At 58.2% G+C, this 42,252-nt stretch carries 33 protein-coding genes; 12 read left to right on the top strand and 21 right to left on the bottom strand.

What is annotated here, in order from left to right:
- Positions 1–174 precede the first annotated feature (174 nt).
- From AP059_RS02005 to leuC, 16 genes are all read right to left on the bottom strand, one after another.
- A complete protein-coding gene (locus AP059_RS02005) occupies positions 175–945 on the bottom strand; it encodes an SDR family oxidoreductase (RefSeq protein ID WP_177332341.1) in 771 nt (256 codons plus the stop codon).
- A 5-nt stretch (positions 946–950) separates the two neighbouring features.
- Positions 951–2,162, bottom strand: coding sequence for an O-succinylhomoserine sulfhydrylase (locus AP059_RS02000; RefSeq protein ID WP_059761639.1), 1,212 nt, complete (start codon positions 2,160–2,162; stop codon positions 951–953).
- A gap of 93 nt (positions 2,163–2,255) precedes the next feature.
- Complete coding sequence (gene purF, locus AP059_RS01995) at positions 2,256–3,761, bottom strand: amidophosphoribosyltransferase (RefSeq protein WP_048365425.1); 1,506 nt, start codon at positions 3,759–3,761, stop codon at positions 2,256–2,258.
- A gap of 41 nt (positions 3,762–3,802) precedes the next feature.
- Positions 3,803–4,360 (bottom strand): CvpA family protein, encoded by a 558-nt coding sequence (locus AP059_RS01990; RefSeq protein ID WP_048365424.1) that lies wholly within the window; start codon positions 4,358–4,360, stop codon positions 3,803–3,805.
- Positions 4,361–4,466: 106 nt separating this feature from the next.
- Entirely contained in the window at positions 4,467–5,099 is a 633-nt protein-coding gene (locus tag AP059_RS01985) for an SPOR domain-containing protein (protein ID WP_059761638.1), read from the bottom strand.
- Complete coding sequence (gene folC / locus AP059_RS01980; protein ID WP_059761637.1) at positions 5,083–6,390, bottom strand: bifunctional tetrahydrofolate synthase/dihydrofolate synthase; 1,308 nt, start codon at positions 6,388–6,390, stop codon at positions 5,083–5,085. Before folC ends, AP059_RS01985 begins: the two co-directional genes overlap by 17 nt.
- A complete protein-coding gene (accD, locus tag AP059_RS01975; protein WP_059761636.1) occupies positions 6,387–7,307 on the bottom strand; it encodes an acetyl-CoA carboxylase, carboxyltransferase subunit beta in 921 nt (306 codons plus the stop codon). Before accD ends, folC begins: the two co-directional genes overlap by 4 nt.
- Positions 7,308–7,577: 270 nt before the next feature.
- Positions 7,578–8,201 carry a phosphoribosylanthranilate isomerase gene (locus AP059_RS01970; RefSeq protein ID WP_059761635.1) on the bottom strand — a complete coding sequence of 208 codons (624 nt, stop codon included), beginning with the start codon at positions 8,199–8,201 and terminating at the stop codon, positions 7,578–7,580.
- A 65-nt stretch (positions 8,202–8,266) separates the two neighbouring features.
- Positions 8,267–9,091 (bottom strand): tRNA pseudouridine(38-40) synthase TruA, encoded by an 825-nt coding sequence (gene truA, locus AP059_RS01965; protein ID WP_059761641.1) that lies wholly within the window; start codon positions 9,089–9,091, stop codon positions 8,267–8,269.
- 196 nt (positions 9,092–9,287) lie between these two features.
- Complete coding sequence (locus AP059_RS01960; protein WP_059761634.1) at positions 9,288–11,927, bottom strand: FimV/HubP family polar landmark protein; 2,640 nt, start codon at positions 11,925–11,927, stop codon at positions 9,288–9,290.
- A 186-nt stretch (positions 11,928–12,113) separates the two neighbouring features.
- A complete protein-coding gene (locus AP059_RS01955) occupies positions 12,114–13,124 on the bottom strand; it encodes an aspartate-semialdehyde dehydrogenase (RefSeq protein WP_059761633.1) in 1,011 nt (336 codons plus the stop codon).
- Between the two features lie 156 nt (positions 13,125–13,280).
- Positions 13,281–14,393: an aspartate-semialdehyde dehydrogenase gene (gene asd / locus AP059_RS01950; RefSeq protein WP_048365417.1), complete on the bottom strand. Its 1,113-nt coding sequence runs from the start codon at positions 14,391–14,393 to the stop codon at positions 13,281–13,283.
- A gap of 68 nt (positions 14,394–14,461) precedes the next feature.
- Positions 14,462–15,544, bottom strand: a complete 1,083-nt coding sequence (gene leuB, locus AP059_RS01945; protein WP_059761632.1) for a 3-isopropylmalate dehydrogenase — start codon at positions 15,542–15,544, stop codon at positions 14,462–14,464.
- Between the two features lie 57 nt (positions 15,545–15,601).
- Entirely contained in the window at positions 15,602–16,366 is a 765-nt protein-coding gene (locus AP059_RS01940; RefSeq protein WP_059761631.1) for a class I SAM-dependent methyltransferase, read from the bottom strand.
- Positions 16,367–16,467: 101 nt separating this feature from the next.
- Positions 16,468–17,112: a 3-isopropylmalate dehydratase small subunit gene (gene leuD, locus AP059_RS01935; RefSeq protein ID WP_059761630.1), complete on the bottom strand. Its 645-nt coding sequence runs from the start codon at positions 17,110–17,112 to the stop codon at positions 16,468–16,470.
- A 10-nt stretch (positions 17,113–17,122) separates the two neighbouring features.
- Complete coding sequence (gene leuC, locus AP059_RS01930) at positions 17,123–18,541, bottom strand: 3-isopropylmalate dehydratase large subunit (protein ID WP_048399452.1); 1,419 nt, start codon at positions 18,539–18,541, stop codon at positions 17,123–17,125.
- A gap of 130 nt (positions 18,542–18,671) precedes the next feature.
- Here leuC and AP059_RS01925 point away from each other — a divergent pair, with 130 nt between their 5' ends.
- Both AP059_RS01925 and AP059_RS01920 read left to right on the top strand, forming a co-directional pair.
- Complete coding sequence (locus tag AP059_RS01925; RefSeq protein ID WP_059761629.1) at positions 18,672–19,577, top strand: LysR family transcriptional regulator; 906 nt, start codon at positions 18,672–18,674, stop codon at positions 19,575–19,577.
- Between the two features lie 27 nt (positions 19,578–19,604).
- Positions 19,605–22,865, top strand: coding sequence for an EAL domain-containing protein (locus tag AP059_RS01920; RefSeq protein WP_059761628.1), 3,261 nt, complete (start codon positions 19,605–19,607; stop codon positions 22,863–22,865).
- A gap of 23 nt (positions 22,866–22,888) precedes the next feature.
- On the opposite strand, the gene AP059_RS01915 is transcribed toward AP059_RS01920, so the two are convergent.
- Complete coding sequence (locus AP059_RS01915) at positions 22,889–23,347, bottom strand: lipocalin-like domain-containing protein (protein WP_059761627.1); 459 nt, start codon at positions 23,345–23,347, stop codon at positions 22,889–22,891.
- Positions 23,348–23,550: 203 nt separating this feature from the next.
- Here AP059_RS01915 and AP059_RS01910 point away from each other — a divergent pair, with 203 nt between their 5' ends.
- Positions 23,551–24,732: an acetyl-CoA C-acyltransferase family protein gene (locus AP059_RS01910; protein ID WP_059761626.1), complete on the top strand. Its 1,182-nt coding sequence runs from the start codon at positions 23,551–23,553 to the stop codon at positions 24,730–24,732.
- Positions 24,733–25,572: 840 nt separating this feature from the next.
- Here AP059_RS01910 and AP059_RS01905 read toward each other — a convergent pair.
- Entirely contained in the window at positions 25,573–26,829 is a 1,257-nt protein-coding gene (locus AP059_RS01905; RefSeq protein ID WP_059761625.1) for a cytochrome P450, read from the bottom strand.
- A 138-nt stretch (positions 26,830–26,967) separates the two neighbouring features.
- On the opposite strand from AP059_RS01905, the gene AP059_RS01900 reads away from it, so the two are divergent.
- A complete protein-coding gene (locus AP059_RS01900) occupies positions 26,968–28,446 on the top strand; it encodes an alpha/beta hydrolase (protein WP_059761640.1) in 1,479 nt (492 codons plus the stop codon).
- Between the two features lie 27 nt (positions 28,447–28,473).
- Here AP059_RS01900 and ycaC read toward each other — a convergent pair whose 3' ends face one another.
- Both ycaC and AP059_RS01890 read right to left on the bottom strand, forming a co-directional pair.
- Positions 28,474–29,100 (bottom strand): isochorismate family cysteine hydrolase YcaC, encoded by a 627-nt coding sequence (ycaC, locus tag AP059_RS01895; protein ID WP_048399441.1) that lies wholly within the window; start codon positions 29,098–29,100, stop codon positions 28,474–28,476.
- A gap of 90 nt (positions 29,101–29,190) precedes the next feature.
- The gene (locus tag AP059_RS01890) at positions 29,191–30,057 is read right to left on the bottom strand and encodes a pirin family protein (protein ID WP_059761624.1); all 867 of its coding nucleotides are present in this window, start codon (positions 30,055–30,057) and stop codon (positions 29,191–29,193) included.
- Between the two features lie 95 nt (positions 30,058–30,152).
- On the opposite strand from AP059_RS01890, the gene AP059_RS01885 reads away from it, so the two are divergent.
- The 7 genes from AP059_RS01885 to AP059_RS01855 all read left to right on the top strand — a co-directional run bounded on the left by AP059_RS01885 (position 30,153) and on the right by AP059_RS01855 (position 40,294).
- Positions 30,153–31,061, top strand: coding sequence for a LysR family transcriptional regulator (locus AP059_RS01885; RefSeq protein WP_059761623.1), 909 nt, complete (start codon positions 30,153–30,155; stop codon positions 31,059–31,061).
- Positions 31,062–31,192: 131 nt separating this feature from the next.
- Positions 31,193–32,542: a pyoverdine-tailoring dipeptidase-like protein PvdM gene (gene pvdM / locus AP059_RS01880; protein ID WP_059761622.1), complete on the top strand. Its 1,350-nt coding sequence runs from the start codon at positions 31,193–31,195 to the stop codon at positions 32,540–32,542.
- Positions 32,543–32,557: 15 nt separating this feature from the next.
- A complete protein-coding gene (gene pvdO / locus AP059_RS01875; protein WP_059761621.1) occupies positions 32,558–33,430 on the top strand; it encodes a dihydropyoverdine dehydrogenase in 873 nt (290 codons plus the stop codon).
- Between the two features lie 159 nt (positions 33,431–33,589).
- Entirely contained in the window at positions 33,590–35,254 is a 1,665-nt protein-coding gene (locus AP059_RS01870) for a cyclic peptide export ABC transporter (protein WP_059761620.1), read from the top strand.
- 169 nt (positions 35,255–35,423) lie between these two features.
- Entirely contained in the window at positions 35,424–37,901 is a 2,478-nt protein-coding gene (locus AP059_RS01865) for a TonB-dependent siderophore receptor (RefSeq protein ID WP_059761619.1), read from the top strand.
- Positions 37,902–38,157: 256 nt separating this feature from the next.
- Positions 38,158–39,180: a methyltransferase gene (locus AP059_RS01860; protein ID WP_059761618.1), complete on the top strand. Its 1,023-nt coding sequence runs from the start codon at positions 38,158–38,160 to the stop codon at positions 39,178–39,180.
- Between the two features lie 172 nt (positions 39,181–39,352).
- Complete coding sequence (locus tag AP059_RS01855; RefSeq protein WP_059761617.1) at positions 39,353–40,294, top strand: hypothetical protein; 942 nt, start codon at positions 39,353–39,355, stop codon at positions 40,292–40,294.
- A 4-nt stretch (positions 40,295–40,298) separates the two neighbouring features.
- Here the strand turns inward: AP059_RS01855 and AP059_RS01850 are convergent, their stop codons facing one another.
- Positions 40,299–41,213, bottom strand: a complete 915-nt coding sequence (locus AP059_RS01850) for a LysR family transcriptional regulator (RefSeq protein ID WP_048365400.1) — start codon at positions 41,211–41,213, stop codon at positions 40,299–40,301.
- 332 nt (positions 41,214–41,545) lie between these two features.
- On the opposite strand from AP059_RS01850, the gene AP059_RS01845 reads away from it, so the two are divergent.
- Positions 41,546–42,252, top strand: a 707-nt coding sequence (locus AP059_RS01845) for a ribonucleotide-diphosphate reductase subunit beta (protein WP_120752304.1), incomplete at its 3' end; no start/stop codon positions are given.

Genomic DNA, 42,252 nt, shown 5'->3' with positions numbered 1-42,252 from the left:
CGCCGACCCTCTGCTTGTAAGGCAGATGCTCTCCCAGCTGAGCTAATCACCCTTTGCTTCGTTGAGGCCGCGAAATTTACGCATCTATCGAAGCTAAGTCAAGGACAAGATTGAACTTTTTTTAAAAAAAGCTAAAACCGATAAACCTCGACTATTACCCACGACAGCTACGCCCTACGCTTCGTAGACCATTTTCTTGCTCATGCCGCCGTCAACCACAAATTCCTGCCCCGTCACAAAACCGGCATTGCGCGACAACAACCACGCCACCATCGACGCCACATCTTCAACAGTGCCGACACGCCCTGTCGGATGTTGGGTGTGGTCGGCGTCGGTGAGCGGCTGCGCACGACGCACCGAGGGGTCGCGAGCATCAATCCAGCCGGGGCTGACCGCATTGACCCGGATCTCCGGCCCAAGGCTGATGGCCAATGCGTGCGTCAACGCCAGCAGCCCGCCTTTACTCGCCACGTAAGCCTCGGTATCAGGCTCGGATTGGCGGGCGCGGGTTGAAGCCAGGTTGACGATGGCGCCGCAGTGCGCACGCAAGTAAGGCGCACAATGCTTGGCCAACAGCATCGGCCCGGTCAGGTTGACCGCCAACACCCGGTTCCAGTGCTCAAGGTCGAGACTTTCGAGGGTCATGTTGTGGGGATCGGCAATGGCAGCATTGCTCACCAGCGCATCCAGACGGCCAAACTGCCCAAGCACTTGAGCCACGCACTGGATAACGTCCGACTCAAGCGCCACATCCATCGCCACAAACCAGGCATTTTCGCCCAGCACCTTGGCCACTTTGGAGCCGCGCACACGGTCAATGTCAGTCAGCACCACTTGCCAGCCTTCACTCACCAGCCACGCGGCAATGCCCAGGCCAATACCGCGCGCCGCGCCGGTCACCAGCGCTACACGCCCGTTACCGGCCGCGTGCGCTTCTAGAATCATGTCGGTCACAGTGCGGCGAGACCTCGCGCCAGATCGGCTTGCAGGTCGGCGACGTCTTCCAGGCCAACTGCAATGCGGATCAAGCTGTCACGAATACCCGCTGCTTCACGCTCCTGCGGCGCCAGGCGACCATGGGAGGTGGTGGCCGGGTGGGTAATGGTGGTTTTGCTGTCGCCCAGGTTGGCGGTGATCGAAATCAGGCGTGTGGCGTCGATAAAGCGCCAGGCGCCCTCTTTGCCACCTTTGACTTCAAAACTGACCACGGCACCAAAACCACGCTGCTGACGCTGAGCCAGTGCGTGTTGCGGGTGACTCTTGAGGCCCGCGTAATGCACTTTTTCGATGCCGTCTTGCTGCTCAAGCCTTTCAGCCAGTGCCAACGCGCTGGCGCAATGAGCACGCATACGCAAGTTGAGGGTTTCCAGACCCTTGAGGAAAATCCACGCATTGAAGGGGCTCAAGGTCGGCCCGGCCGTGCGTAAAAAACCCACTACTTCCTTCATCTGCTCGCTGCGCCCTGCCACCACACCGCCCATGCAACGACCTTGGCCGTCGATGAATTTGGTCGCTGAATGCACCACGATGTCGGCGCCCAGCTTGAGCGGCTGTTGCAGTGCCGGCGTGCAGAAACAGTTATCTACTACCAGCATCGCGCCTTTGGCATGGGCCACTTCGGCCAGGGCCGCAATGTCGACCAGCTCGGCCAGCGGGTTGGAAGGCGATTCTACGAACAGCAATTTGGTATTGGGTTTGATGGCCGCGTCCCAGCCCGACAACTCGGCCAGCGGCACATAGTCGACCTGCACACCAAAGCGCTTGAAATACTTTTCGAACAGACTGATGGTCGAACCAAAGACGCTGCGCGAGACCAGAATGTGGTCACCGGCGCTGCACAGGCTCATCACTACCGACAAAATAGCGGCCATGCCCGTGGCCGTGGCCACTGCTTGCTCGCCACCTTCGAGTGCAGCAAGGCGCTCTTCAAAGGCGCGCACCGTCGGGTTGGTGTAACGCGAGTAAACGTTGCCTGCTGCCTCGCCCGAGAACCGTGCAGCCGCATCAGCAGCCGTACGGAACACGTAGCTGGAGGTCAGGAACATGGCGTCACCGTGTTCGCCCTCAGGTGTGCGGTGCTGACCCGCACGCACCGCCAAGGTGTCGAACGCTACGCCCTCAAGGTCGCTATCCAGCCGACCGGCATCCCAATCCTGACTCATACTGACCACTCCTTGCTGTAATGACTGCTGTGTATTGACGACTGCGTATCGCACAAATGCAAACCGGCCCATCAGGGCCGGTTCGGTGAAGCCTTAGTTGTTGTAGATGCCGATGGTGGCGCCCACACCTTGCGCTATCACCTTGGAGGCATCGTTGCGTGCACGCTCGATACGCTCCAGGTAGTTGTCATCGATGTCGCCGGTCACGTACTTGCCGTCAAACACCGCACAATCGAACTTCTCGATCTTGATTTTGCCGCCGCCGACCGCGTCGATCAGGTCTGGCAAGTCTTGATAAATCAGCCAGTCTGCGCCGATCAGGTCGGCAACGTCCTGGGTGCTGCGATTGTGTGCAATCAACTCGTGGGCGCTTGGCATGTCAATGCCGTACACGTTGGGGTAACGCACCGCCGGCGCCGCCGAGCAGAAGTAAACGTTCTTGGCACCCGCTTCGCGCGCCATCTGGATGATCTGCTTGCAGGTGGTGCCACGCACGATCGAATCGTCGACCAGCATCACGTTCTTGCCACGAAATTCCAGCTCGATGGCGTTGAGTTTCTGGCGCACGGATTTTTTGCGTGCAGCCTGGCCCGGCATGATGAAGGTACGGCCGATGTAACGGTTTTTGACAAAGCCTTCGCGGAACTTGACGCCCAAATGGTTCGCCAGCTCCAGTGCAGCGGTACGGCTGGTGTCTGGAATCGGGATGACCACGTCGATGTCGTGCTCTGGGCGTTCACGCAGGATTTTCTCGGCCAGCTTCTCACCCATGCGCAGGCGGGCCTTGTACACCGACACGCCGTCGATGATCGAGTCCGGGCGCGCCAGGTACACGTGTTCAAAGATACACGGCGTAAGTTGCGGGTTAGCCGCGCACTGACGGGTATGCAATTTGCCATCTTCGGTGATGTACACCGCTTCGCCCGGCGCGAGGTCGCGGATCAGGGTAAAGCCGAGCACGTCCAGGGACACGCTTTCGGAGGCGATCATGTACTCGACGCCTTCGTCGGTGTGACGCTGACCGAACACGATAGGACGGATGCCGTTAGGGTCACGGAAACCGACGATGCCATAACCGGTGATCATCGCAACCACGGCATAACCACCGCGGCAGCGATTGTGCACGTCGGTGACTGCCGCGAAGACGTCTTCTTCGGTGGGCTGCAACTTGCCGCGCTGGGCCAGTTCGTGTGCAAACACGTTGAGCAGCACTTCCGAATCGGAGTTGGTGTTGACGTGGCGCAAGTCAGATTCGTAGATCTCCTTGGCCAGTTGCTCAACGTTGGTCAGGTTACCGTTATGCGCCAGGGTGATGCCGTAAGGCGAGTTGACATAAAACGGTTGAGCTTCAGCTGAAGTCGAGCTGCCTGCGGTTGGATAGCGCACGTGACCAATGCCCACGTTGCCGACCAGACGCTGCATGTGACGCTGATGAAACACGTCACGTACCAGCCCGTTGTCCTTGCGCAGAAATAACCGGCCGTTATGGCTGGTTACAATACCGGCAGCATCCTGGCCGCGGTGCTGGAGGACGGTTAGCGCGTCATACAGCGCCTGATTGACGTTCGACTTACCGACGATACCGACGATGCCACACATGCGACGCAACCCCTACTTTATGGATCTGAACTGAACATCACTCACTTGGGCTGGATAGCCGGCAAGAGATGCTCCTTGAACGGAATATCAGCGGGTACGCTGATACCGCTGGCGAGCCACTGACTGCTCAATCCCAAAATGAGATTTTTTGACCAGTCGGCAACCAATAGAAATTGTGGCAAGAGCCGTGACTCTTGCCACCACGAGTCCTGCTGTACCGGCCCCAGGCTTAACAACCCGACTGCCACGACCACCAGCAACGCGCCACGCGCTGCGCCGAAGGCCATGCCAAGGAACCGGTCGGTCCCGGACAACCCGGTGACGCGAATCAGTTCGCCGATAAGAAAATTGATCATTGCGCCGACCAGCAAGGTGGCGACAAACATGATGGTGCACCCGACGATGACGCGGGCGGAAGGTGTTTCGATGTATCCGCTGAGATATTCCGACAGCGAACCTCCGAACATCCAGGCGACGACCCCGGCAATGATCCAGGTGCACAGCGACAACGCCTCTTTAACGAAGCCGCGCTTCAAACTGATCAGTGCGGAAATGGCAATCGTTGCAACGATTGCCCAGTCAACCCAAGTAAATGGCACAGTGCAGCCTACGGACAGATAAGGCGGCGCATTTTAGCAGAGCGCCGCCGCTCAGGTAAGGCGATTTAGCGGTGCATTCGCGATCCGATGAAACCTTTTTTCACGCTTAGCCACGTTCCGGCTGGAAGCGAACCACAAAACCTTTGAGGTTTTGCTGTTTACCCAGCAAATCACGCAAGCGATCGGCTTCTGCACGCTCAAGCAGCGGCCCCACAAACACCCGGTTCATTCCACCTGACGTGCGAACGTAAGCGTTATAACCTTGATTGCGAAGGGTTTTTTGCAGGTTATCAGCGCTCGCCCGATTGGACAGGCTGACCAATTGCACCGACCAACTGATAGGCAAGCCATTGGCATCGATGCGTTTTTGCGTGGTGTCCAGCTTGGCGGGGGCCTGAGCCACCGTCTGGGCCGGCGTGACCGCAGGCGCTTTTGGCGCCGGGGCCGGCGGTTTTGCGACTGCCGCAGCCACCGGGGCAGGCGTCGGAGCTGGCTGGGTTGCAACCACCTCCTCGACAGGCATCGGCTCTTGGGCAATCACTTGCGGCTGTGGCACAGCGACCGGTTCGACCTGAACCTGCGGCAGCACCGGCACTTGAGGCGCGGTTGGCGCATCGACCTGAATCTGGCGCTGCTCGTCCTGACGCGAAAACAGCATCGGCAAAAAGATCACCGCCAATGCCACCAGCACCAGCGCGCCCACCATGCGTTGCTTGTATGCCTTATCCAGCAAAGCCATGTGCTGCCTCCTGCGTCGCATGCCGCTCCAGCCACTCAAGGGCTTCGGCGACACAATAGAAAGAACCGAACAACAGAATTTCATCGGCCGGGGATGCCCGTTCGCATTGAGCTTGCAACGCAGCAATGACGCTGTCATGGGCGGTTACGGATGCACCGTGACGCTGTAACGCGGCCTGGACGTGCGTCACTGGCCGCGTGCGACTTGTATCAAGCGGTGCAACCGCCCAATGCTCGATCGGCGCGGTGAATTGCGACACTACGCCATCCAGGTCCTTGTCGGCCAGCAAACCAAACACCGCGAAGCGCTTGCCGGCGATGGGACGCTGAGCCAGACGTTGCACCAAATAGTGCGCTGCATGGGGGTTGTGACCCACATCCAGCAGCACATTCAAGGTTTTACCGTGCCAATTAAACTGGCGACAATCAAGCCGCCCGGTCACACGCGTGGCTTTGAGTGCCTGAACAATACGCTCCGGCTGCCAGGGCAAATCCATCAGCGCGTAGGCTTGCACGGCCAGCGCTGCGTTTTCCATCGGCAAATCCAGAAGCGGCAGATCACGCAACTCGACAACCCCGCCCTGCCCGTTCAGACCGCGCCAATGCCAGACCTGATCGGTTGTGGCCAGGTCGAAGTCACGACCGCGCACAAACAGCGGGCAACCCAGCTCATTGGCTTTGTCCAGTAATGTGTGCGGGGGATTGGGGTCACCACACAGCGCGGGCTTGCCCGGCCGAAATATGCCGGCCTTTTCAAACGCCACGGATTCGCGGGTGTTGCCCAGGTATTCGACATGGTCGACACCAATACTGGTGACCAGCGCCAGATCAGCATCCACCAGATTGACGGTATCCAGTCGCCCGCCTAGCCCGACTTCCAGCACCACGGCATCAAGCGCGGCACGCTCAAACAGCCACAAAGCGGCCAGCGTGCCCACCTCAAAGTAGGTCAGGGAAATCTCGCCACGGCCTGCCTCAACGGCCGCAAAGGCCTCGCACAGCAGCTCATCTGACGCTTCAACGCCGCAGATTTGCACGCGCTCGTTGTAGCGCAACAGGTGTGGGGAACTGTAAACCCCGACGTTAAGCCCTTGCGCCCGGAGCAATGAGGCCACAAACGCACAGGTCGAGCCTTTGCCGTTGGTGCCGGTCACCGTTACCACCCGAGGCGCAGGCTTGAGTAGCCCCATGCGGTTCGCTACCTCTCGCGAGCGCTCCAGGCCCATGTCGATGGCCGATGGATGCAACTGTTCAAGATAGGCGAGCCACTCGCCAAGGGTGCGCTGGGTCATAGATTAGCTGGAGCCGGAGGTACAACGATGGTTTCAACAGGCGGTGCCACGAACACAGGCGTTGGCAGGCCCATCATTTGTGCGAGCAAGTTGCCCAGGCGTGGGCGCAGTTCTTGACGCGAAACGATCAGGTCAATTGCGCCGTGCTCCAGCAGGAACTCGCTGCGCTGGAAGCCTTCTGGCAACTTTTCACGCACGGTTTGCTCAATCACACGCGGACCGGCAAAACCGATCAGCGCTTTAGGCTCGGCAACAATCACATCACCCAACATCGCCAGACTGGCCGAAACACCCCCGTAAACCGGGTCAGTGAGCACCGAGATAAACGGAATGCCTTCTTCGCGCAGACGCGCCAATACCGCCGAGGTCTTGGCCATTTGCATCAGGGAGATCAACGCTTCTTGCATGCGCGCACCGCCGGAGGCGGCGAAGCAAATCATCGGGCAACGGTTTTCCAGTGCGTAGTTGACCGCACGGACAAAACGCTCGCCCACAATGGCGCCCATCGAGCCGCCCATAAACGAAAACTCGAACGCCGAGACCACAACCGGCATGCCCAACAGCGTGCCGCTCATGGAAATCAGTGCGTCTTTCTCGCCCGTTTGTTTCTGCGCGCCGACCAAGCGGTCCTTGTACTTTTTGCTGTCGCGAAATTTCAGGCGGTCAACCGGCTCCAGGTCAGCACCCAGCTCAGTACGGCCTTCGGCATCCAGGAAGATATCAATGCGCGCACGTGCGCCAATGCGCATGTGGTGATTGCATTTAGGGCAAACGTCCAGGGTTTTTTCCAGCTCTGGGCGATAAAGCACTGCATCGCAGGACGGGCATTTGTGCCACAGGCCTTCAGGTACCGAACTCTTTTTGACCTCGGAACGCATGATCGAAGGAATCAGCTTGTCTACCAACCAGTTGCTCATGCTTTTTTTCTCCAGTACCGGCGACCCGAACGCTGGGTTCAGGCCCCGTGTATGCCCTTGAGCTAATTCATTAGGTGTGTGGCGATGGTTGCAAACCCCTGCGGTCAGCACTCGGCAAACCAGCATCGACCTTGCAACCCTCAGCCTTCCCGACAACACACTACAGAGCGGCTGCCACTTTAATTTCTGCCCGTCGAACCACCGGGCCCGTCTGCTTTACAGCAGCGGTAATGATGGACGGTGGCAGACAGCCAGCCGTCACATCGCGCATCAGGCTGTTGCGCGAACAGCCTGCATGAAGGCACGAATCTTGTCGTGATCCTTGATGCCTTTACTGATTTCTACGCCGCCGCTGACATCCACGGCATACGGGCGCACCTGGGCAATGGCTTGAGCCACATTGCCTGGCATCAGGCCGCCCGCCAGAATAATCGGTTTGCTCAGCCCTTGAGGTATCAAAGACCAGTCAAAGACCTCACCGGTTCCCCCCGGCACACCTTCGACGTATGCATCCAGCAAAATACCGCTGGCACTTTGATAAACCCGGCACGCCTGCGCGATGTCATCACCCGCTTTCACCCGCAGCGCCTTGATGTAAGGCCGATGGAAGCCCTCGCATTGCTCAGGGGTTTCGTCACCGTGAAATTGCAGTAAATCCAGCGGTACTGCATCCAGGGTTTCGTTCAGTTCGCACGCGCTCGCATTGACGAACAAGCCGACGGTCGTCACGAACGGCGGCAAGGCCGCAATGATCGCCCGTGCCTGCGTGACACTGACAGCACGCGGGCTTTTGGCATAAAACACAAAACCTATCGCGTCAGCCCCGGCGGCAACGGCTGCCAGCGCATCGTCTATGCGGGTAATACCGCAGATCTTGCTTCGAACGACTGACATATCGAGTTCACCCCCAGGGCTTTGTGCGCGAAAGTGCCGGATGGTAACAAATGGTTTTGCAGGCGTCAGCCGTCCAGTTCGCTAAAACCGGTCAGGAAATGCGGACCAATGTAACGTTGAGGCAGTGCGAACTCATCGTGGTATTCAACCTGGACCAGATACAGGCCGTAAGGATGCGCCGTCACACCGCCTGAACGACGCTCACGACTTTCCAGCACCTCCTTTATCCACTCGACCGGGCGCTCACCACAGCCAATGGTCATCAGCACCCCGGCGATGTTGCGCACCATGTGATGCAAAAAAGCACTGGCACGAATATCCAGCACAATCATCTGCCCGTGCCGGGTCACTCGCAGGTGATGCATGTGCTTGATCGGTGATTTGGCCTGGCATTGACCCGCCCGGAAAGCGCTGAAGTCATGCACGCCCAGCAAATATTGAGCAGCCTGCGCCATACGCTCGACATCCAGCGGACGATGATTCCAGGTCACTTCCTGGTTCAAGTGCGCCGGGCGTATTTGATCGTTGTAGATGACATAGCGATAACGCCGGGCAACCGCCTTGAACCGCGCATGAAAATGCGCAGGCATGACCTGAGCCCAGCTCACACTGATGTCATGGGGCAAATTGATATTGGCCCCCATGACCCAGGCTTTCAGCGAGCGCTCAGCCTGAGTATCAAAATGCACCACCTGCCCGCACGCATGTACACCTGCATCGGTGCGGCCTGCGCACAACAATGACACGGGGGATGCGGCGACTTTGGACAGTGCGTTTTCCAGGGTTTCCTGCACCGTCAGCACACCATTGGCCTGACGCTGCCAGCCGCTGTAACGCGAGCCTTTGTACTCCACCCCCAACGCGATGCGGGAAAAACCTTCAGCCGCCATTTCAGCGGCGGCGTTATCTAAATTTGCCAAGGACTTACAGCCTGCTCATGAACGCAAAGGCGGGCATTATAAGGCGCACCCGCCAAGACGCCATGAAACAAATGCAGCCCAACGACGATTGTGAGTGCCGCGATCATTGCCCCCAAACAACAACGGCAGCCCTCAAGGCTGCCGTCATGTGTTGCGGGCTTTCATTTCAACGAAGGTTAGCCAGTATTTCCTTGGCTTCATTGCGTTGAACTTCAGTGCCTTCCTCCAATACCTCGCTCAGAATATCCCGTGCCCCGTCTACATCACCCATATCGACATAGGCTTGCGCCAGATCGAGCTTGGTAGCGGCCTCATCGGCACCGGAGAGGAAGTCGAATTCAGGCTCTTCACCTTGCTCTACGGCATCATCTGCCTCGAATTTGGCTTTATTGACCAGCGGGTCGGCAAGCGGTGGATGCTCAAGACTTTGTGACAAGCGCTCCAGCTCGGCATTCACTTCGTCCAGTTCGACAGAAAAACTGTCGGGAGCAGCCGGAACGTCTTCATCGGCCAGCGACAGGTCAAAGTCGGCAGGCATCTCCAGATCATCGAGACCCTCGACATCGAACAAGGGCGATTCAACGTCAGACAAGCCTTTAAGTTCGTCCTCCAGCCCCAAAAGGTCATCGTCGGCCAGTGTTGGTGCGACCTGCTCATCGGCCGACACGTCCAAATCAAAGCCCGACAGGTCTTCGCTTGACGCTTGAGCCTCGGCTTGCTGCGCCATCACAGCTTCAAAACTCAGCGCGTCATCAACCGCAACGGGTGTGGCCTCCAGGCTCGACTCCGGTGCCAGGTCCGCAGGCGAAGCTGTTTCGAGATCATCCAGGCTCAAGTCGAAATCATGTTCGAACTCATCAGCAGCCAACGGTGCTTCTGGCGCAGGCTCGACCTTGGGTTCGCTAACCGGCTCATCCTCCAGCATGTCTTTGACAAACTGCGCCTCAAGTTCAGCGGCAACGGCTGCCGAGGCAATACCGCCAGCCGCTACCGCGACCATGGCCGGATAACGGCTTTTGAGCTGCTCAACTTCAGCGTGGTTCTTGCCATTGGCAACCAATTGGCGCTCTTGCGCGATAAACGCATCACGCTCGCCCAACTCGCCATGCACCTGCATCAGCTTGAGGCGTAAATCACTGCGTTGCGGCGCTTGTTCAAGCGCGGACTTGAGCAGTTCTTCAGCTTCTTGGAATTGGCGGCGGGTGATCAAATGCTCAGCTTCAACCAATACATCGGTGTCCGGTTTGGCTTGGGTCGCAGCGGCGGCGACTGCTGCCGCAGCCACGGCCGCAGCAGCAACCACCGGCGCCACAGACTCAACGACCGGTGCAGGTGCAGGTGCAGGTGCAGGTGCAGGTGCAGGTGCAGGTGCAGGTGCAGGTTCGAGTTTGACGCTGGGTGGCGCAACCTCAAGCCCTTCGAAGCTGCTTTCGGGCATTTCCAGGTCCGCTGCAAACTCTGACTCTTCTTCAAGAGCACGAGCCATGCGCAGATGTTTTTCAGCCGCTTGCTGCGCTTTACGGCGACGCGCCAGCAGCAACATAAGCATTAACAACAGCAAGACCGCGCCACCGCCAATCAAACCCAGCAACAGCGGGCTGCTCAGCAGGTCCTGGATGCTGCGCTCCTCGGTGCTTGCATCCTCCTCAACCGGTGCAGGGGGGACGGCTGTGGCTGGCGTGCCTTCGGTGGCCGGTTCGATATCGGCTTCTGGCGAATCAGGCGCCTGAGCGACCAACTGCGCAGGCGCAGCCGCCACGGCCTCAGTGCCCGGCGCATTGCCCGCTTGCAGCTTGGCCAACTGGTCGTTTTTCAATTCGATCAGGCGTTGCAGCTTGTCCAGCTGGCTTTGCAAGTCCTGCATGCGGCTTTTAAGCTCGGCATTTTCACGACGACTGGCATCCAGACCCTCTTGAGTCGTCGCCAGTTTATCGCTCAGATTCTGTGCGTCGCCGGCAGCGCCTTTACCCGCTGCTTTAGCCGCTTGCGCAGAGACCAGGCTCAGGTTATCGCCAGCAGCGGCCTTTGCAGGCGCGAGCGGTGCTGCTTTACGCCCCGTCGCATCGACTTGCTGCGCTTGCGGAGCAGTACGGCGACCGTTGCGCCAGTCAGCATTCTGCGCGGCCACCTGCGCCATTGCCTTGGCGTGGGGCAACTGAGTACTTTGCGCCGCATCGGGCAAACGCAACACTTGGCCGGTTTTCAAGCGGTTGATGTTGCCATTGATGAAGGCGTCAGGGTTGAGCGCTTGAATCGCCAGCATGGTTTGCTGGACGGAGCCGCCGTTACGCGACTTGGCAGCGATTTCCCATAAGGTGTCACGCGCCGAGGTGGTGTATTGCGTTGACGCACCAGCCGCTGCGGGCTTTGCAGACGCCGAAGCGGCAGCTGCGGTCTGTGGCGAGAACTTGGCCGGATCAAGCAAGACGCTGTAGTCGCGCAGCAAACGGCCGTTGGGCCACATCACTTGCACCAGAAACTTGACGAAGGGTTCGGACAACGGCTGGGTGGACGTCACGCGCAGTACGCTTTTGCCCTCAGGGTTGATCACGGAGGTAAAGCGCAGGTCATTGAGGAATGCGGGACGCTGAACGCCTGCCTTGGTGAACTCTTCAGGCGGCGCCAGGCTTGGCACCACCTCTGCCGCTGTTAAATCCTTGATATCCAGCAATTCTATTTCGGCAAGCAGTGGCTGGTTCTGAGTCGACTTCAGCGTCAGTTCCCCGAGCCCAAGCGCCTGTGCCATACCGGATGACAGCGCCGAAGCGGCGGCTATTGCTAACACTAATTTGCGAACTTGAACCATAGCCTCTTCCTTATTGGTACAGAACTCGTCCTGCGAGATCTGTGTAGCTGCTGCCTTAAGACGATGCCCGCACTGCTCAGGCGCCCGACAATCACCCCATTACGCTTTACGAGCCCTGACAGCAGCTGAACTGCAACGATTGGCCGTCTGGCTAGAATCATTCTGCAAATTGACGCCAAGTATCTTTTACAGTGGGGCTTTTATCAACAACTCGGCCACTTGCACGGCGTTCAATGCAGCGCCTTTACGTACGTTATCTGACGTTAACCACAGATTAAGTTCAGAAGTATCGTCCACGCCGTGGCGAACACGACCTACATACACTACATCCTGGCCCACTGCATCACCCACCGCAGTAGGATAGTCGCCCGCCTCGACCAACTCGATACTATCGGCCGCTTCAAGCAATGCATTAACGGCATCCAGGTCTACCGGCCCGGCCAGTTGCACCGAGACACTAAAGCTGTCGCCAAAAAACACCGGCGCTTGAACGCACGTCACCGCCACTTTGAGGGCAGGCAGGCCGAGCACTTCACGCAACTCACTGACCAGGCGTTTTTCTAGCGGCACATGGCCCTGAGCGTCGGGCTTGCCGACTTGAGCCAGCAAGTTGAAGGCCATTTGACGGTCAAAAAACGTCGACTCCAGCGGCCGTAGATTGAGCAATTCTGCCGTTTGACGCGCCAGTTCTGATACCGCTTCGCGACCTTGGGCCGAAACAGCCAGGCACGCTGTCACGTTCACCCGCTGAATATCGAGCACGCCGCGCAAAGGCGCCAATACCACCGCCAATGCGGTGGCCGAGGCACTTGGGCTGCTGACTTGCACCGGCTTGGCCAACCCCTTGAGAACGTGCGAGTTGGCTTCGGGCACGACCTGCGGCGCCTGCACGGCGGGCAATGCACCGGACAAGTCGATGATGGTGCAACCCGCGGCTCTGGCCTTGGCCGCATAACTGAGCGTCACGGCGGGACCGGCTGCAAAAAACACCAACTGCACGGTACTGAAATCAAACGCGTCGACTTCACGCACTCGCACGTTTTTACCGCGGTAAGGCACCGAGCTTCCGGCCGATTCGATACTGGCCAGCAAATGCAATGCTGTAATCGGAAAATCACGTTCTTCGAGAATTTGAACAAGGGTTTCGCCGACAGTGCCGGTGGCGCCAACGACGGCGATATCAAAGGACTGGTTCATGTAGCTACCTCAGGCGAAACATTGGGAGCGGCACTTTACCGGGCACAACCCCGGTAGGCAACGCACGGTACGCCGCTCAATGGTTACATAAACTTTACGCCCACTAAAAAGCCCGCGACTCTTGCGAGACGCGGGCTTGACAGCGAGCAGCGCGAATTAACGCTCCAGCAAGATCCGCAGCATGCGACGCAACGGTTCAGCTGCGCCCCACAGCAGTTGGTCACCGACCGTGAAAGCACCAAGGAATTGCGAGCCCATGTTCAGCTTGCGCAAACGCCCCACCGGTACATTCAGGGTGCCCGTGACTTTAGTCGGGCTCAGTTCCTGCATGCTGATTTCGCGTTGATTGGGCACCAGCTTGACCCAAGGGTTGTGCTGGCTGATCAAGCCTTCAATGTCGGCAATCGGCACATCTTTGTTCAGCTTGATGGTCAACGCCTGGCTGTGGCAGCGCATGGCGCCGATGCGCACGCAAATGCCATCGACAGGAATCGGGTTTTTGAAGCGACCCAAAATCTTGTTGGTTTCAGCTTGCGCTTTCCACTCTTCACGGCTCTGGCCATTAGGCAGCTCTTTGTCGATCCAGGGGATCAAGCTGCCAGCCAGTGGCACACCAAAGTTCTCGGTCGGGTACGCATCGCTGCGCATGGCGGCTGCAACCTTGCGGTCGATGTCCAAAATGGCGCTGGCCGGGTTAGCCAGTTCATCTGCCACTGCGGCGTGGGTTGCGCCCATTTGCTTGATCAGCTCACGCATGTTCTGCGCACCGGCACCGGAGGCTGCCTGGTAGGTCATGGCGCTCATCCATTCAACCAGACCGGCTTCAAACAGGCCGCCCAGGCCCATCAGCATCAAGCTGACGGTGCAGTTACCGCCCACGTAGTTTTTAGTGCCCGCATCCAACTGCTGGTCGATCACCTTGCGGTTGACCGGATCCAGAATAATCACCGCGTCATCCTGCATGCGCAGGCTCGACGCTGCGTCGATCCAGTAACCTTGCCAGCCTGCCTCACGCAGCTTGGGGAACACCTCAGTGGTGTAGTCGCCGCCCTGGCAGGTCAGGATCACATCGAGGGTTTTCAACTCTTCAATGTTGTAAGCATCCTTCAGCGGGGCAATATCTTTGCCCACGGACGGACCTTGTCCACCGACATTGGAAGTGGTGAAAAACACCGGCTCAATAAGATCGAAATCCTGCTCTTCCAGCATCCGCTGCATGAGCACGGAACCGACCATACCGCGCCAACCGACCAGACCTACACGTTTCATCGCAACTACACCTTTAACAAAAAGTGGGGTCGTTACTTCCACCAACAGGAAGTAACGGGCCCGAGAGATTACAGATTCTGTAGCGCGGCGACTACTGCATCGCCCATTTCCTGTGTACCGACCCGGGTGCAACCCGTCGACCAGATGTCACCGGTGCGCAAGCCCTGATCCAAAACCCGGCTCACCGCCTGCTCGATGGCGTCTGCTGCCGTGTGCTGATTGAAGCTGTAACGCAGCATCATCGAGACCGACAAAATGGTCGCCAGCGGGTTGGCAATGCCCTGCCCCGCGATGTCCGGCGCCGAGCCATGGCACGGCTCGTACATGCCTTTGTTGTTGGCGTCCAGCGAAGCCGATGGCAGCATGCCGATGGAACCGGTCAACATAGACGCTTCATCAGACAGGATGTCGCCGAACAGGTTGTCGGTCACGATCACGTCAAATTGCTTGGGCGCGCGCACCAACTGCATCGCGGCATTGTCAACGTACATGTGGCTCAGTTCAACGTCCGGGTAGTCTTTGGCCACCTGTTCGACGATTTCACGCCACAACTGGCTGGAGGCCAGCACGTTGGCCTTGTCGACCGAACACAGTTTTTTACCGCGCACACGCGCCATGTCAAAACCGACGCGGGCGATACGGCGGATTTCGCTTTCGCTGTACGGCAGCGTGTCATACGCCTGACGCTCGCCGTTTTCCAGCTCACGGGTGCCACGTGGTGCGCCGAAGTAGATGCCGCCGGTCAACTCACGGACGATCAGAATATCCAGACCCGCAACGATCTCGGGCTTGAGGCTGGAAGCATCAGCCAACTGCGGATAAAGGATCGCCGGACGCAGGTTGCCGAACAGGCCCAATTGAGCGCGGATCTTCAACAAGCCGCGTTCAGGACGGATGTCACGTTCGATGGTGTCCCATTTAGGCCCACCCACCGCGCCGAGCAACACGGCGTCAGCCACACGCGCACGCGCCAAAGTTTCATCCGCCAGCGGCACGCCATGTTTGTCGATAGCGGCGCCGCCGATCAGGTCATGGGTCAGTTCAAAGTCGAGCTGGAACTTGTCGTTGGCTACCTCCAGCACCTTGACCGCCTGAGCCATGATTTCTGGGCCAATACCGTCACCTGGGAGAATCAGAATCTGCTTGCTCATGGGTTCCTCTTTTTTGTCTGTTGGTGCCCCCGCAGGCGCACCTTGAAATAGGTAGGGTTACTTCTCAGCCCACAGCACCAGCACGTCAGTGCTGAACGACCCATCGGCTTCAATTTCAAAATATTCGCGCACTTCACTGCCCATCGACTGCTGCAACGCCCGTATCGCCACGCTCATGGCGACCGGGGTGCGCATACGTGCAATCCAGGACCCGAACTCTAAACGCAAACGCTGACGCAGCGTACTGCGGGTGTGTAAACCGGCTTCGCTGGCCTGACGCAGCCATTCGCCTGCCGAGTAATCACGCACATGGCTGGTGTCGCGCAGCACCTCGACACTCTGCAAGTAGGTGTCGAACAACGGGCTGCCCGGCGAGACCACGTCAATAAAGGCCGCTACCCCGCCCGGTTTGAGCACCCGTCGCACTTCGCGCAAGGCCTGGCCCAGATCACTCCAGTGATGCGCCGAATAGCGGCTGAACACGTAATCGAATTCACCGTCGGCAAAGGGCAAGCGTTCGGCAGCACCACACACGGTGCTGATGTTGTTAAGGCCACGCTCTGAAGCCGCCGCCTGCACCACATCGAGCATTTGCTGCGACAGGTCGTAGGCCACGACGTCTTTCACCAGTGCCGCGACGTGAAAACTGACATGCCCCGCGCCACACCCCAGGTCCAGCACGCGCACCCCGGACTTGCCTGCCAACTCAGCTTGCAGCAGCCCGAACTCGGCCCCTTGCGCATGCACGGCGCTGCTCAGATAGGCCGCCGCCTGTTCACCGAACTGTTTTTGTACAACCTGACTGTGCTGGGCGTTGGTCATGCTGATGTCCTTTAGGTCACGGGCTCATCGTTAGGGCTGGCGTGGACTGCAATGTGTTGAACGTTTAAAAACATCACAGCCTGCGCCAGCACCTGCAGAGGTTAGGCGTCACGAAACAACCACGGCTGACTGGCTCGGTGCTTGCTTTCGAACGCCGCAATCGCGTCATCGTCCTGCAAGGTCAAACCGATGTCATCCAGGCCGTTGAGCAAGCAGTGTTTGCGAAACGCATCAATCTCGAAGCTCAAGACCTTGCCATCCGGGCGGGTCACAGTTTGGGCTTGCAGGTCGATATTGAGCTGATAACCCGGCGTCGCCTCAACTTGCGCAAACAGCTCGTCGACCTCGACGTCACTCAAGATGATCGGCAACAAACCGTTTTTAAAGCTGTTATTGAAGAAGATGTCGGCATAACTCGGCGCGATGATGCTGCGAAAGCCATATTCTTCCAGCGCCCACGGCGCGTGCTCACGACTGGAGCCACACCCGAAGTTCTCGCGGGCCAGCAACACGCTTGCCCCTTGATAACGCTCGGCGTTGAGCACGAAGTCTTTATTCAATGGGCGCTTGGAGTTGTCCTGATACGGCTGCCCCACGTCCAGATAACGCCATTCGTCGAACAGGTTAGGACCAAAACCGGTGCGCTTGATGGACTTCAAGAACTGCTTGGGAATGATCTGGTCGGTGTCAACGTTGGCTCGATCCAAAGGGGCAACAAGACCGGTGTGCTGGGTAAAAGCTTTCATGCTGCGCTCCTTAAATCAATTCGCGGACGTCGATGAAACGACCGTTGACAGCGGCGGCGGCGGCCATCGCCGGGCTGACCAAGTGGGTGCGTCCCCCGGCGCCCTGACGGCCTTCGAAGTTGCGGTTGGAAGTGGATGCACAATGCTCACCCGACTCCAGACGGTCCGGGTTCATGGCCAAACACATCGAGCAACCCGGCTCACGCCATTCAAAACCGGCTTCAAGGAAGATTTTGTCCAGCCCTTCGGCCTCGGCCTGAGCCTTCACCAAACCGGAGCCCGGAACCACAATCGCCTGCTTGATGGTCGAAGCCACTTTACGACCTTTGGCAATCACCGCGGCCGCACGCAAATCTTCGATGCGCGAGTTGGTGCATGAGCCAATAAACACGCGGTCCAACTGGATGTCGGTGATCGCCTGATTGGCGCTCAAGCCCATGTACTTCAAGGCACGCTCAATTGAGCCACGCTTGACCAAGTCAGCTTCCTGCGCGGGGTCCGGCACGTTCTGATCCACCGCCAAGACCATTTCCGGGGACGTGCCCCAGCTCACTTGTGGCTTGATCTGCGTCGCATCCAACTCGATGACGCTGTCAAAGCGTGCATCTGCATCCGAGACCAGGTCTTTCCATGCTTCTACCGCCAATGCCCACTCGGCGCCTTGCGGTGCAAACGGACGGCCCTTTACGTAGTCAACGGTCTTCTGATCCGCAGCCACCAGACCGACGCGCGCGCCTGCTTCGATGGACATGTTGCAGATGGTCATGCGCCCTTCTACCGACAAGTCGCGAATTGCGCTGCCCGCAAACTCAATCGCATGACCATTGCCACCGGCCGTGCCGATTTTGCCGATCACCGCGAGGACAATGTCCTTGGCGGTGACGCCAAATGGCAACTGGCCTTCTACCAACACCTGCATGTTCTTCATTTTTTTTGCAACAAGGCACTGGGTGGCCAGCACGTGTTCGACTTCGGAGGTCCCGATGCCGTGGGCCAATGCACCAAAGGCGCCGTGAGTCGAGGTGTGCGAGTCGCCGCAGACCACGGTCATGCCTGGCAATGTGGCGCCTTGCTCGGGGCCGATAACGTGCACGATGCCCTGACGCACGTCATTCATCTTGAATTCGGTGATGCCGTATTCGTCACAGTTGTCATCAAGGGTTTGCACTTGCAAACGTGAAACCTGGTCAGCAATCGCTTCGATCCCGCCTTTGCGCTCTGGCGTGGTCGGTACGTTGTGATCCGGGGTCGCGATGTTGGCATCGATGCGCCAAGGCTTGCGCCCTGCCAGACGCAGCCCTTCAAAGGCTTGCGGCGAAGTCACTTCATGGATGATGTGACGGTCGATATAGATCAGCGCCGAACCATCGTCGCGCTGCTTGACCAAATGCGAATCCCAGAGCTTGTCGTAGAGCGTTTTGCCGGCCATCACACGGTTCCTCATCAGCTACTTTCTGTGCCAATAACCACTTGGCTTGTGAGGTCGATGCTAGGGCGTTACAGTTAATAACTCAAATTCATAATTTTCATAGTTTGGATAACCAAAAGGAATTCGAAACATGGACCTCGCCAATCTCAATGCTTTTATTGCGATTGCTGAAACCGGCAGCTTCTCGGGCGCCGCCGAACGGCTGTTTTTGACCCAGCCTGCAATCAGCAAACGCATCGCCAGCATTGAGCAACAGCTCAAGCTCAGGCTGTTTGACCGCCTGGGCCGCGAGGTGAGCTTGACCGAGGCAGGCCGCGCCTTACTGCCGCGTGCTTATCAGATTCTCAACGTGCTGGACGACACCCGTCGCGCCCTCAACAACCTCAATGGAGAAGTCAGCGGTCGCCTGACCCTGGCCACCAGCCACCATATTGGCCTGCATCGTTTGCCGCCGTTACTGCGCGAATTTACCCGCACCTACCCCAAGGTCGCGCTGGATATTCAGTTTCTCGATTCAGAAGTGGCCTACGAAGAAATCCTGCACGGGCGAGCCGAACTGGCAGTCATCACCTTGGCGCCCGAGCCGCACTCCTTGATCCGCGCTGTACCGGTGTGGGATGACCCGCTGGATTTCGTCGTCGCGCCCGAACACTCGCTGACCCATAAAGGCCCGATCAGCCTGGCGGACATCGCCCATCACCCGGCAGTTTTCCCCGGCGGCAACACGTTTACACACCACATCGTGCAGCGTTTGTTTGAAGCCCAAGGGCTGACACCCAATATCGCCATGAGCACCAACTACCTTGAAACCATCAAAATGATGGTGTCCATTGGCCTGGCCTGGAGCGTATTGCCGCGCACCATGCTCGATGAACAAGTGGCATCCATCACCTTGCCGGGCATACAACTGACACGCCAGCTAGGCTATATCGTTCATACAGAACGAACTTTGTCGAATGCCGCACATGCCTTCATGACACTGCTGGATGGTCAGGTGGACACGCGGCACACTGCGCAACCCGACAACCAGCCCTAAAGTTTTTCAGTTCAAGGATTGCCGTCAATGCCAAACCCCGCTGACCCTGTGCCATTTCTTGGTGGTTTGACAGACAGAGACATGCCCGGCGTGGAACAACACTGGCATGAAGGCCCCCAATTGCTGGCGGCCTTGAACGCTGCGCAACTGGGCGCGTGGTGCTGGGACATGGACAGCGGCGACATTCGCTGGTCCCACGGCTCGCAAGCGTTATTTGGGCTTGACCCGCATCACCCGTTGCCTGGCAACCTTGAGCAATTGTCTGAACTGCCATTTGACGACTGGCCCAAAGCCCAGCGCGCCTTCGAGGCGGTGTGCAAGGGCGCGCCTCTGGAGCAAAGCCTGCATCATCGCATCCGCTGGGCCGATGGCAGCCTGCACTGGCTGGAAATACGCGGCAGTGTGGTCTCCCGCCCGGATGAACAACCGCGCATGATGGGCGTCATCCGCGAAGTCACTCAACAGCGCCAACGCCAGCAAGCCCTCAACAGTTCAGAAAAACGCTTCGCCACGCTGTTTCATCTGTCGCCCAACATGGTGCTGCTGGTACGCATCGAAGACGGCTTGATCAGTGAAGCCAACCACTGCTTTGAAAGCTTGCTGGGCTGGCCGGTCAAACACGCGATTGGTCGCACAACGGTGGAGTTAGGGCTGTGGCCGGACCCACAACAGCGCGAAGCCTTCATCGAGGCGATACGCAGCAAGCACGCGCCGGTCGATATGGAAGTGCAACTGCGCGACCGTCATGGCCAGTTGCACGACGGCATTCTCAGTGCCCAACGCGTCGAGCTGGAAGGCGAGGCCTATCTGGTCAGCACCTTTCTGGACACCAGCGAGCGTAAAAAAAACGAGCAGGCCCTCAAAGACAGCCAGGAACGCCTGGACCTGGCACTGGACTCTGCCCAACTGGGCACCTGGGATTGGCATATTCCCAGCGGCCGCCTCTACGGCTCGGCCCGTGCAGCGCAGTTACACGGCCTGGACGCCGTGGCGTTCAATGAATCATTCGATGCGTTTTTTGAAGGCGTGCCGCACGAGGAGCGCCATAACATGCGCAATGCCTACCGCTCCCTGCGCGAAGGCCCTGCCGGCAATTACCAACTGACCTACCGCGTACAGCTCGAAAACGGCACTTCGCGTTACCTGGAGAGCCGCGCCCGCCTCTATCGCGGGCCAGACGACCAGCCATTGCGCATGGCCGGCACCCTGCTCGACATCACTGAACAAGTGGAGCGCGAGCAACGCCTGAGCGCCTCTGAAGAAAAGTTTGCCAGCGTGTTTCAGACCAGCCCTGACCCGATCTGCGTGATCCAGACGCAGAGCGGGCAAGTGATCGAAATCAACACCAGTTTCAGTCAAACCTTCGGCTGGCACATGGTGGATTTGCAGTGCGAGCCGGCTCACGACCAACCGCATTTACAGCAACTGCTGAGTACGCTTCGCGCCCCGATCCAAAACAACGCCACACTGACCTTGCTCCACAAGAGCGCAGAACCGCTGACCTGCGTGTTGTCCAGCCGTCCGATTGAAGTGGACGGCCAGCCCTGCATCGTCATCACCTTGCGCGACATCACCCAGCAACAGCGCGCCGAAGCCGCCTTGAAATCCAGTGAAGAGAAATTCGCCAAGGCATTTCACTCAAGCCCGGACGCAATCACCATCAGCGATTACGCCACCGGCTGTTATTTGGAGATCAACGACGGCTTCACCCGCCTCACGGGCTACACCAGCGCCGAGGTGATGGGCCGCAGCCCCTACGAGCTGGGGATTTGGGGCGACAGCTCCAAGCGTCAGGGGTTGCTGGATGAGCTGAAGGCCAAGGGCCGTATCAGCAACCGCGAAGTGCTGGGACGCTCGCGGCGCGGCGACCTGCTTAACGTTGAGGTCTCGATTGAGCCCATTACCCTCAATGGCACTGCGTGCCTGCTGCTCACGGCCCGCGACATCAGCCAGCTTAAAACCGCCCAGGCGCAAGTCCGCCACCTGGCCTACCACGACCCGCTGACCAACTTGCCCAACCGCGCCTTGCTCATGGACCGCTTGAGCCAGCAAAGTGCCTTGCTCACCCGGCAACACTTGCGCGGCGCCTTGCTGTTTCTGGACCTTGACCACTTCAAGCACATCAACGATTCGCTGGGCCATCCGGTGGGCGATACGGTGCTGAAAATCATCACGGCACGCCTGGAAGCCAGCGTGCGCATCGAAGACACCGTCGCGCGACTGGGCGGCGACGAATTCGTGGTGTTGCTCACCGGCCTTCAAGGCTCGCTCGATGACGTCACCCAGCACGTGCGCGCCACCGCCGACACCTTGCGCGAGTTGCTCGCCGAGCCGATGTTTCTCGACGGTCAACGCCTGCAAGTCACGCCCAGCATTGGCATTGCCCTGATGCCCGACCACGGCTCAAACCCGGCGGACTTGCTCAAGCGCGCCGACATCGCGCTGTACCGCGCCAAAGACTCGGGGCGTAACACCACGCAACTGTTTCATCACGACATGCAGGCCGCCGCCAGTGAACGCATGCGCATGGAAAGTGACTTGCGTACCGCGCTGGCGCGCAACGAATTCAGCTTGCACTTCCAGCCTCAGATCGACGCCCGCCAAAACCGTATCGTCGGTGCCGAAGCCTTGGTGCGCTGGCAACACCCGCTGCTGGGGCCTCAGTCGCCCGCCGAGTTCATCAAGATTCTGGAAGACAGCGGACTGATCCTCGAAGTCGGCACCTGGATTCTGGATGAAGCCTGCCGCGCGTTTGGCACGCTGCTCAGTGAAGGCTTGATTGATTCACGCGATTTCAGCCTGTGCGTCAACATCAGCCCACGGCAATTTCGCCAAAGCAACTTCGTTGAACGCGTGCAGCGCAGCCTGCTGGCTCACCACCTGCCCAGCTCCATGCTCAAACTGGAAATCACCGAAGGCATCGTGATTCAAAACCTGGAAGACACCATCGCCAAAATGCACCAACTGACGGCCTTGGGTGTCAGTTTCGCGATGGATGACTTTGGCACTGGCTACTCCTCATTGACCCACCTCAAGCGCTTGCCCGTCGACACGCTGAAAATCGATCAGACGTTCGTGCGCGATGCCATCAACGACCCCAATGACGCGGAAATCATCCGCGCCATTGTGGCGATGGCCCGCAGCCTGAAACTCAACGTGGTGGCAGAAGGCGTCGAGCAGATGCAGCAACTGCAATTTTTACAAAGCCTGGACTGCCATGTGTACCAAGGTTATCTGCACAGTCGACCCGTGCCCTTGGCCGAGTTCAAAACCTTGCTGTTGGCGTGAGAGGCGCTCGCTTGCCTGCGGTGTTAGAGGTTTGGCGGGACGCGCTGCCACGCCAGATTGGCGATTTTCATCGAGCCGTTGAACCTGACCGGGGCTTCAGGGGACAGGTAGAGCATGTCGCCCTCGATACGACAGGTACGGACCTGACGTTGCCCGCGCCAATTAGGGAAGAAACTGACAAACATTTCGTGTTCCAGCAACCCGCGAGACTCATCCAGATAGAACGGCCCGCTGTAGGCAAAATAGGTTTGTGCGGCGTTTTTATATTCACGCTCACTGGCGGTGAACGGATCATTGCCGGCCAGTTCACGTCGTCCGGGCGGACAGAACTGTGCAGACATATAGCCATCGGGCGTGTACATGATGATGCCCTCCGGTTGTGTGCCCATCGGGTAAGTCTCTATACCGGTGTGAGTATCACGTTCTACAAAACTGACCAGCTTCCATGCGCCAATCAGCGCGTTTCGGGCAACGTTTGTCATAGCATGCCTATCCTTTGCATGGGGGAATGAAAACACGAAGGGGATAACACTTCTCAGCACCGAAACAGCTTAGCCACCCGGACTCAGACAACCACCCACTGGCACTACCACTGATCCAATTGACCCTCAAACGGACTACTCTGCCAGCGTGCCCGCTGTGGAATACTGCACAACGGCCAACCAGACGACCACAAGGACGCGTGATGCCTACCCCTGACATTTTCATCCTCAGTGCCCAGCGCACCGCCATTGGCACCTTTGGCGGCGCACTCAAAGACGTGCCCATGTGTGACCTGGCCACCACTGCGGTCAAGGCGGCGTTGCTCAACAGCCAGGTCGAGCCTGAGCGCATCGGGCATGTGGTGATGGGCAATGTGATCCCCACTGAACCGCAGGATGCCTATGTGGGCCGGGTCGCGGCCATCAACGCCGGCATTCCCCTGCACACCCCGGCCTACAACGTTAACCGCCTGTGCGGCTCGGGTTTGCAAGCCATTATCTCGGCGGCCCACACCCTGATGCTCGGTGATGCCGACTTCGCCATTGGCGCGGGTGTCGAGTCCATGAGCCGTGGCCCCTATATGCTGCCGTCGGCCCGCTGGGGCGCGCGCATGGGCCATGCACAGGTGCAGGACTACCTGCTCGGTGTGCTGCACGACCCTTTTCATGGCATTCACATGGGCATCACCGCCGAGAACATCGCCGAGCGCAATAGCATCAGCCGCGAGACACAGGACAGGCTGGCCCTTACCGACCAGCAGCGTGCCGCCCACGCGATCGCACACGGCTACTTTGAGCGGCAAATAACCCCGGTCGAGGTTCAGACACGTAAAGGCACTGCGTTGTTCAGCACCGATGAACACCCGCGTGCAACGTCCCTTGAACAACTGGCGGGCATGAAACCTGCGTTCAAAAAAGACGGCACCGTGACCGCAGGCAACGCATCAGGGCTGAACGATGGCGCTGCCGCGCTGGTACTGGCCAGTGCTGACGCCGTGCTGGCGGGCAACCTGAAACCGATGGCTCGATTAGTGGCTTATGCCCATGCAGGCGTCGAGCCTGAATTGATGGGACTGGGGCCAATCCCTGCCACCCGTCTTGCACTCCAGCGTGCCGGGCTGCACATCGGCGACATGGACGTGATCGAAACCAACATCGCCTTCGCAGCGCAAGCGTGCGCCGTGATGCAGGAACTGGACATGGACCCGGCCAAGGTCAACCCCAACGGCTCGGGGATAGCCTTGGGCCATCCGGTGGGTGCAACCGGCGCGATTATTGCGACCAAAGCCCTACACGAGTTGCAGCGCATTCAAGGCCGTTACGCGCTCGCCACCCTGTGCATCGGAGGCGGCCAGGGGATTGCCGTGATTTTCGAACGGGTGTAACGCTGTGTCTTGCTACGCATCCCCGCCACCCCGTAGCCGCCGGCGCAGGCTGCGTCCGGCGGCGAAGCCGTCGTTGAACCCGCATATTCAGCCCACCTGCTAAATCGTGCCCTCCGGTTTTGCGATCGCTACGCAATCGGACGCAGCCTTCGGCAGCGACTACACGTGCACGTCAACAACCTCTCAACCCCGTCCGGCGGCGAAGCTGGCGTTGAACCTGCGTATTTAGTCCGCCTGCTTAACCGTGCCCTCCGGTTTTGCGATCGCTACGCAATCGAACGCAGCCTTCGGCAGCGACTACACGTGCACGTCAACAACCTCTCAACCCCGTCCGGCGGCGAAGCTGGCGTTGAACCTGCGTATTTAGTCCGCCTGCTTAACCGTGCCCTCCGGTTTTGCGATCGCTACGCAATCGAACGCAGCCTTCGGCAGCGACTACACGTGCACGTCAACAACCTTTCAACCCCGTCCGGCGGCGAAGCTGGCGTTGAACCTGCGTAGTCAGTCCGCCTGCTTAACCGTGCCCTCCGGTTTTGCGATCGCTACGCAATCGAACGCAGCCTTCGGCAGCGACTACATGTGCACGTCAACAACCTCTCAACCCCGTCCGGCGGCGAAGCTGGCGTTGAACCTGCGTATTTAGTCCACCTGCTAAATCGTGCCCTTCGGTTTTGCGATCGCTACGCAATCGGACGCAGCCTTCGGCAGCGACTACACGTGCACGTCAATAACCTCCCCGTAGCTTGCGCAGGCTGCGTCTGGCGACAACGTCGTCGAAAATCCACGTTTCACGAGAATTCGGCAACTGCTACGCCGCCAGAGCACGGTGCTACCCGTGTTTCAACCGGGGATGCGCACCTGCATGCGGTCAAAACCACGCAACATGCTGGAGAAGATCCGCCGCGGCGGTTCAATCACTTCAATGGCCGGAAAACGTTTGAGGATTTCTTCCCACAGGATTTTCAGCTGCATCTCGGCCACCCGGTTGCCCACACAGTAGTGAATGCCTTGCCCAAACGACAGGTGCCGACGCGCATTGGGCCGGTCGATGATGAACGCTTCGGGTTGCTCAAACACCTCTTCGTCACGGTTGCCGGACAAGTACCACATCACCACGCGATCACCCTTGCGGATCAACTTGCCCCCCAGCTCAATGTCCTGCAAGGCCGTGCGACGCATGTGCGTGGCGGGAGTTTGATAACGAATGATTTCAGGCACCATGCCCTCGACCAGTGCCGGATTGGCGTGCAGTTTGCGCTGCTGCTCGGGGTTTTGGTGCAAGAACATCACCCCGCCCGTGATCGAGTTACGGGTGGTGTCATTACCGCCCACGATCAACAGCAGCACATGCGCCAGGTACTCCATGGGCTGCATCTCACGCATCACATCGGCATGGGCCATCATCGAAATCAGGTCATTGCGCGGCTCACAGTTAACCCGTTCATTCCACAAGTCAGTGAAGTAACTCAGGCACTCCAGCAGTTCTGTGCGCAGTTGCGCCTTGTTCTTCACCACACCTGAACCTGGGATCGAAGTGGCCACTTGCGACCAGCGCATCAACTTGTGCCGGTCGGCCTGAGGCACGTCAAACAACACCGCCAGCATATGGATCGTCAGCTCGATGGACACATGCTCGACCCAATCGAAGGTTTCGTTGCGCGGCAAGTCGTCCAGAATGCGTGCGGCCACACAGCGGATAGTGCCCGCCAGCTTCGCCAGGTTTTCAGGCGTGGTGAACGGGCTGATGACCTTGCGCCGCTGGGTATGCAGAGGCGGGTCCATCGAGATAAACATCGGCAGGTGAAAGTCCTTGGGTTGATCGTGCAGGGTGACCCCGCCCAAGGCCGCGTCCGAAGAAAACACCGCGTGGTTGGTGCTGACAGCAGCTATGTCCTTGAATTTGGTGACGGACCAGTAAGCGCCGTAAGGGCTGTGCGCACAGTAATGCACCGGGGCTTCGCGGCGCATGCGTGCCAAAAAAGGACCCAGGGTGTCGTTTTGCACCAACCCTGGATGACTGACGTCAAAGCGGTCCAACGCCAAGGTCGCCGGATCGGCGGTCAGCATGTAATCCACTTCCTGATAATAGTTGTCCATGTTCACGTCTCCATGTGAGTAGCCAGCCATACTGCGGGAGCGTCCCTCGCGCCCGGGCACAAGCCTAGAACGGATTTGACGAAACGCCTGCTTTACCCGAACCTGCTCGCCTCCTTCATTGCCGGAGTTTTTGCCACGATGCTTGCGCCGCTTAAATTCTGGTTAAAACGCAGTGCCCTGATCGCTGGCGTGGCGGCCGTGACGCTACTCGCCTGGCGTGTCTATGACACTGAGCTTGGGCCGCAGCTGGAGCTCTGGCACACCGTGGTGCCTCACGAACTCAGTGCACAGCAGATCGACAAGGCCGACTGGGTGCAATGGCAGGCGGCGGAGCAGCGAGTATTTGACGAAGTACGTCGCGAGGTCAGCGACAAACTCGCCGTAGAAGACACCCCGGCCATCAACCGCTATCAGCCACAGAGCCGCGTCTATCCTGCCCGCTTCACTCAAGACTGGAACCGTTCCTACGTGCTCGAACCCGAGGGTGTGGCCAAAGGTGTGGTGGTGCTGTTGCACGGCCTTACCGACTCGCCCTACAGCCTCAGGCACATCGCCCGTCGCTATTGCGAATCGGGTTTTGTGGCCATCGGTATTCGCATGCCCGGTCACGGCACCGTCCCCGCGGGCCTGACCGACGCTGACTGGCCAGACTGGATGGCCGCCACTCGCCTGGCGGTGCGCGAAGCCCGCCAACAAGTGCCCGCACCTGCGCCTTTGCACCTCGTGGGGTTTTCCAACGGCGGCGCTTTGGCGGTGAAATATGCCCTCGACAGCCTGAGCGATCCGCAACTGGCGCGGGCCGACCAACTGATCCTCATCTCGCCCATGATCGGGGTCAACAGTTTCGCCCGCTATGCCGGGCTGGCCGGACTGCCTGCGGTGCTGCCGGCGTTCAGTAAAGCCGCCTGGCTAGGCCGTTTGCCGGAGTTCAATCCGTTCAAATACAACTCATTTCCTGTCAACGGTGCTCGCCAATCGTGGCTTTTGACTGACGCGTTGCAAAGCCAGCTGTTGCTACTGTCAAAGCAAGATGCCCTGCGCGACGTACCGCCGATTCTTGCCTTTCAATCACTCATGGACCACACGGTCAGCACACCCGCTGTGGTCAACGGCTTGTTCCGTTTATTGCCTGACAATGGCAGCGAGCTGGTGCTGTTCGACATTAACCGCAGCCGCGACTTCGGTGGTTTATTGACCCCCGCCGCCAGCGCTTCAATCGAGCAGATGCTGCCACCGCCACCGCGTAATTATCAAACCAGCCTGGTCACCAACCTGTCCGCTGAAAGCAGCGAAATGGTCGTACGTAACACACCGGCGCGGTCTGAAATAGCCACACAAATTCCCTTAGGGCTGGACTACCCGAAAGACATTTATTCGCTGTCACATGTCGCGCTGCCCTTCCCACAAAGCGATGCGCTTTATGGTCAGCAACCGGACAAAGACGAAGATTTTGGCGTACACCTGGGCACACTCGCGGCACGCGGTGAGCGCGGCGTATTAATGGTGCCGATGGACACACTGATGCGCGTCACTTCAAACCCCTTCTATGGGTATTTGCTTGAACGCATTGAGCAGGATATTAAGCGCGGAACTCGGGTTAAAGATGCAGGCAACTGACGCGAAAAACGCCAGTTGCCTGTCAGCTTATTTACCCGCTGTCAGGGTGGTGTAACTGGTGATCAGGTTGCGATAGTCCGGGATGTGGTTGGAAAACAGCGCCCCCAAACCTTCAACGTCGTTGCGCCAATCGCGATGCAGCTCACAGGCCAGACCAAACCAGGTCATTAGCTGCGCCCCGGAGGCCGACATGCGATCCCAGGCTGAGTGACGGGTGATTTCGTTGAACGTGCCCGATGCATCGGTCACGACAAACACTTCATAGCCCTCTGCCAAGGCAGATAGCGCCGGAAAAGCCACGCAAACTTCAGTCACCACGCCGGCAATAATCAGTTGTTTCTTGCCGGTAGCCTTGACCGCCTTGACGAAATCTTCGTTGTCCCATGCATTAATCTGCCCAGGGCGCGCAATGTAGGGCGCATCCGGGAACAGCGCTTTCAATTCCGGCACCAACGGGCCATTGGGGCCTGTTTCAAAACTGGTGGTCAAAATGGTCGGCAAGTTGAAGTATTTGGCCAGATCGGCCAGTGCCAGCACGTTATTTTTGAACTTGTCCGGTTCGATGTCCCTCACCAACGACAGCAAACCGGCCTGATGATCCACCAACAAAACGGCGGCATTGTCCTTGTCCAAGCGCTTGTAAGAAGTTGTCACAGGATGTTCCTCTCTTGGGATGAAACGATAAGCCCGGGCCATGACCGTTCAAGGCCCGGGTGTACGGGTTAACGTGGCGCAGCGGATGCGTCAGGCCGGCATGCGGCCAAAACGACCCGACTGAAAATCCACAAACGCCTGATGGATTTCAGCGTCGGTGTTCATTACAAACGGACCGTGACCCACAATCGGCTCGTCGATGGGTTCACCGCTGAGGATCAGCAGCACCGCATCGTTATTGGCTTCGAGCCGCACCTGTTGACCGTCACGCTCGAACAACGCCAGCTGTCCTTCGCGCACCACCTCCTTGCCATTGACCTCAACCGCACCGTGCAGCACCACCAAGGCGGTGTTGCGACCCTGATGCACGTCGAGCGTAGTCGACTTGCCCGCGTTCAAACGGATGTCCCACACGTCGATGTCAGTAAACGTGCGTGCCGGGCCGCGATGACCGTCAAATTCACCGGCAATCAGGCGTAAACGCCCGGCATTGTCTTTGAGCGCCACCTCAGGAATGTCCCGATCCACAATGCTCTGGTAACCCGGCTCGGCCATTTTGTCTTTGGCGGGCAGGTTGACCCACAGTTGGACCATCTCCAGGGTGCCGCCACTGCGGGCAAAAGCCTCGGAGTGGAACTCCTCATGCAAAATCCCTGATGCCGCAGTCATCCACTGCACATCCCCCGGCCCGATCACGCCGCCATTGCCCGTGGAGTCGCGATGTTCCACTTCGCCTTTATAGACAATGGTCACCGTTTCAAAACCGCGGTGCGGGTGCTGGCCTACACCACGACGCTCAGTGGTCGGTGTAAATTCGGCTGGCCCTGCGTAATCAAGCAACAAGAACGGGCTGACGTGTTTCCCCATGCTGTCGTAGGAAAACAGCGTGCGAACCGGAAAGCCATCACCCACCCAATGGGGACGTGGAGCGGTGTAAACGCCAAGAATTTTTTTCATCTTGCACCTCCTGTAATTCATGGCAACAGAATAGGTTTGATCTGTTTTGTCGACTAGACTGCGTTTTTGAACCGTTGCGTTCTATTTGGAGAACGATGATGGAAGACCTCAACACCCTCTATTACTTCACCCAGGTGGTCGAGCATCGTGGCTTCGCTGCAGCGGGCCGGGCGCTGGACATGCCCAAGTCCAAACTCAGCCGGCGTATTGCCCAACTCGAAGAGCGCCTTGGCGTGCGGTTGATACAGCGTAGTAGCCGCCACTGCTCCCTGACTGAAATCGGACAGGAGTACTACCAGCGGTGTCGGGCCATGTGCATTGAGGCGCAGGCAGCGGCGGAAGTCATTGAACGAAATCGCTCAGAACCGCAGGGCATTGTGCGTCTCAGTTGCCCCACCTCGCTGCTCAACTCGTGGGTCAGTGCCATGCTGGCGCGCTACATGCTCACTTACCCCTTGGTGCAATTGCATGTTGAAAGCACCAATCGCCGGGTAGACGTGATTGAAGAAGGCTTCGACATGGCTATCCGGGTGCGTTTTCCGCCGTTGGAAGACAGCGATCTGGTGATGAAAGTGCTGGGCAACAGCGTTCAAAGTCTGGTCGCCAGCCCTACGTTCCTGCCGCGTTTTTCAACGCCGCCCACGCCCGCCGACTTGAGTGGCCTGCCCAGTTTGTATTGGGGGTCGGCCCAGCGCGACTATGCCTGGGAGCTGTTCGGACCCGACGGAGCCACCGCACTCATCTCGCACACCCCCAAACTCATTACCGATGACCTGCCGGCACTGTGCCAGGCCGCTGTGGCCGGCCTCGGCGTGGTGCATGTCCCCAATGTGGTGGTCCGCGATCACATCGCCAGCGGGCAGTTAATCAACGTGTTGCCGCAATGGGCACCCAAAAGCGGGATCGTGCACGCGGTCTTCCCTTCTCGCCGGGGGCTACTGCCGTCGGTACGTACGCTGATTGACTTTCTGGCCGAGGAATTCAGCCACAGCGATGTCATCTGATTCATACACAAGTGGCGTCTGCGGGGTGACGGGCCTGCGTGACGCTAAATTATTTGTCTTGCCCATCGTTCTCTCCAGATAGCAAAGGCCGTGCGCCGGCCCCTTGACGGCGGATTTCTACTGAGATGGCAATGACTCAATCACGTTCAAAAAAAGCCCTGTTAATCGGTATCCCATTGGCTCTGGCCGCAGCCATCGGCGGTGGTTTTCTGGTGTGGGACACGTTTTACAACGGTAACCCGGGCTACCCGCTCAAGATCATCAAGCAAGCCGACGAGCTACAGGACCGCGTGCTGTCTTTTGACAGCCACATCACGGTGCCGCTGGAGTTCGGCACTGCGGGCAATGAAGCCGACAAGGACGGCCCTGGCCAATTCGACCTGGCCAAGGCCGCCAAGGGACGGCTGTCCGGTGCAGCACTGACGGTTTTCGGCTGGCCGGAAATCTGGAACGGACCCAACGCACCGCACCGCCCCACCGCAGGGTTTGTCGAGGCGGCGCGCAACGAGCAAGAAGCGCGCTATCAGATCATCACGGGCATGGTGCGCGACTTTCCCAATCAGGTCGGCATCGCCTATACCCCGGATGATTTGCGTCGCTTGCATGGCGAAGGCAAGTTCGCGGTGTTTATCAGCATGCTCAACGCTTACCCGCTGGGTAACGACCTCAGCCAACTGGATAAATGGGCGGCGCGCGGCATGCGCATGTTCGGCTTCAGTTATGTCGGCAACAACGACTGGGCCGACTCATCGCGCCCCCTGCCCTTTTTCAACGACACCCCGGATGCCCTCGGCGGCCTGTCCGATACGGGCAAGCAAGCCGTGCAACGCCTGAACGATCTGGGCGTGATCATTGACGTGTCACAGATGTCGACCCAGGCACTGGAGCAAGTCAGCCAACTGAGCCGCACCCCGATGGTCGCGTCGCACTCAGCCCCACGGGCGCTGGTGGACATCCCGCGCAACCTCAGCGACAAAGAAATGCAACTGATCAAAGACAGTGGCGGCGTGGTGCAGATTGTGGGTTTTGCGACCTACTTGCGCCCGTTGAGCACTGCCAGCCGGGACAAACTCAACACCCTGCGCAGCCAGTTTGACTTGCCGCCGTTGCACAGCCTGGAAATGGCCCTGATGCCGGGCGACGCAATTATCACCGTATGGCCCGAGCAACGCTTTGGCCAGTACGCGGCCGGTCTGTACGGCATCATCGAAGAAGAACCCAAAGCCACGCTCAAGGATTACGGCGACGCCATTGATTACGCGGTGAAAAAAATCGGCATCGACCACGTAGGCATCAGCTCTGACTTCAATGACGGCGGCGGGCTAGACGGCTGGAAGGATGTGAGCGAAACCCGCAACGTCACCGCCGAACTGCTGCAACGCGGCTACTCGGAGGCTGATATCGCCAAATTGTGGGGTGGCAATTTCCTGCGCGTGTGGGACACCGTGCAAAAAGCTGCCAAACCCACGTCAACTCTATAAGTGAACTTGCCGACCATGCTTACGTTGAAACCGCTTTACCGTTTATCGCTGGCCACATTGCTTGCCAGCCTGGTGCCTGCACTGGCTCAGGCAGCCGAACCTGCCAAGCCGGGCACGGTGTTCAAAGACTGTAAAGACTGCCCTGAAATGGTCGTCCTGCCGACGGGCAGCTTCATGATGGGCACGCCAGAGGATGAAGTCGGGCGTGAACCCGATGAAGGTCCGCTGCATAAAGTGACCTTCAGCAAGCCGCTGGCCATCAGCCGCTTCCAGGTCACTGCTGCCGAGTTTGACGCCTATATCAAGGAAACCGGGGTCAAGATTGCTGATGGCGATGACCGCCCGGGACGCGAGTGCATTGCCAGCAAACCGCGCTACCCGCAAGGCCCGCGCCAGCCGGCTGTGTGCATGAACTTCGACGACGTCAAAAACTACGTCAGCTGGATTGCGAAAAAAACCGGTAAGCCTTATCGCATGGTCAGCGAAGCCACCCGCGAATACGCAGCGCGCGCAGGCTCGACCGGTCCGTTCCCGTTCCCGATGGACGAAGGCAAGGAATACAGCATCGCCAAACATGCCAACACCTACGGCCCTACCGATGGTTACAGCTATACCTCGCCCGTAGGCAGCTACCCGGCCAATGCGTTTGGGGTGTATGACATGCACGGTAACGTTTACGAATGGCTGGAAGACTGCAAGCACCATGACTACGTCGGCGCGCCGACTGATGGCAGTGCCTGGGTGAGCGGCAGCACCTGCGAACTGCGCCAGATCCGCGGCAACGACTGGGGCGAAGCGCCGGTATTCTCCCGCTCCGGCAACCGCAACGATATTTACCCGCAAACCCGTGGCGACTGGGTGGGCTTTCGCGTGCAGCGCGAACTTTAACTCCGCTGTGTAGGCGCTGGCGAAGGCTGCGAGCTTTTATGTTGATAAAAAAGATCGCAGCCCAAGGGATGTAGACCTGGGCCGCCTCACACTAAATCCCCACCCCAATCGCTCGTTCTCAAGAGACTGCCCTTACCTTGATTCAAGGAACTCTTGTTTATGAGCCAGCCCGCCACGCCCCGACACAACCCCGGGGTTCTTCGAGAACTGTTCCAACTGCTCAAGCCGTTCCGGCTCATTGTCAGCCTGTCCGTCCTGTTGGGCATGGTCGGCGGCTTGAGCGTGACGGTGCTGCTGGCAACCATCAATAATGCGTTGCACAGCGAAAGCGGCCTCACCAACCATGTAGTCGCCCTGTTCGCCGGGCTGTGCGTATTGGCGCTGATCAGCACCATTTGCTCAGACATTGGCAGCAACTATGTAGGCCAGCACATCATTGCCAAATTGCGCAAAGAGCTGGGCGAAAAAGTGCTCTCGGCGCCCATTTCGCAAATCGAACGCTACCGCAGCCACCGACTGATCCCGGTGCTGACCCACGACGTCGACACCATCAGCGATTTTGCGTTTGCCTTTGCCCCGCTGGCGATTTCCCTGACGGTGACGCTGGGCTGCATGGGCTATCTGGCCATGCTCTCGTGGCCGATGTTTTTGATGATGCTGGTGGCCATTGTGATCGGCACGGTGATTCAGTACATCGCGCGCGGCTACGGCCTGAACGGTTTTACCCAGGCCCGCGAAGCAGAAGATGAGCTGCAAAAGCATTACAACGCGATTGCCGAAGGCGCCAAGGAATTGCGCATTCACCGCCCGCGTCGCCAGCGCATGTTTGTGTCAGGCATCGCGCGCACCGCACAAAAAATCTGTGACATTCAGGTGCGCTCGATCAACACCTTCGTTATCGCCAAAAGCCTGGGGTCGATGCTGTTTTTCGTGGTCATCGGCCTGGCGCTGGCCATGCAATCGCTGTGGCCAAGCGCCAACCCTGGCGTAATAAGCGGGTTTGTGCTGGTGCTGTTGTACATGAAAGGTCCGCTTGAGCACTTGATCAGCACCCTGCCGATCATCAGCCGCGCGCAAATTGCCTTCCGCCGCATTGCCGACCTCTCCGAGCAATTCAACTCGCCAGAGCCACATCTGCTGTTGAGCGAAGATGGCGCGCAAGACAAAACCGTTAACAGCCTCGAACTGGTGGACGTGAACTACAGCTTCCCGGCGGTAGAGGGCAGCGCGCCCTTCCGCCTGGGACCGGTGAACCTGAAAATCAATCAAGGCGATATCGTGTTTATCGTCGGCGAAAACGGCTGTGGCAAAACCACCCTGATCAAGTTGCTGTTGGGCCTGTACGCACCGCAACAGGGCGAGATCCGCCTCAATGGCCAGGCCGTCAGCGCTCAAACCCGCGACGACTACCGCCAGCTGTTCACCACCATCTTTGCCGACTACTACCTGTTCGACGACGTGGTGCAGGGTGACATGAAAATCCCGCAGGACGCCGAGCTGTACCTCAAGCGTCTGGAGATTTCGCACAAGGTCAGCATCAACGACGGTCAGTTCAGCACCACCGACCTGTCGACCGGCCAACGCAAACGTCTGGCGCTGGTCAACGCGTGGCTCGAAGAACGCCCGGTTCTGGTGTTTGACGAATGGGCGGCCGATCAAGACCCGACCTTCCGCCGCATTTTCTACACCGAACTGTTGCCGGACCTCAAGCGCCTGGGCAAAACCATCATCGTCATCTCCCACGACGACCGTTACTTCGATGTGGCAGACCAACTGGTGCGCATGGACAGCGGCAAGGTCAGCACCGCGCTGGAACCTGCCTGATCCCCGTCATGTAGGAGTGAGCTTGCTCGCTCCTACAGTGATTTCTTACTCAGAAAAATAAATTCCAACTAAATGAGGAACTTCTTTCCGGTTTCTTAATCGCGCTGCGTCTAATAACTATTCCCATTAACAAACAATAATTCCCCCTCCTTCGGAGCCTCGGCACGCAATGCAACGACCAAACTTGAGACGGACCCCGCTTTCGATCGCTACCCAGCGCCAGACCGTTCGCCGCACGCTGTTGTCCAGTGCTTTTGTAGCTTCGGTGCTGCTGGGTTCATCGGTTGCTCAGGCAGCCCCGGTAGCCTTGAACATCCCGGCGCAGTCGCTGGCCAACGCGCTAAATGAGCTGGGCAAGCAAGCCAACTTGCAGATCCTGTACAGCGCCGATCAAGTTCAAGGGATCAAGTCGCATTCCGTGTCCGGTTCACTGGAACCCGTTAAAGCCCTGGAAACCCTGCTGCAAGGCAGCGGCATTTCCTACCAGCTCAATGGCGATACCGTGATCCTCAACGCCCCGCAAGGCAAAGGTCTGGAGCTGGGTGCAACCACCATTTCCGGCCAAGGTCTGGGCAACTCGCTGACGACCGAAGACACCGGTTCCTACACCACCGGCGCCACCAGCAGTTCGACCAAGCTGCCGCTGTCGATTCGTGAAACGCCGCAAACCGTGACCGTGATCACCCGTCAGAACATGGACGACCAAGGCGCGCAAAGTATTGGTGATGTGTTGCGTAACGCGCCGGGGATCAGCACCCAGGCGTACGACAGTGACCGCATGGAGTATTCGGCACGCGGTTACGCCATCACCAACTTCCAGTACGACGGCGTCAACTCGTTATACGACGGGGTATTCGACGAAGGCGCGACCAAGGTCGACATGGCGTTGTACGACCGCGTAGACATCGTCAAGGGCGCAACGGGCCTGTTGTCCGGTTCCGGCGATCCCTCCGCGACCGTTAACCTGATCCGCAAAAAACCGACCCGCGAATTCAAGGCTTCGATTACCGCCAGTGCCGGTTCGTGGGACGACTACCGGACCGAAGGTGATATTTCTGGCCCTCTGAATGACGACGGCAGTGTGCGTGGGCGTTTTGTGACGGCGTTTCAGGATGCCGACTCCTACCGCGACCGCTACTCAAAAAAGAACCAAGTGTTCTACGGGATTATTGAAGCCGACATCACCCCGGACACCCTGTTCACCTTTGGCATGGATTACCAGGACATCAAGCCGCGCGGCTCATCCTGGACCGGTAACCCGTACTATTTCTCCAACTACACCAAGACCGATTTCAGCCGCTCGTTCAACCCGGCCACCGACTGGAGTCGCCGTGACGTACAAGCACGCACCACTTTCGCGTCCCTTGAGCACCGCTTTGCCAACGACTGGAAAATCAAAGGCACGATCAACCAGCAGGTCAACGATCACGACACACAGCTAGGCTCTGCCAGTGGCGACAAGCCTGACCCGGTGACCGGCGATGGCATGTTCTTCTACTGGGGTAAATGGGAAGGCCATCGCGTTCAAAACACCTTCGATCTCAACGCAACCGGCCCTTTCAGCCTGTTCGGTCGTGAGCATGAATTGGTGGTGGGCTACACCTCTCAGGAATCCAGACAAACAGGTGCCACGTTTGACGGCAGCCAGTCCACCAAAGTACCGGGCAGCATTTTTGACTGGAAGGGCAAATACCCGGAGCCTGACTTTCCGAAAAACGGCAAGTACGAGACCAATCAAAACCAGAACAGCGCTTACATAGCGGCACGCTTCAAGCCTACCGACGATTTGTCGTTGATCCTGGGCAGTCGTGTGAGCGACTTCCAATACAACAGTACTTACAAATACTACGTACAAGCACCACCGAACTTCGAAGACAACAAAACCACGTCCAAGCAACACGGCCGTGTGACGCCTTACGCCGGTGCCGTGTATGACATCAACGACACTTACTCGGTCTATGCCAGCTACACCTCCATTTACAAACCGGTCACGGACAGAAGCGCTTCAGGCACCACCTTGGCGCCGACTGAAGGCAACAGTTACGAAATCGGTTTGAAAAGCGAGTACTTCGATGGTCGCCTGAACGCCAGTATCGCGGCGTTCCGAACCGAGCAGAAAAAGGTCCCCATCAACGTGGGCACCAACCCGATCACTAACGAAGGTATTTATGAGTCTCTGGACGGTGCCACCACCAAGGGCGTTGAACTGGAGCTGACCGGCGAAATCATGCCGGACTGGAACCTGATCGCCGGTTACACCTATGCTCAAACCCGCTCGGAAGATGGCAAGCGCGTGTATGGCTATCCATTGCAAACCACCAAGCCTGAAAACGTGGCGCGACTGTTCACCACCTATCGCTTGCCCGGTGTGTTGAACAAAGTGACTGTTGGCGGTGGCGTGAACTGGCAAAGCCCGTTCTACGGCCAGATCTACAACGATGCCAAAGAAGACTACGACATCATCGAACAGCACAGCTACGCGCTGGTTAACCTGATGACCCGTTACGAGTACAACGAACACCTGACGTTCAACCTCAACGCCAACAACGTATTCGACAAGAAATACCTGTCCGGCCTGGGCAACTTCAACACCACGTACTACGGTGAGCCACGCAGCCTGATGCTGACCACCAAATACACGTTCTAAGCGTCAGCCGCCCCACCCCAAAAGCCCCGGTGTTCACGCGCCGGGGCTTTTGCGTTTGAGGGTTGCCAGCGGCTGACCTGACGCCCGAGGAGGAACCAAAAGCCTGATGGCTTCGCGCTAGGGGTGAGCCTTGACACCCTCACGTTTAAACGGGTGCGCGCGCACGCCTGAACTAGACTTTTGCGTTGCAGCGCTCAAACCCAGCCTTACCGCCTCTTCCCTCCTAAAGCGCTGACATCATTTCGCAGGTGAACACATGCGCTTAACGCCCCCAGAGACTCAAGACACCCACGTTTTTGATATCACCCTGAATTTATTTACCTATCCCGCCGTTTTAATCGCACACAAATTGGGCCTGTTTGAAACACTCAATCAACCGGGCGAATGGAGTGTCACCTCATTAAGCAGCCATCTTGGGCTTGCGCCACGGGCAATGAATACGCTGCTTAATGTGAGTACTGCGTTTGGCTTCATACACCGTCACGCATCGTCATACGCCCTTTCTGCGACCGGCAAAGAGTATTTAGTCAAGACCAGTCCCTATTATTTCGGTGACTTTTGGAACTTGATGATCGATAACGCACATCTGTTTGCATTCGAGCACCTTGAAAAAGCAGTAGTGACCAATACACCGCAATTCCAAAAGGATGTACTCGATATCTTCGATGCGAACCAAAAAAACCAACAACAAGGCATCAAATTCACTCATGCCATGCACAGCTTGAGCATGGCTCAAGCCTGTTTCTGGCCACGCTGTATAGACCTGCAAGCTGACACGCTTTTACTCGATATTGGCGGCGGGTCCGGGGCGCATGCGATTGGCGCACTTGCGCAATGGCCTCATTTGCGAGCAGTGGTTTTCGATTACGCCGCTATCTGTAAGGTGTGTGAACACTACGTAAGTGAGCATCAACTCACAGAGCGCATTACCACACACAGCGGTGATATGTGGCATGACCCTTTTCCGCCTGCGGACGTGCACTTTTACTCGAACGTACTGCATGACTGGCCGCCTGAAAAAGCAGCGTTTCTTATTGGAAAAAGCTTTGATGCACTGCCCAATAACGGCCGCATCCTTCTCCACGAAGTTTTATACAACGACGCTAAAGATAACCTTGCGGCGATTGCCTACAGCTTGATGATGTTAAGCGCCACCCAAGGCCAACAGTTTTCAGCGCAAGAGCTGGAGCAACTCCTAATTGACGCCGGTTTTGTCTGCATCAAGACATTGAAAACCAGCGGCCACATGTCGATTGTTTCAGCCTACAAGCCAGGGTAACTGTCCACGTTTAACCACTTACCCCCCTAACGCCTGTCGGGGGGTAAAGCGTTGTCCTGGACACCTCTTTCGGCACAACTGCTGTTCCGTTTGAGGCTTTAATCCGGGCGTGAACGCCTCTTATAGTGGCTACTCCGTGCAGCCGTGATGCGACTTATAAGAAGAGGTTTCCATGAGTAGCCTGAATGCCCCATTGCAACACCTTGATGTGCTGGATGCCGAACACGACGCGCAATACTTTGAGTACAGCAAAGCCGCCAACCCGATCAGTGCCGGGTTGATTTCCCGTATTCCTTATCAAAATTTCCCTTCATCGCTGTATGACACAGGCCCAAGTCGCGTGGTCCCGCTGGACTTGAGCGAGGCACTGGGATGTCCGGGGCCCGCAACCGGGCCGGGGTTGCTGGCGAACTTCATTCGTCTGAATGCCGGTGACAGCCTGACGCTGGCGCCTGTCACGACCTCTCAGGTGGTGTATGTGATCGCCGGGCGTGGGCAATTGGTGCAGGGCAGCACGCGTTTTGAATGGGAGAAAGGCTGTTTTATCGCCATGCCCGGAATAGAAGCGGTTCAGCTGAGCGCCAGTGAAGAGGCGCGGTTCTATTACGTACATGACGAGCCGCTGCTGCGCTACTTGGGGGTGGTTCCTGCACAACAACAGTTCAGCGCCACGCTGTATCCCGCTCACACGGCCAATGCCAAGCTGCGCGAAGCCGCGGATGACCCGCGAGCGCAGGATCGCAGCCGTATCAGTATCTTGCTGGGCAATCGGCATTTTCCTCAAACCCGCACGGTGACTCACGTGTTATGGGCGATGTACGGGATTTTGCCCGCAGGTTCGGTGCAAAAACCACACCGCCATCAATCCATTGCGCTGGACTTCATCATTGACTGCCCTGCGGGTTGCTACACGCTGGTAGGCACGGACATCGATGAAAACGGCCAGATCCGTAATCCGACGCGAGTCGACTGGGCGCCGGGGCTGGCGTTTGTCACGCCGCCGGGTTATTGGCATGCGCACTTCAATGAGTCGCAGAGCGAAGCGTTTTTGATCCCGATCCAGGACGCAGGTTTGCAAACGTATCTGCGGGCGCTGGATATCCGCTTCAGCTAACCCCTCAAGACTGCCAATACGCGGGGCTGCCGACACGCTCGACCATAAAGTCGATGAAACAACGCACCTTCGACGACACCGTGCGTTTGGGTGGGTACACCAACCACAGCGACGCAGGCACCTGCGTCGCTTGCACCTGCCATTCAGGCAACCAACGCACCAAAGCGCCCGAGGCCAGCTTGTGCGCTACCAGCCAGTCCGGTAAACAGGCCGCCCCCAAGCCCTGCTCAACCGCCAGCAATTGCGCCTCCAGGTCGTTGATGCGCAGCCCGCCTGCCACTTGCACCCGCTGCACGGGGTGAATAAAACCGTCAGCAGGCACAAAGAAAACATCGTCGGGCAAATTACCGTTCAACAACACCGCGCCAAGCGCCTGCGGATTTGAAGGGGCCGGGTGTTGTCGGGCGAACGCCTGACTGACACAGACCAGTGTGCGTTCACTGGCCAGCTGGCGCGCTTTGAGGGTGGAGTCGGGCAAGACACCAATGCGCAAGGCCAGATCGACGCCGGCATTGATCAAGTTCACATGTTGATCGTCCAGCATCAGTTCCAGGCGGACTTCCGGATGCTGCGCCATGAACTCACCGAGGAGTGGCAGAACGTGATGGCGGGCGAATGCGGGGGGCAGATTGAGTTTCAGCAGGCCACGCGGGTGCTGGTTGAGCGACGCCGTCGCGTGCTTGGCCTGCTCCAGTTCATCCAGTACTCGCACCGCATGGTGCAGGAACGTCTCGCCACCCTCGGTCAAGCGCAAGGTACGGGTTGAGCGATTGAACAAGGCGATGCCCAGATCGTGCTCCAGATCCTTGATGTAACGCGACACCGTTGAGGCTTTGATCGACAGTTTTTCGGCGGCCCTGGAAAAGTTGTTGGCGTGTGCCGCTTCGACAAAAGCATTCAGCGCTGCGAAATAGTCCATGGCGAGTCCGCACGAAAGAAAAGTTGCCAAAGGCTATCAGATTGATCACTGCACTGGCGTGGTCACGAACAGGCATTCTGGGTTGACCACCCTCCCCATCGACTATATGGTGTGTCACCAAAGAGAAATTAACACCACATAGTGTGTTTTCAGCCTGACAAGCTACGCTATCGACACAACCGTCAGGAACGCGATTACTCGCGAGAGGTCGCCGCCGAAAATTCGCGAGGCCAGCTCACTCCTGGTGTGTTTTTGTTAATGCTCGAACATTTTTACGCCCGTCCAAGACCACACACCCTGGTCAAACCCGCCTCCTGCGAAAGGAAACTCCTATGTTGAATTGGGACAGCTCTGACAACGAAGACCTTGATTTGCGTGCCGCGCAGCCCGCACCGGCTGCACTGGACGCACTCAACAACGCTGGCGATCAAGAAGCCGCCAAAGCACGCCAAGTCACCGCAGGTGACACACCGGCCATCATTCGGGCCAAGGCGGCCCTGAATTCGCTGGACATTGCTGAGGGCATGGCAGAGCTGGAGGGCGCTTCGGCACGGGTGGCGGTGGATGAAAAACGCATGATCAATTGCCGCGCCGACCTGAACCAGTTGGTACCTTTCAAGTACGACTGGGCGTGGCAGAAGTACCTGGACGGTTGCGCAAACCACTGGATGCCGCAAGAAGTCAACATGACTGCCGACATCGCCCTCTGGAAAAACCCCGAAGGCCTGACCGACGACGAGCGCCGCATCGTCATGCGCAATTTGGGGTTCTTCTCTACGGCCGATTCATTGGTGGCCAACAATTTGGTACTGGCCGTCTATCGACTGATCACCAACCCGGAATGCCGCCAATATATTTTGCGCCAGGCCTTTGAAGAGGCCATTCACACCCACGCGTATCAATACTGCATTGAGTCGCTGGGCATGGATGAGGGCGAAATTTTCAACATGTACCACGAGATCCCGTCGGTGGCTAAAAAGGCCGCGTGGGGCTTGAAGTACACCCGTTCGATCTCCGATCCGAAGTTCGAAACCGGCAC

Origin of the sequence: Pseudomonas sp. TAA207 (assembly GCF_001529285.1) — a bacterium.
Classification (GTDB): Bacteria; Pseudomonadota; Gammaproteobacteria; order Pseudomonadales; family Pseudomonadaceae; genus Aquipseudomonas; species Aquipseudomonas weihenstephanensis.
The sequence above is the reverse complement of the archived record's forward strand: the minus strand, read 5'-3'. Positions and strand labels throughout refer to the sequence as shown.

What these genes read in the sequence shown, in the direction of transcription:
- AP059_RS02005 (WP_177332341.1), bottom strand. Translation starts at nt 945, where the DNA reads ATGATTCTAGAAGCGCACGCGGCCGGTAACGGGCGTGTAGCGCTGGTG.
- AP059_RS02000 (WP_059761639.1), bottom strand. Translation starts at nt 2,162, where the DNA reads ATGAGTCAGGATTGGGATGCCGGTCGGCTGGATAGCGACCTTGAGGGC.
- purF (WP_048365425.1), bottom strand. Translation starts at nt 3,761, where the DNA reads ATGTGTGGCATCGTCGGTATCGTCGGTAAGTCGAACGTCAATCAGGCG.
- AP059_RS01985 (WP_059761638.1), bottom strand. Translation starts at nt 5,099, where the DNA reads ATGGCTTTGCTGGATAAGGCATACAAGCAACGCATGGTGGGCGCGCTG.
- folC (WP_059761637.1), bottom strand. Translation starts at nt 6,390, where the DNA reads ATGACCCAGCGCACCCTTGGCGAGTGGCTCGCCTATCTTGAACAGTTG.
- accD (WP_059761636.1), bottom strand. Translation starts at nt 7,307, where the DNA reads ATGAGCAACTGGTTGGTAGACAAGCTGATTCCTTCGATCATGCGTTCC.
- AP059_RS01970 (WP_059761635.1), bottom strand. Translation starts at nt 8,201, where the DNA reads ATGTCAGTCGTTCGAAGCAAGATCTGCGGTATTACCCGCATAGACGAT.
- truA (WP_059761641.1), bottom strand. Translation starts at nt 9,091, where the DNA reads ATGGCGGCTGAAGGTTTTTCCCGCATCGCGTTGGGGGTGGAGTACAAA.
- AP059_RS01960 (WP_059761634.1), bottom strand. Translation starts at nt 11,927, where the DNA reads ATGGTTCAAGTTCGCAAATTAGTGTTAGCAATAGCCGCCGCTTCGGCG.
- AP059_RS01955 (WP_059761633.1), bottom strand. Translation starts at nt 13,124, where the DNA reads ATGAACCAGTCCTTTGATATCGCCGTCGTTGGCGCCACCGGCACTGTC.
- asd (WP_048365417.1), bottom strand. Translation starts at nt 14,393, where the DNA reads ATGAAACGTGTAGGTCTGGTCGGTTGGCGCGGTATGGTCGGTTCCGTG.
- leuB (WP_059761632.1), bottom strand. Translation starts at nt 15,544, where the DNA reads ATGAGCAAGCAGATTCTGATTCTCCCAGGTGACGGTATTGGCCCAGAA.
- AP059_RS01940 (WP_059761631.1), bottom strand. Translation starts at nt 16,366, where the DNA reads ATGACCAACGCCCAGCACAGTCAGGTTGTACAAAAACAGTTCGGTGAA.
- leuD (WP_059761630.1), bottom strand. Translation starts at nt 17,112, where the DNA reads ATGAAAGCTTTTACCCAGCACACCGGTCTTGTTGCCCCTTTGGATCGA.
- leuC (WP_048399452.1), bottom strand. Translation starts at nt 18,541, where the DNA reads ATGGCCGGCAAAACGCTCTACGACAAGCTCTGGGATTCGCATTTGGTC.
- AP059_RS01925 (WP_059761629.1), top strand. Translation starts at nt 18,672, where the DNA reads ATGGACCTCGCCAATCTCAATGCTTTTATTGCGATTGCTGAAACCGGC.
- AP059_RS01920 (WP_059761628.1), top strand. Translation starts at nt 19,605, where the DNA reads ATGCCAAACCCCGCTGACCCTGTGCCATTTCTTGGTGGTTTGACAGAC.
- AP059_RS01915 (WP_059761627.1), bottom strand. Translation starts at nt 23,347, where the DNA reads ATGACAAACGTTGCCCGAAACGCGCTGATTGGCGCATGGAAGCTGGTC.
- AP059_RS01910 (WP_059761626.1), top strand. Translation starts at nt 23,551, where the DNA reads ATGCCTACCCCTGACATTTTCATCCTCAGTGCCCAGCGCACCGCCATT.
- AP059_RS01905 (WP_059761625.1), bottom strand. Translation starts at nt 26,829, where the DNA reads ATGGACAACTATTATCAGGAAGTGGATTACATGCTGACCGCCGATCCG.
- AP059_RS01900 (WP_059761640.1), top strand. Translation starts at nt 26,968, where the DNA reads ATGCTTGCGCCGCTTAAATTCTGGTTAAAACGCAGTGCCCTGATCGCT.
- AP059_RS01890 (WP_059761624.1), bottom strand. Translation starts at nt 30,057, where the DNA reads ATGAAAAAAATTCTTGGCGTTTACACCGCTCCACGTCCCCATTGGGTG.
- AP059_RS01885 (WP_059761623.1), top strand. Translation starts at nt 30,153, where the DNA reads ATGATGGAAGACCTCAACACCCTCTATTACTTCACCCAGGTGGTCGAG.
- pvdM (WP_059761622.1), top strand. Translation starts at nt 31,193, where the DNA reads ATGACTCAATCACGTTCAAAAAAAGCCCTGTTAATCGGTATCCCATTG.
- pvdO (WP_059761621.1), top strand. Translation starts at nt 32,558, where the DNA reads ATGCTTACGTTGAAACCGCTTTACCGTTTATCGCTGGCCACATTGCTT.
- AP059_RS01870 (WP_059761620.1), top strand. Translation starts at nt 33,590, where the DNA reads ATGAGCCAGCCCGCCACGCCCCGACACAACCCCGGGGTTCTTCGAGAA.
- AP059_RS01865 (WP_059761619.1), top strand. Translation starts at nt 35,424, where the DNA reads ATGCAACGACCAAACTTGAGACGGACCCCGCTTTCGATCGCTACCCAG.
- AP059_RS01860 (WP_059761618.1), top strand. Translation starts at nt 38,158, where the DNA reads ATGCGCTTAACGCCCCCAGAGACTCAAGACACCCACGTTTTTGATATC.
- AP059_RS01855 (WP_059761617.1), top strand. Translation starts at nt 39,353, where the DNA reads ATGAGTAGCCTGAATGCCCCATTGCAACACCTTGATGTGCTGGATGCC.
- AP059_RS01850 (WP_048365400.1), bottom strand. Translation starts at nt 41,213, where the DNA reads ATGGACTATTTCGCAGCGCTGAATGCTTTTGTCGAAGCGGCACACGCC.